Genomic DNA, 57,671 nt, shown 5'->3' with positions numbered 1-57,671 from the left:
GGCTGAACCTCGACTTCGGCCCCGCCTTCTCGCGGCGGTTCGCGACGTTCAACGTCGAAGGGAACGGCTTCGGGGGCGCAACGAGCCTCATCACAACCCCTTCGGACTTCGGCGTGATTCGTCGCATCGGGGTCACGTCCACCCCTGGCCCAGGCGGGACCCGCGTCTTCTTCGAGGGGAAGGAAGCTGGGCAGCGTGATCGCACCGAGACGATCCTCTACGGGGATCATCTGACCGTCGGGGCCCGGCGATACAACAATGAAGGGGGGCCGCCGAACGTCCGAGGCTTCTTCGACGGCGACATCCTCGAGATCCTGGTCTACGACCGAGTCCTCTCGGACGACGAGCGGCACGAGGTCGATCGCTACCTGGCCGCCCGCTACGAACGGAGGCCGGCGATCACGCCCCCCGAACGTCATGACGTGGGCAAGCGTCTGGTCTACGACACGAACCCGCCCGACGTGCGGATGCTGGTCCCCGGATTCTCGTCGAAGCCGCTCCCCGTCGACCTGCCGAACATCAACACCATCAAGTACCGCGCCGACGGCAAGCTCGTCGCCATGGCCTATAACGGGAACATCTATCTGCTCTCGGGAGGGAAGGAGACGGGACTCGAGGACAAGGTCGAAGTCTTCTGGGAGAACCAGGGGGAGTTGAAGGCCCCAATCGGCATGGTCCCGACTCCCCCCGGCGACCCACACGGCCTTGGTGTGTACGTGGCCTGCATGGGCAAGGTGTCCCTCATCCTCGACACCGACGGCGACGACCGAGGCGACCGCGAGGTCGTCGTCGCGGACGGCTGGAAGATCACGCACGCGAATGTCGACGCTCTCGGCGTCGCGGTCGGGCGCGACGGTCACGTCTATTTCGGCCTCGGCACCACGGACTTCACGAACGCCTACCTGATCGACAAGGAGGGGCAGGCGCGTTACGACCCGAAGGGGGTCCGAGGCGCGATCCTCAGGGTCTCTCCCGACTTCAAGACGCGCGCGGTCGTCGCCTCGGGCATCCGGTTCCCGGTCGCCCTCGCCTTCAACCGCGCGTGGGACCTGTTCGCGACGGACCAGGAAGGGGCGACCTGGCTCCCCAACGGGAACCCGTTCGACGAGCTGCTGCACATCCAGGAAGGGCGTCACTACGGCTTCCCCCCTCGCCATCCGAGACACCTCCCCGGCGTGATCGACGAGCCGAGCGTCTTCGACTACAGCCCGCAGCACCAGTCGACCTGCGGCCTGAACTTCAACGCCCCCGTCAACGGCGGCCCGACCTTCGGCCCCGAGTGGTGGGCCGACGACGCGATCGTCAGCGGCTATTCCCGGGGCAAGCTCTATCGCACCGAGCTGGCGAAGTCGCCGAGCGGGTACGTGGCGAAGAACCAGATCCTGGCATGTCTGAACATGCTCACCGTCGACGCGTGCGTCTCCCCTCGGGGCGACCTGGTCGTCGCGACCCACGGCGGCCTGCCCGACTGGGGGAGCGGTCCTTCGGGCAAAGGGCGGCTGTACAAAATCACGTACACGGACCGGGCCGAGCCGCAGCCGGTCGTCGCCTGGGCCGCCGGGCCGCAGGAAGTCCGGGTTGCCTTCGACCGCCCCCTCGACCCGGCCCGACTCCGTGACCTGACCCGGCGCACGACGATCGAGTACGGCAAGGCCGTCCGCCCCGGCGACCGCTTCGAGTCGCTCCGCCCCGGTTATGACGTCGTGAGCCGGCAGATGGCGGCCCCCCGATTCGAGCTGCCGGTCCTCTCGGCCCAGGTCTCCGACGACCGGCGAACCCTGGTCCTGGCCACCTCGCGACACCCCGAAGCCTCGTCCTACGCCCTCACGCTCCGAACCCAGGAGGGAGCGGAACCCGCCGCACCAGGAGCGCCGGCCATCGACCTCGGCTACGACCTCACCGGCGTCGAGGCGTCCTGGCGTCCCGGAACCGGCGAAGCGGGTTGGGACGGTTGGCTCCCCCACCTCAACCTCGCCGTCTCCGCCGAGTTCACCGCAAAGAGCGCGGAGCACGAACGGTTCCGCCAGGCCCTCGCCCTGCCCGGCCGCCTGACCCTCCGGACCAAGCTCGACCTCGAGAAGATGCTCCGCCCGGCCGTCCAACCGGGCTCGACCGTCGACGCCCAACTCCCCGACGAGGTCGTGGAGTTGGTCTTCTCCGGCTCTCGGCGATTCGAGGTCACGACCGCCACCCGGCGGCTCGCGAGCACGGCCGTCGACGCGACCTCGCAGCGCATCACGCTCGCGGCCAGTCCGAAGGCCGGCGAATGGACGCCGGTCGAAGTCGTGCTCGAGACGGGCCCGTCGACGACTTTCAACCTATCGTATTCGACGCAGGAAGACACGAGAGAGCGGGCGTTCCCGCTCCGACGCTTCCTGCTCCCCTGGTCCTCGGCCGCCCAGGCGACGGACGCAGCCGAAGAGCGGACGATCCCCGAGCTCAAGGGGGGAGACTGGGCCAAAGGCCGCGCCCTTTTCTACGGCAACGAAGCCCGCTGCTCCACCTGCCACCAGGTCCGAGGCCGAGGAGGCCGGATCGGCCCCGACCTCTCGAACCTGATCCACCGCGACTATGCGTCGGTCCTCCGCGACATCCGGACCCCGAGCGTCGCCATCAACCCCGACTACATCGCGCACGCGATCGCGCTCAAGGACGGCCGAGTCCTCCAGGGGACGATCCGATCCGACGGCGATCGGCTCGTCGTGGGCGAAGGGACCGGAGTCTCGACGCCGATAGACCGGGCGGACGTCGAGTCCCAGTCCCCTTCCCCGCTCTCGATCATGCCCACCGGCCTCGACACGACCCTCGGCGAAGCGAAACTCCGCGACCTCCTCACCTTCCTCCTGACCGAGCCGCTGCGTCCGGCCCCCGTCGAAGGGGACGCGGCGCCACCGCCTCGGCGACGTGCCGAGGTCGAGGCCGTCGTCAAAGGCGACCGACCCGTCGTCGCTTCGAAGGCCCTCCGCGTCGTCCTGGCCGGCGGTCCCAAGGACCACGGCCCGGGCGAGCACGACTACCCCCTCTGGCAACAGCGATGGTCGGCACTCCTCCCGCTGGCCGAGAATGTGACCGTCTCATCCGCCGAAGGCTGGCCGACCCCGCAGCAATTCGCCGAAGCCGACGTCATCGTCTTCTACTCCAACAACCCGGCGTGGTCCTCGGCCAAAGTCGAGGAGCTCGACCGCTACCTCGCCCGAGGCGGCGGCCTGGTTTATCTCCACTACGCCGTCGACGGCCACGACGCCGTCGAGGCCCTGAGCGAGCGCATCGGCCTCGCCTGGAAAGGAGGCGCCTCGAAGTTCCGCCACGGCAAGCTCGCGCTCGACCTCCGAGGCTCGACGCACCCGATCACCCAGGGCTTCGGGATCCTCAACCTCGTCGACGAGAGCTACTGGAACCTCTCCGGCGACCCGTCCAGTATCAACATCCTCGGCACGGGCGTCGAAGACGGCAAACCCCAGCCCCTGATCTGGACCCGACAGTCAGGCAAGGGACGCGTCTTCGTGAGCATCCCCGGCCACTACACCTGGACCTTCGACGACCCCCTCTTCCGGATCCTCATCCTCCGAGGCATCGCCTGGGCCTCGGGCGAGCCGGCCGAACGCCTCGACGAACTCGCCACCCCAGGTGCCCGACTCGTCGATTGACGGCCTCCACGGGCTGACGTCCGCCGAGTCCTCCTGGGTTGAAGACTCACCACAAAGGCACAAAGACACCTTGAGTCTTGGGAGCAGCTCCGAGGGAAACCAGTCCTGAAACCCGGTATTTTCTTAAAAACCGGGTTTCTGACCCACTCCACCTGGGCAGCCCCTCCCGGGACGTCGTCGTCCCTCGCACAGAAACCCGATTGTTGAGAAAACCGGGTTTCGGCTCGGCGTCGAGTGCCGAAGTTCCCGTCGTACTCAACGATGCAGATGGATATCCTGATTCCCTGCGGGATTCCTGCGAAACGCGACCCAGGACGGGGTTTTGATCGGACATGAGCATTCGACTCGGGCTCTGCTGCATCTTCCGAGACCAGCCGATCAAGTTCTCGAACACGACGGCGACCTCCGTCGGCCGGATGGGACGCGCCGAGGGCCTGGCGAAAATCGCCGGCCTCGCGTTGGCCAACGCCGACGCGTTGCTGGCGGCGCTCCGGTATTGCGAACGCGAGGGGATCGGGTGTTTCCGGATCAACAGCCAGATCCTACCACTGAAGTCACATCCGACCCTCGGTTACGCGGTGTCGGACCTCCCCGAAGGCGACGAGGTCGAGCGCCGGTTCCGCGAGGCGGGCGAGTTCGCCAGGAGCTCGGGGATCCGGACGTGCTTCCACCCCGACCAGTTCGTCGTCCTCAACTCCCCCCGCCCCGAGGTCGTCGAGGCCTCAATTCGCGAGTTGGAGTACCAGTCCGAGGTCGCCGAGTGGGTCAACGCCGAAGTGGTCAACATCCACGGCGGGGGCGCCTACGGCGACAAGCCCAAGGCCCTCGACGACTTCCGCAGGAACCTCAGTCGGCTCTCAGATCGAGCCCGAAGCCGCCTGACCGTCGAGAACGACGACAAGACCTACACTCCCGCGGACCTCCTCCCCCTGTGCAAGGCGGAAGGCCTCCCGTTCGTCTACGACGTCCACCACCACCGCTGCCTCGCGGACGGCCTCTCCGTCGAAGACGCGACGGCGCAGGCCGTCGCGACCTGGGCCCGCGAGCCCCTGTTCCACCTCTCCAGCCCGATCAACGGCTGGGACGGCCCCACAACTGAGCGGCACCACGACTTCATCGACGTCAACGATTTCCCAGATTGCTGGTTGGGACGTGACCTGACCGTCGAGGTCGAAGCCAAAGCCAAGGAAGTCGCCGTGCTGAAGCTGAAAGCCGAGCTCCGCGACCGGTGAGCCCCCCACACACGCGGGCCATAGCGAAGTCCCAGTGCTTCGCCTCCGAAAACACCTGAACTTGCGGATATTTTTTATTTCGTCGAATCTCAAAAATAATCATCTTTAACTTTCTTCAGAACCTCCTTCGAAAACTCGAGGCTGGCGAAGTCGGTCCTTTAACATTAAAAGTGGATGAGATAGCCATTTTCGAGCCACTTGATCAACGTGACAAGGAATCCTTTTCCTCAAGATGGATGGGGGCCTTCCGAATTATAGAAGCAATGAAGATCTCTCAGAGAATCGACGAGAGAACTCAAGAGATCACAACAAGAATCCGGGAGCTCGCCTATCTCCAAGCTTATACGCGGTGGCGATCACCTGATTTGGCCGCCTGCATTTCCGACGACTTCGGAATCATAGGGGGACGCAATCGCAACACGTACAACCCACAACGCAATCAATAATATTTACTACAATTATTCAATAGACAGATTTTCGGCGGGCGATCTAGACCAATCGGCCGAAGATTTTGGGCATCTTTCGGCGAAAACAAAGGAATCGAAACCGAGTCCGCAAAATAATGCGTTAATATAAATTGAATTTAATTTTTTATAACACAACTTGAATCAAAATTATTGTTATATTTTATAAAATACTTTAAATTTTTAAATATCAAATATTGAATATTATTTCGATACCGTCGCACAGGTACGGCCGCAGTTAGCCCGACCTCGGACACGACGCCAGAGCCCAAGCAAAAGAACAGTAAAGCCAATCGTCCAGTGAGGGTAGACGCCAGGTGATCGCCTAGATACCTTTTGTCTACTGGCGCGACGGTTTTCCACCAGAAATCACAACCAATTTGGCGACGACCGGCTGGCAGGCCCCGAATCTGCACGATGAGCGGTCGATGCATGAGCCCCAAAGGATATGCAAAGCGAAAGGACTACCAACGGAAACCCCGGAGGCAGCCGTGGCGATTTACGAACCTCCTGAGTGGAGTGCACGACCGTCGAGGACAGGCTACGCAGTATTGACGAATAGCGTCGGCAGAAAGGGACGTAAAGGGACAGGCAATGCAGTCATCCGGACTCTATAGGGATCGAACCCACTACCCCGGTCGCAGTACCGGTTTTGCCCTATGAGCCAACCGAGATTCCGAGGGGCGGCGGCGAGGTCGCGTGAGAGAATTCGGCGTTGAAGGCAGCAGAATACCGGTATTGGAGGCACACCGGTTTTCGGGAGTGGGGGGCGAGCCGACGGTCGAGTTCAGGATCGTCTCGCTGAGCAAGAATGCTGACGTCGGACGCCCGGGGCGTTACAATCGGGCGATGGGAAAAAACAAAGGACATGCGAAGCAGTCATGACGATCAGCCTCGGCACTGCGAGAGGGCAGATTGAGATAAGGGGACTCAACAAATTCTTTTAGCATCTAATATTTGTTAGTCCCCATTTCTGCGCCGTGTCCACCCGCTTCGGAAAGGCTGGTTTCAGTCTTCCAGCCGCTTCGCTTCGGTTTTTCGGCCGTCGCGAGTGAGGACGACGTGGCTGATTTTTCCGTTCGCGTCCTTCACGAACGTGGCGGTGGCGTCTGTGGTCGACTTGAGGAAGAAAACGGTTTCCGACTCGCCGAAACTGAATCCGCTCCAATACGAAAACGGGAAGAGCTCGAACTTGGCGTCGCCTGACGGCTGGACGATGAGCTTGTCGCCTTCGCGGGTAACGGTCACGATCGTTTCGTGGTTGATCGCGTAGCGGCCGACGTACGCGTCGTAAATCTTCGAGTCGATCTTGCCCAGGGTGTAAGCGATTGGCTTGGTGCTTTTCAGGCCCGATTTGCCGGTGATCAGGTAGGCGTTCAAGATGTTTGCGACCTTGGTGGCGTCCTCGTTGTTCACGAAAAAGACGTAGCCAATGCCGAGGTCCTTATACATCACGGAATGGCTCGTGAACTCGGTGTTGTCCCCGCCGTGGCCGTAGTGGGTTCCATCCGGGGTTTGCCCGATGCTGACGCCCAGGCCATACGACGATTTGGGATCGTCGGGTATCGCGCCTTGCGAACGGAGCATGTCCTTGGCTGTGGCCTCCGCGAGCCCCTTGCCCTGGATGTACGCGATCAGGAACTTGGCGTAGTTCTTGGCGTCGACGTGCAGGCTGGAGGCCATGTTGGGCTGGCTCGGCCTCCCTTTCGCCATCGGCGAGGTGCCGCGGTGACCGGTGGCCGTCAGCTTCGCGATCTCTTCGGTCCAGACGAGCGACGCGTGCTCGATCCCCAGTGGCGCGAAGACTTCCTCTTGGCAAAGCTGAACCAGTGTCTTGCCGGTCAATTTCTCGACGACCTTGCCGAGGTAGACGAACCCTTCCCCGGAATAGGAAAACTGGCTTCCCGGGGTGAACCTGATGTCGAGCTTTCCATTCCGCCAGTTCGGGAACCCGGACCGGTGGGTCAGCACCATCCGGGCAGTGATGAGCTTGTAGCGGTCGTCGTAGGCGATATCCTCATAGGGGAGATAGGTGTAGAGCGGCGTGTCGAGCTTGAGGACGCCGCGATCGACGAGCCGGAGGACGATGTAGGCGCAAACGGGCTTGGTCATCGAGGCGGCCTCGAAGACCGTGTCGTCAGTCACCGGCTCCTGGGTCAGCGTGTTCCTGACGCCGAGCCCGCGATGATAAACAACCTTCGAATCCTTGATCACGGCGACCGACATCCCCGGGATCTTGTAATAGTCGAGGTAGGCCTTCAAGACGCGGTCGAGCGCTTCGGCGTCGATCGTTCCCGCAGTCCGCAGCACCCCCTCGTTGCCGATCAGCCCGGGCCAGGGGATCGGCAGGACCTTGGGGATGGGCACGACCTGAAGGAGCTCGGCCTTCGCCGGTGTTCCGTCGTTGATCTCGACATCGACGTGCGGCTTCACATCGACGCGGATGTCGGACGAATCGACGGCGTGGATCTCGTACGGGCCGAGGGGAAGGCTCGTCGCCTTGTAAACCCCCGCCGGATCCACGATCGCCTCGCGCCAGAGCAACGCCGAGCGGGTCGACTGGATCCGCACTCGGGGCGGAAGGCTCGACTCCGACGCCCCTTTCCAGGCGACCGTGCCCGAAACCTCGCCCAGCTTCGTATCGGGGCGGACGAGGATGAACTCGCCGCAGCGGTCCGGCATGTCAACCTTCCGCGTGCCAGGCCCCCACGCCAGCCACGAGAATGATCCATCTTGATCTTTATCGCCAACCGATATGTCGAAACCGATCACCCGATCGTCGACAACCTCGCCGCCGAGGTCGATCTTCCACTCGTAGATCATCTTGGAATTGGTGCGTGCCACGACCACCTTCGCGGCATTGTCGGCGGCACCCGACGGCCCGACGACCTGGCTCTGGTTGCCGTACCTGGCGTACTGGACGACAGCGGAACCACTGCCCGCGTGCGCGGCGTTGATGAAGAGCTCGCAGCCATCTTGCGCATCCCAAACGGCCGTGCCGGGATGATCGAGCACGATCGAATTGTCGTTCACCTCGACGGCGACATAAAGCGCGTGCTCGGCGACGAGATACGCCATCCGAAACCGCGCGTTGAGGTCGTCCTTGCCGGCGAGCTTGTCGCCGTATTCGACGCGGGAGATGGGATAAGTCGTCGCATTCTTCGGCCAGTCGCTCAGATCGCCGTCAATTATGATCCCTGTCGCCGGATAGGCGACGCCGACCGAGCCGTTCTGGCCGTATGTCGGGCTCGACCCGAGGAACATTGTTGCGGCGACGAGGGAAACAAGGCGCCAATCGACAGACAACTTACGATTACATACGTTCATGAGTGCAGCTTCCTCATTGGGAGACGGTCACCGGAGACGGTGGCCATCGGAGCGGTTTGGGGTCGCCTGCGAGCGTCGACGGTGGTTCGCTGAAGCTAATTCAGGAGTCGTACATATACGACACAAGTCCGCAGCAAAACTTTGAACGATCGGCACACAAAGGACGGGCAAAGCAGACTTGACGTCCCGCCTCGTCAAAGGCACACGAAGGGGAAGCCCCAAAGGAGATGCAAAGCAAAGGGCCTACCGACGAAAGCCCCGGACACCGCCGGGGCGACTTACGAACCTCCTGAGTGGAGTGTACCTCGGGTCGTATGCTCCGCCGATCGGAGGCCCGACACCCGTGACGACGCGACGCCTCCTCCGAGGATCCAGCGATCCCAAGGACCCGGCCGCGCTCGACGCGACCGCACCGACCATGCGGCGGGTCGCGCTCGGCCTCGGTCCGACACTCAGATCGCTGGGCAGCCGTTGAGATTGGCCACCCGACCCAGGCCCAGACGAGCCGCGACATCCGAGAGACGCGACCGGCTCGACGCCAGGAATCGCCCGAGCAGCCGACCCTTCCTCAACCCCTCCAGCCGCGCTTGCCAGGTCTCCGCGCTCGAACCCAACCGTTCGAGGATCTCGGACACTTCGCGGACTACCCTCGCCTTACCTTACAGGAAGAGCCGGGAGGTGTCATCGACCGGGAGCAGGTAGCTCCCGAGCGGGAAACCCTCCAGCATCCCCTCCCCGGGGCGAATCAAGCGGGCGACGATCCTCGACGGGACATAGCCATCGCGCGACCTCGAGACCTGTCGAGGCTTCCGACTCGGCCACGCTGTCACCCCGGGACGCCTCGAGGCCCTCGCGCCGATCTTGCTCCTTCACGTGCTCGACTCGCTCCTTGATCGAGGTGTGCGGGCTCGTATCGGGCACGTCGACGAGGCCGGCCGCGACCGGGTTGAGCTCGCTGTAGGCACAGGTCGCCAGGAGCGACTCCTCATCGAGGATCCCCGCACGCTTGAAGCGAGCCTCGAAGAACGCTCCCCGGCAACCGTCCTGAGAATTCGCAAGCCGCGAAAGTGGTTCCTTCAGAAACCTCGTGAACCAACTGAGGCTCTGCAAGCGTCGTCGCGAAATTGCCACCCAGACAGCGTCAGCGAGCCGTCCCTGGACCCATTGATCGGAGACAGGCAGCGGTTTGCGGGAGCGATCACGCGGAGGGAAGAACTGCCCCCAGCGTCGGACGAACTCCTCATCGGTCCATCCCCCGGCCACGTCGGGGTCCAGGCGGACGAGGACGTGGCGGTGGTTATCCATGACGGAGAACGCCGCGACCGATACCTCGAAGATCTCCGCAAATTCATTGAGACGCTGGTCCACCCAATCCTTGCGGCCGTGCTCGGGATCCCCCAGGAGGAAGGCGAGTCGGACGCAGCGCGTGACGCACTGATACCAACGGGTGACGGTCGAATCCACCACATGTGCACGCGCCATCGCCATCGGAAGGGCCTCCTGGGGTGCACTTCAGAACACTAACCACGGAGAAGGCACCGTCAAGACGCCGACCCCCGAGATCGCGATGCCTGCCCTTTGTTTCATGGACCACCTCGTGGACTCCGCTTATAATCTGAGCCCACTTGAACGATCCGGAGGGGCTGGCCATACCTCTCTGAATCAAGGTACCGTTTCATGGAAACAGTGATGCCAGGATGCTGGGGAAGCAAGCTTTCACTGGTGGGTGATGCCTGTCTTATCTGTTCCCTTGATCAGTCATCAAGGAACACCACGTTCTTCTCGATGGCCTCACGTCCGACCTGCAGGTTATTGGCGGGAAAGTCCGGATCGGGGTAGCCGATCGCCAGGCCGCACAGGATCGACAGCTCCGCCGGGATCGACAGTTGCGCTCGGATGATCTCGGGATACCCCGCAATCGAGACCTCGACGCAAGTCCCGACCCCTCGCGCGGTCAAGGCCAGCATCAACGTCTGCAAGTACATCCCCACACCCAAGGCGTCCACCGTGCCGAGGTCACGATGCATGCAGACGATGCCGGCCAACGGCGCACGAAAGAATTCCCAGTTGCGCAAGACGGCTGCTTCATGGCCCGACTTGTCCTCGCGTGCGATTCCCATCGCCCCGTAGACCTGAGATCCTAGTTCGCTCCGATAGTGCCGAAATGCCTCGGGCAGGGGCGGGATATTGGGTGGCCGTCGCTGGGCCTCCTCGACGAGGGCTTTGACGAGCCGGTCGCGAGGCTCCCCGGACGCGAACACCATGTGCCACGGCTGGATGTCGGAGTTCGAGGGCGCGTGCTGGGCCAGGTCGAGAGCTTCCTCGACCAATTCACGCGGCACCGGTTGATTTGTGAACAGGCGAGTCGAATGGCGCTCTCGGATCGCAAGCTCAAGGTCAAACATGTTGTGGCTTCCTGCCGAAGCGATGCGTGCAAGTCATGCCCTTCACCATAAAGCGGTTATCCCCGAAGCAAGGCATGGTCGGCTTCGGATACCGAGCCTATTCGGAGAAGGCCGTCGGAATTCATGATTGATTCTATCAGGATAGCTGGTGCGGGGGCAGACACTGGCGGCCTTCGGATCGCTTACCACCTGACGGTGGGATGGCAGAAATGAGGAGTATCGCGCCGACAGGGAAGACGCCTGATCTCCAGCCATTTGCGGCCTCCTGATCCCAATAAGCAACGGTCCAGGAGGCGGGGGAGCGGCGTGAGCTTGGCAAACCGATCAAACCGCTGGCGAGTCCGACGCCGCAAGAGTGAACAATGCGAGTAGCATCGGACCCGAATGCGATCGTGAGTCCGTTGGCTTGAGGCTGCTTCAAGAGTAGACTGCCAAGGGAGAGAGTGTCGAGGTCAGGACGGCCTGCCGGATTGCATGAGAAGCCGGCCATGCGTTCGCGCTCTGAAGTCATTCCTATGCGACCAGCGGACTGACGCTTGGATTTCCGGAGCGTAAGGACCTGAATGCCCCAATGGAAAAGATCATCGCAGGTTCGTCGGCCATTGAACTAGTGTTCATACCGCCCGGCGAATTCATCATGGGTTCAAATAACGAGACGTTCTCCGAAGCCCCTCCCCATCGGGTGGAGATACGACAGGGGTTCTATTTGGGGCGATACCCCATCACGCAGGAGCAATGGGTGGCCGTCAAGGGGGGTAATCCGTCTCGTTTCGCGGAGTGCCCCGATCATCCCGTGGAGTCCGTCAGTTGGGACGACGGGGTCAAGTTCTGCGACGTGTTGACCCTCCGGAATGGATACCCGATCCGCTTGCCCTCCGAAGCGGAATGGGAGTACGCATGCCGCGCCGGCTCGTCGGGCGAATTCTTCTTCAGGCAGGCGGGACCGTTCAACGACGAAAGCGATATTTCCACGACACTCCAGGCGGAACTTCGTGACTATGCCTGGTTCGACCAGAACAGCCGAGAGACGACTCATTCGGTTGGCTGTAAGCGGCCGAACCCCTGGGGCCTTCACGATATCGTCGGGAATGTCTGGGAATGGTGCGCCGATGTCTGGCGCAGCGACTATGCCGGTGCCCCCGACGATGGTAGCCCCCGGATGACGGACGGTGAGAAGCAGCCTCGTCGCTGCCTCCGTGGCGGGGCCTGGGACATGAACGCATTCCGGTGTCGATCGACTTACCGGAGTTTCGACTGGAAGGAGCTCGCGACGGATCGCTTCGGCCTGAGGATCGCGATGGATTCACCTTAAACGCAAACGGATGATTAATCGAACAGGAGGCGTGTAATGTGAAGCCCGCTCGCATGTGGTAGATCTGCTCACTGCTCCTTGGCCACTGCGATGCGCTCGTCCTGGACCGCCGTTGGCGTCACGTCCGTCTCCGCCGTCCCCTCTACCGTCCACCGGATCGGCAGCTTAACCCAGCCTCTCTTGCCCTCGGGCCTACGGATGATCTCCATCTCCCACTTCGCATGCCCCTCGACCCATTCGTAGAGGGCGTAGTTGTGATACTTCGAGTCGGCGAACATCCTCGTGACCTTGCTCATCGGCTGACCTTCGAGCCGGGCGAACAAGATCTGGGCCGCCACCGCGTCGTCGACCGAGGCGGCCGTCACCAACACGGCCAACAGCAACCCCATGCTATCCACGACGATATGGCGATTCGGCCCGTCACTGTACTTGTTGTTGTCGCGGCCCCGCTGCTCGCCGCCGGACGACGCGTCGACCGACTGGCTATCGACGCTCGCCGAGGTGCGGGGATGGTAGGGCTTCTCCTCAGTGCGCGTCCTGCGACGGAACGAGTCGTGGATCCGGTCCAGGGTCCCGTCGCCCCTCCAGCGATCGAAGTAGCGCCAGACGGTGCTCTTGGGGGGCAAGTCTCCCGGGATATACCGCCACTGGCATCCGGTGCGGAGAATGTAGAGGATCGCGTCGAGGACGTCCCGCGAGTCGGTCTTGCGAGGCCGTCCACCGCCGGGCTCGGCGGGGGAGGAAGGGCTCGACCAAAGCCCACTGGGCACCGGTGACGTCGCGCGGATCGTCGCGAGTTTTCATACAGGTGCTACGATCGTCACGTCCTAATTATTCCCCTTATGGGACAGACTCTAAATGATTTCTATTGGACGGACGAGAGATACACAAACATCCATGATCGACTCTGAGCAGCCTTTCTTGCCTCTGCAAAGCCGAGATGGGAACCGATGCTCGGTGCCGTCTGCACGACCACCCATCGAGGTTCCGGTTTAGTTGACGAATGGAGTCAATTGTTCTGGGTCAAAGAATGGGGGCTCGATTTCGATGGCAAGCCAGGGCCGCCACATCGCGCTGCGATACTTTCGCTCCAGGGATTTGTAGTAGTCGGAGATGCGCATGCCCCATCTGGCCTCAAGGGAGCGTGTTCGGCCCCGAGCGAGGTCTCGTTGAGCGTTTTCCCGATAATGATACCCCTGGAAGCTGTAGAAGCTGGCTAGCTGGAAATAGTTGTACGACCTCAGCCCCATCATCGCGCCCCAGACGAGCAGGGCCACGGCGCCCACAAGCACCATGCATGTGCGGACGCGAAGGCGCGGCAGTCTCATGATCGCGGCCCCGGCGAGGAAATGCTGAAGGCGCAAAGTGCGCCTGGAGAATTAGCTTTGCGTCGCAAAGGACCCCTGTCAAGTGCAAGCATCGGGCAGCAACCGGCACTGTTCCGAATGTCGGCCCAGATCATCTTACTCGATCACCCATACGAGTATCCGGTGGCCGTTGCTAAATCGAGAATTCCCCGCCTCGGTTCCAGGGTGAACTGCCTATGAGCTCTTACGAAATCGAGGCTGCCTACCGAGGGTCGTAAGCACGGGCCGGCCACACTGTGCACACTGACGAGACCCTGGTTAACCGTAACCTCATTTCGTTGTGCGATCCGGCGAACGTCGCGGTGCGAGGTTAGATAAAACTCGGTGGTGATCGACGCTCTGCCCGCTGCGCAGTGCGGGCGATGAAGGCACCGATTGCAACTAGCCATAACCCTGGGAGCACCAGCCCTGAGTGCCAGCCCCAGCTCAGCCATGTCCCGAGCATCAGCCCGTTGCCGAAACCCGCGCAGATGCCACCGAAGTATTGACGGGTCAGCCATACCATCCGCGAGCCCTCCACGCCACCCAAGCGGTCGATGGCTCAGCGGCCAGCCCGCTCGAGCAACGAACGAGTGTACCAGGAACCGTCGTGCCGAGCCTGGGTCGCCGCGCGAGTTTAGGCGAGCGACCTCAGCTTCCGGAGCAACCGTCGCTCGTGCTTCTCCACCGCCGGCCAGTTCCACGCCGAGACGGCAAGGTTATCGAGGGTCATCCGGTGATTGAGGCGCTTCTCCATCGCCAAGTCTCCCGCTGCCTAACGAGTTGCTTCCCCGAGTGACCAGTCGTCAGACGGGTGCTCACGCTATCGTGCTCTGGCAATGGGTACGCGTCATCGGTCAATCTCCATTGGAACGAGGAGATTGACCGATGACGCGTATAAGTCGGCGGTATTAGGAGTAACCCTTGGTCAGCCGCGCAAGCCGCCCGCCGCGTGGATGACCTCGCCGGTGATCCACCCCGAATCGTCCCCAGCCAGGAACAGGACGGCCCGTGCGATGTCATCGGGCTGGCCGATCCGGCCGAGCGGTGTCTTTCTCGCGAACTCCTCGAACATCTCGCCGTCAGAGAAGCCGGACGTCCCCTCGGTCATCACCGGGCCGGGGTTGATCGAGTTGACCCGGATCTTCCGCCCACCCAACTCCTGTGCCAGGCTCTTCGTGATCGCGTCGACGGCCGCCTTGGTGGCCGAGTAGACCGAGGCGTTGGCCATCGGACTGGTGCCGGCCACCGAGGAGATGTTGATGACGCTGCCCCCATCCGGCCCGAACTGGGCGGCGGCGTGCTTGGTCGCCAGGATCAGGCCCAGGACGTTCAGGTCGAAGTGCTTGTGGAAGTGCTCGGGGGTGATCCCTTCGAGAGGGGAGAAGTCGTAGATCCCCGCGTTGTTGACCAGGATGTCGAGTCGCCCATACGCCTTTTGGGCCTTCTCGAAGAGGTTGGCCACCTCCTCGGGCTTGGCCAGGTTCGCACCGACGGCAATGGCCCGCCCTCCATCCTTCTCGATCGCCTGGACGATCCGCTCGGCCCCCTCGCGGCTCGACGAGTAGTTGACGACCACGCTGGCCCCGGCCTTGGCCAGGTGTCGCGCGATCGCCGCGCCGATGCCCTTGGACGCTCCCGTGACCACCGCCACCTTGCTCGCCAGATCGTTCGCCATATTGCCGACCTTCATTGTCAGAGTTGCGAATTTGCAACCGCGTCTGTTGCGATTCGCTGGTCATCATAGGGCGGCAGGCTCGCAGGGCAAGGACTTACCAAATGTTCAGGATCCTGGGGCAACCGCGGTCAGAGGACGATACTCTCGACTCCGTCAATCGCCTCTTGGTCAGGTATTCACGGTTGGTCGAAACGAGATTTGTCGAGGTTGATATCGAATCGTACAGGAACAGATCTCCGTGGGATCACATCGAGGACCCGCGCCTGCGAATCGGTTGAAGTGGTTTTGTCGCGCGCTTCCTCGATTCTCCTGCGACTTGCGGGTCTGGGGCAAGTGGTAGCCATGGGAAAATCATGGCGGAAGCCCCGAAGGGAAAATCATGGCGGAAGCCCCGAAGGACATGCAAAGCAAAAGGCCTACCAACGAAAGCCCTGGAGACAGCCAGGGCGATTTACGAACCTCCTGAGTGGAGTGTACCTCGGTTCGTATGCTCCGCGGATCAGTACCGTCAAGGACAGGTTACGCGGTCTTGACGACCAGCCTCGGTGTCGTCGAGCAGTCAAGACTGCGCTGACTGTCCACGAGAGCTTCCGATGAGCACGCGCCATCGTCATCGGAAGGGTCTCCCAATATGTTCTTCCGAACACTAGCCACAGAGAAGCCAACTGTCAAGACGCCGACCGCCGAGATCGCGATGCCTGTCCTTTGTCTCTCACTTCGGATCACCAATGCCAAACTGAGAAATCTCTTCGACCAAATCCTCAAGATCAGCTTTATCAAGCCAATCCGGATCACGATCCCATTTTCCTAGCCGACGCAAGGCTCTCAAGTCACCACGAATATATTTTGCTAACATTTCGGAATATTTTGCTTCATTTCCAGCTGCATTTACCAAGATCCGCCTTGTGTCATTTTGATCGATTCCCAGCAAAACAGGGCGCCCGACGGCATCGCATCAAAATGTGTTTAGATCATCAATATCAAAATTTTCAATATATTCTCTTGCTGCGTCAGCACTTCGGAAAACCAGGAGGTTGCAGTCGCGACCTCTGGCGAACAAGGGTGGTTTCATCAGTGTGTCTCGTATGACTATAGTGCAATTCGTCATCGTTCGTGCAGAAGTGGGAGACGAAGGACAAGAAGTGGGAGACGAAGGACAGGCAATGCAGTCATCCGGGCTCTTTTTGGTCTCGCCCCCTCGTCCCCGGTCGCAGCACCGTTTTCGCCCCGTGAGTCGACCGGGTTTCTGAGGAGCAACGGCAAGGTCCCGTGAAGAGGCTCAGCGTTGACGGCGGCAGAGACCTGGTGTTGAGGAAAACACCGGGTTTCGGTAGTGGGGAGACGGGCCGACGGGCGAGGGGCAGGATCGTGTCACTCAGCGAGGATGCTGACGCCGGGCGCCTGGGGCGTTACAATCGGGCGATGAACGTCATCGTGGTCGTCTGCAACAGCTTACATCTCGGCTTCCTCGGCACCTACGGCAATGGTTGGATCGAGACTCCGCATCTCGACCGCCTGGCGGCCGAGGGGGTGGTCTTCGACCATCATTTTCCGGAGAACCTGACGACGCTGCCAACCCGTCGGAGTTGGTGGACCGGTCGGTACGGGTTCCCCGACCCTGAGCAGGGGTGGACCCCCTTGAGGGCCGACGAGGCGATCCTGCCCGACCTGCTGTGGAACCAGGGGGTCCGGACGGCGTTGATTTCCGACGTCCCCCTGCTCCGTGACGCAGGTCAGGGGTTTGGGCGAGGGTTCGACGAGGTGATCTGGGTCCGGGGCCAGGGGTATGACCCGCTGGTGCCCCCTGGCGACCCTCGGGCGGGGAAGATCCGGATCCGAGACGAGCCCGGGTTGAGGCTGCCGCCGGAGGACGACCCCGACTATGCCCTCTGGAAAGGGCGTTGGGAGCAGTTCCTCAGGAATCGCAAAGTGCTCCAGTCGGACGTCGAGGAGAACTCGGGGATCGCTCGCACGATCACCACGGCCATCGACTGGCTCGAGCGGCGAGGGGATGGGAAAGACCCGTTCCTGCTCTGGCTCGACCTCTTCAGCCCGCATGGCCCGTGGGACCCGCCCCAGCCGTATCGCGACCAGTATGCCGCCTCGGAGCCCGACGAGTTCGAGGCCGGGGACGAAGGGGACCTCGTCGAGGACGAGGACGACGCCGAGTTGGATATGGAGGAGGTCCGCGTCCTCATCGACGTCCCTTCGGGGGCGGTGGGGGACGTGCTCGACGAGGCCGAGCTGCTCCGACTCAGGCGTACTTATGCCGGGACGGTCACGCTCGTCGACCGTTGGCTGGGGACGCTCTTCGACGCACTCAAAGCGCAAGGGCGGATGGACGACACGCTGATCGTCTTCACGAGCGACCAGGGAGAACCGCTCGGAGAGCACGGATATGTGCGCCGGTTCCGCCCGTGGTTGTACGAGGAGTTGGTCCACACCCCGCTGATCATCCGGATGCCCGGCGCCCGGTTCGGGGGGAACCGGCACCATGCCCTGGTGCAGACGGTCGACCTCTTGCCGACGATCCTCGCGGCGTTCGGCCTGCCCCCGAGCAACCAGGTGCACGGCCACGACCTGTTACCCCTGATCCGGGGCGAGCAGACGAAGGTCCGGGACTACGCCTGCATGGGGATGGACGTGGAGGAGTTCGCGCTCCGGACCCACATCTGGCACCTGGTCGTCCCGATGGAGACCGATCCCGACGACCCCCCGAGACCTCCCGAACTTTATCGGAAGCCGGAGGATCGTTGGGATCAGAATAACGTCATCGAGCGATATCCCGAGATCGCCGAGCACCTCGAGTTAACGCTCCGACGGTTCGTCGAAGCTGTGGGCCGGGATTCGCTGGACACCATCACTCCGCTTCGGGACGTCGCGCGTTTCTCCCCGGACTAGGTCGGGGTTGAAGAACGCCCGGCTCGCCCCCTGGATCCGGCGGAGGAATTTCGTCCCGGGCATTTCCGGCTTCGGCTTCGCCGCAGGCTTGGCGGACGCGACGGCGGGTCCGGTGGCCGAGACCCGGACGAGGCCCTTGTCGGACTTCGCCGCCGGGTACTTCGTGTCGCTCGGCCCGGGGGTCCAGGTCATCGAGGTCGTCTGCAAGCGGGGACGGCCCGCCAGGGACGAATTGTTGGCCACAGCCTCCAGGGGAATGCTCGGCGCCGAGGTCCGGGCCGCGACCACCTCTCCGGCCGCGGGGATCGAACGCGACGGCAGGTTCGGGCTCGACAGCGAGGCCATCGCGGAGGACGTCAGGAGGTAGGACGGCGGGAAGAGCGCGTCCATCGGGCCAGGCCCGGGTCCGGACATCGAGGCCACGACCGTGGACGCCTGGACGACGTCATTGCTCCGGCGGCCCCACCCGTTCTGATTCTGGCTGACGCTCGGCCGACGCATCCGAGGCGAGAAGTTACGCGGCGACAGGGACGAGAAGAACTTCGTCAGGAACGACTTGCGAGGTTCCGGCTGCGGCGGGGCATTCATGCCAAGCGGCAGGCTGCTCGGGATCTCGGGGTTGTTCACCTGCACCGGTGTGGGTGATGGCGAGGGCGCTTGGGGCCAGTCGGCGACGGGCACGATTTCGTCCCGGACGCCGAGGAGGTCCGGCGGCGAGAAATCCCAGAGTCGCTTCTCGCTGGCCGGGTTGGCGAACATGGGCGAGTAGCCGACGACTCTCACGGGGACATTCGCCTTGACCGTCTGCGTGGGCTCCGGTGCGGGGACGGGGACCGGCCGTCTCGGATCCGGCTCGGCCTCGGGGGCTTCCGGTTCGGTGGCCGCGGGAGGCCGGGCTTCCGGAGCCGCGGACGCAACCGGCCCCGAACGCAAAGGCTCGGGAACCATCGAGACCATCGGGGCCGGGGCCTGGGATTCCGGCGCCGAAGCGACCGGGGCCGAGGGCGGCTGCGCTTCCGGAGTCGCAGCGAACAGGCTCGTGGGTTGGGGTTCCGGCGCCGAGGGCTGGGCCTCCGGGCTCGCGGGCTGGGATTCCGGAGTCGCGGTCGCGGCGGCGGTCGCGACCGGGATGGTCGCCGGCTCGGACGGCGACGGGGACGGCGGAGCGGACGCGATGACGGTCGCCGCGGGGGCTCGCCCCGCGACGGGAACCGGGGCCGCACCGTGGGCCGGGCCCGGATTCGCGGCCATCATGGCGGGCGTCTGGCCGAGCGTATGAGAATGCTTTTGGGCGTGGGCGGCGCAGCAGGTCGGGCCGCCCGGCTCCTGGACTCTCGCCTGGTTGGCAACCTGTCCCGGACCGGCGTAGGGGCCGGAGACCACACACTGATGAGTGCCGGCACACCCGGAAAACCCGACGACGAGCCCGATGACCGCGATGGCTCGCGACCGTCTCATGGCGACTCCTTTCGCCTCGCGGCGTTCCCTATATCCTTCCGGGGGGGCCGGATTCCTTCGAAAACTTCTCTTGACCATATTCCATCGGCAGGATTAGCGCGGATATCCGGCGAATTCGGGCCCGCACAAACTTCAAGAAAAGACGAAACCGGATTTTCGTTACAACCGTTCGGGTTGCCGGAGTCCGCCCGATCCCGACAATAGAAGAAGTGAGGGCCCGCGTGGTGGGTAGGCGAGGGGTCGCCGAGGCGCCGGGCCGGGGTCAGTTCCGAGGAGGACGTGATGGTGGTCGAAGACCAAGTCGCCGAACGGTTCCTGGCCGCCCCGATGCTCGTCGACGTCGAGCCTAGTTCCCGGCGTGCGCTGCTCGAGGCCCTCGAGCCGCGCCGGGCCCCCTCGGGCGCGGTGCTCTTGGAGCAGGGGCAGCCGAACGACCTCCTCTCATTCCTGATCGAGGGGAGCGTCGTGATCGAGCGTCGACTCTTCGTGGGCCAGAAGGAAACCATTGCCCACCTGAGCGCACCGGCGGTCTTCGGCACGACCTCATTCTTCCGCCCCGACCCGCCGAGCGTGACGGTCCGGGCGACGACCGACGTGTGCGTCCTCAACCTGAACCACACCGCGCACGAGCGGCTCCGTCGCGAGAACCCCCACGCCGCCGAGGCCCTCGCCCTCGCGGCCGTCCGTACCCTCGCCGAGCGGTTCGAAATCCTCGATCGGCGGGTCTCCGACTCGCTCGCCAAACACGCCGACGACCCGCCCAAGATCACCGAATGGTCCGACTTTCGGGCCAGGCTTTTCGAGGATTCGAATAAATAAGGGTCCACACACGGTTTTATATGCCTACGCACGACCGCCGGGCCGTCCGACCCTCCGGACGACCGGGCGGAGCCGTTCCGTGAAAGAACGGCGAATATGAGTCAGGGAGTTGACGACGTCGCGGTTGGCCTTCACAATAGGTGGGAGGAGAGGCTGGAAATGACCTCTTCGTGCGCACCCAGCTACGCCCGCCGAGTCGCCGGTTCCACGAGCGGCACGGATTGACCCTCGCACCGGAAGACCATCTCGTGATTGGCTCGAGCCGGGTCTTCTGGCCGGCAAACGCCACGGACGGGGCACTCGGGACAACCCCGTCGGAGCATCTTCGCTGATGGAAAAGACCTTCCCGAACCCCGGCAGCACCCACTGGCAACCCGATTTCGAGCGCCTGCTCCAAACGGTCAAGGGGTCCGGGTCTCACGGCAGTCTTGTCGACATCCGCGAGTCGCTTCGCCAGGCGATTGGCCGCGACCGTCCCCTGGTGATGCTCTGTCCCCACGCCGACGACGGGGCGATCACCGCCTCGTGCCTGATGCACGAATACGCCATCAGGCGCGGGCTGCCCGTAATCGAGGTCCTCGTCTTCGCCGGCGAGCGGAACGTCGCCGCCCCCTGGCTCAACGACAAGAAGAAGGTCTCCGTCCGCGAGTCCGAATTCCGGCTCGAGTGCAACGTCCTCGGGGCTGAGGCGGTCTGCTGGGACCTCGACGCCTATCGCTCGCCCGGATACCAGCCCTCCCCCGCCGACATCGACAAGATCGTCGAGTGGTTCATCCAGCGCAAGCCCGGCGCCCTGATCCTCCCCCCGGCGACCGACGCGCACGTCGCCCACCGGATGACCCGGGCCCTCGGGGCGGTCGGCCTCCTGGGTGCCCAACTGAAGGATACCCTGGTCCTGACCGGCTGGACCCCTTGGGGCCCTCTTGCGCAACCCAACGCCTACTTCAGTTACGACGGCGAGGCCGAACGCACCAAGGAATGGGCGATCGCCTGTCATGCGTCGCAGGTCCTGCTGACCGACTACACGAAGTATTGCTCTCACCTCGGCCGGGCCTACGCCGCCCTGGCCCGGGAATGGGCCGAAGGGCACAGCCTCGCCGGGCGGGCCCACCGCACGGACGACCGGTTCGTCGGCGTCGAGCTCTTCCAGATCGAGTACTTCAACGGCGGTGGTAACTCGATCGGCGGATCCGAGCCGGAGCCGTTGCCGACCGACCCGATCCAGATCGCCCTGGGGCTCCTGAAGGGACGACTCACCCCCGCCTCGGCCCACGCCGTTGCCGCCGTCTGAGAATTCGGACGGGCGGCCTTTCGGCGGTTGAGGTCTCGCGAATCGGGCGAACGCGGTCTAAGGACCGGTCCGCCTCGCTTTTTCCGCTCGATCAGAGCCTCTCCGCAGTCGATTCGGACGTGCGGTCCTCGTCCGGACGGGAGGGGTGCATCCCGTTCCGGAGTCTTCGCGTCGATGCCCGCCCCCGCCCCCGCCCCTTCCCGCCTCCTCGAGTTCGCCGGCGCACGCGTCCAGATCTTCGCCGACCCCGCCGTCGCGTCGGCGGCTGCCGCCGACCAGGTCGTGGGGATCATTCGGAAGGCCCTCGACAAGCGAGGCCGTGCCGTCCTCGGCCTGGCGACCGGCTCGACCCCGATCGCGATCTACGCCAAGCTGGCCGAGGAGCACCGCGAGCGCGGACTCTCCTTCGCCGATGTGACGACCTACAACCTCGACGAATACTACCCGATCAGCCCGCTCGACCCCCAGAGCTACCGCTCCTTCATGCAGCGGCACCTCTTCGACCACATCGACCTCGCCCCCAACCGCGCCCACGTGCTCGATGGGACGGTCCCCGAGGACGCGACCGCCAAGCACTCCGCCGAATATGAGCGCTGGATCCGGGCCGACGGTGGCCTTGATTTCCAACTCCTGGGGATCGGTCGGAACGGTCACATCGGCTTCAACGAGCCGAGCGACCTCTCGGTCGAGGAGGCCAGCAAGCTCCCCACCCGACTGATCGAGCTCCACCCGGTCACCCGCGCCGACGCCGTCAAGGACTTCGGCAGCGAAGACAAGGTCATCACTCGCGCGTTGACGATGGGCGTGGCGACAATCCTCAAGGCCCGCTCGATCATCATCGCCGCCTTCGGCCCCAACAAGGCCGAGGCCGTCCGCCGCTCCCTCCTCGAACCGATGACCGCCGAGGTCCCCGCCTCACTCCTCCAGTCCGTCCCCCGCAAGGTCACCTGGTACCTCGACGAGGCCGCCGCGAAGGGGTTGGCGTAAGCTATCCCCCCGCCGGCGGCAGGAATGGCCTCGACCACGCGACGTCCTCAACGGACAACGCCGGGTCGGGGCTTCCTTCGTAGATGTAGTAGGTGTAGCCCGCAGCATCATAGATCCGATCGAGGACCTCTTGCAGGTCGAGCCGGGCGTCTGGGTCCGGGCTCCGGAGCGGAATGCGAATCGTTGGTAGGCGCTCCCGGAGCCGGATCGGCCAGAAGTCGGCGCTCGGCCGCTTCTCAAGTCGACTCACCAGAACGGCGTAGTCGCAATCCGGCCGGTCCTCGGCAGGCATCGGAGTCCCGCCGCGGAGAAGGTCGATCTCCACGAGATGGACGGCACCGGCCAGGAGCCGTCCTCGCTTCGCCAGGTACTGTCCCCGATCAGGACCGGGCCGTTTGTTCGACGGGCTGAGGAGCTCGACGACCGTCACGAGCTCCCGGCTCCGGCGATCGCGGATCTCTGCGTACGAAACGCGCTCGACGTCGAGATCCGGGGGCTGCACCTGGACCGGGGCGTCGATCACCCCAGCTCCGACCTGAAGCCCGGGGCCTTGCGACATCACCCCGACAGATAGATCAGCCCGCCCCACGAACCGGCGCGGCTCCGCCAGGATCTCGTGAACATAGACGTGCTCGTCAATCTTCACGATATAATTCGGTTGTACCTGGGCTCCGAGGACTTCGGCGACCAGGGGCAAAAACCGTTCGTGAAAATCGTGCCAAACATCATCCTGCTCAAGGTACGGATTCATCCCGGGAAATGGCGAAGGCATCACCACATCTCCATTCTCGAGGACGACCCGCGAGCTCACCACAGAAGAAAACATAACGACTACGACACATCTTGAAAACTTACCGTCTTCCCTATGTGTCCTTCGTGCCTTTGTGGTGAGCTCTCCCTCTCTTCGAGCGATCAGGCCCCTGCCCCAGGCCGGCCGATGACCTCGCGAGGTTGCTCGCGGTCGCGTCGTGAGGCGATGGCATTCACGGCGTTGAGATAGGCTTCGGCCGAGGCCTCGATGATGTCGGTCGACGCGGCGCGGCCGCGGAAGGAGCGGTCGTCACTCTCGACTTCGAGTTCGAGCGAGACCTCGCCCTGCGCGTCCTTGCCGCCGGTGACCCCTCGGACGGCGAACTCGCGGAGGTTGGCCGCGATCCCGGTGACGCGCTCGACCGCCTTGAAGATCGCGTCGACCGGCCCGTCGCCGGTGGCGGCGTCGGTCACTTCCTGGCCGTCGGGGCGCCTGATGCAGACGGTCGCGGTCGGGATCACGTTCGTGCCGGCGGTCGTGTGCAGGCCGACCAACGACCAATGGGCCGGCACGTCCTGGATGTGCTTCTCGATCAGGACGACCAGGTCCTCGTCGTAGATCTCTTTCTTCTTGTCGGCCAGGGTCTTGAAGTCCCCGAACAGGATCTCGAGCTGGGCGTCGTTCAGGTGGTAGCCCAGCTCGGTGACCCGATCGCGCAACGCGTGGCGGCCCGAGTGCTTGCCCAGGACGAGGTCGGTCTTGGGGACGCCGACCTCTTCGGGCCGCATGATCTCGTAAGTGGACCGTTCCTTGAGCATCCCGTCCTGGTGGATCCCCGCCTCGTGGGCGAACGCGTTGCGCCCGACGATGGCCTTGTTCCGCTGGACGGCCATCCCCGTGATCGTCGAGACCATCCGGCTGACCGGGTAGAGCCGCTCGGTCTTGATCCCGGTGCTCAGGCCGTAGTAGTCGAACCGGGTCTTCAAGGCCATGACGATCTCTTCGAGTGCGGCGTTCCCGGCGCGTTCGCCGATGCCGTTGATCGTGCACTCGACCTGCCGGGCCCCGACCTCGCATGCGGCCAGGCTGTTGGCGACGGCCAGGCCCAGGTCATTGTGGCAGTGGACGCTGATGACCGCCTGGTCGATGTTGGGCACGCGTTCGCGGAGGGTGCGGATCACGCCCGCGTACTGCGTCGGCGTCGCGTATCCGACGGTGTCGGGGATATTGACCGTCGTCGCCCCCGCGGCGATGGCCGCCTCGACGACGTCGCAGAGGAAGTCGACCTCGGTCCGGGCGGCGTCCTCGGGGCTGAACTCGATGTCCGGGCAGACGGACCGGGCGTGCCGGACGCTGGCCACGGCCCGCTCGATGACCTGCTCGCGGGTCATCTTCAGCTTGTGCTCGCGATGGATCGCCGACGTCGCCAGGAAGACGTGGATCCTCGGGCTCTGGGCGTACTGGAGGGCCTCCCAGGCCCGGTCGATGTCGCGGTCGTTGCACCGGGCGAGCCCACAAACGGTCACCCCTGTCACCTCAGCGGCGATGGCGCGAACGGCCTCGAAGTCCCCCGGCGACGCGATCGGGAAGCCGGCCTCGAGGATGTCGACGCCAAGCGCGGCCAGGGCGCGGGCGACCTCCACCTTCTCGACAATGTTCATGCTCGCGCCCGGCGATTGCTCGCCGTCACGCAAGGTCGTATCGAAGATCCGGATTCGATTCGCGTCGGCCATGGCTGGATCGTTTCTCGAGTTTGAGGACGGACTTCCGTCAAGTACTAGGCGATTGACGCATGCATCGACCGGCGAGGTACGAAATGGAGAAGCCCCGAGACTCACCGGTCAAGGCGGGTCTCGGGGCTTCGTAGGTCACGCGTAAGGCGTTAGAACGACGAACCCTAAGACTCCGCCCGGCTAAGCAAAAGCTCGCCGAGATTCCGTTGAAGTCGAAGGATCGCCGTCGAAGGCCGCATCGAGGGAACTCCCAAAATGCTCCGCACCTCACGCCCAAGCTCGCCCAACTATACACCCCCGCCCAGTGGCGAGTCAATGGTCGAGGTCACAACTCAGAGCGAGGAGCAAGCCTATTCGTTATACTGAATGGCGGAAGGATGCTCCGCCGGACGACAAACAGACGAGGTGCGTGCGGATCCCTCCGAACCTCCGAATGGTGGGCCAGATTATGAGCACGATGGCCGAACCCAAGGCACACGTCACGCCGGAAGACCTGCTAGCGATGCCCGACGGGAAGCATTACGAACTCGTCGAAGGACACATCCTGGAGAGGAACGTGAGTGCGTTGTCGAGCATCGTAACGGCCAGGTTGACAAGCCGACTCGATCAATTCTGCGAAGCGCACCAGTTGGGTTGGATTATCGGCTCGGAATGCGGTTATCGATGCTTCCCTGAAGAGCCAGGCAAGATGAGGAGGGCCGATGTCTCGTTCGTTCGGCTCGATCGACTGCCCGAAGCTCAATTATCCGAAGGTTACCTCCATCTCGCTCCGGACTTGGCCGCCGAAGTCGTTTCTCCAAACGACTTGCTTTATGAGGTCGATCGGAAGATCGACGACTATCTGGCGGCAGGTGTGCGTTTAATCTGGGTCGTCAACCCCGAGCAACGTACGGTGCGCGTCCAACGAAATGGGAACGCCCTACTGAGCTTGCTTCGTGAAAACGACGAGCTCGACGGCGAGGACGTACTCCCCGGCTTCCGCTGCCGGGTCGGCGACTTATTCCCGGGCGGGATCAAAGGCTCGCCGAAGGCGGTCTAGAGCGTTTCATGAGTCTATGGCGATCAGATGCATGCGGGGCAGGAGTGCTCCGCCTACCGGGGGGATTTTGGCGTACGAGGTTCCTCCACCGGGAGGCGGGGCACTCTTGCCCCGCGAGATCGAGCAGGGAATGTCGCTTCTCTCCATCTTCAAGCCACTGGGCTAGTTGACCGCAATCCGCGCCGAGCCGCGAAAGCGAGTCGCCATTAAAGACAATGGTCCGAGAACCTCGGGGCGATGGGCTCGTCCCGGGCTCTCGGACCGTTTTATTCCACATCAGCTTCGACCGCCGACCATCCGGTCTCAGGCGAACTTCGTGAGGCCCGGCCGGGCGACCGGGCGTTGGGGTGCGTCGCCCCAGACGTACTGGGCGGGGGCGAGGCTTTCCTTGGAGTTCAGGGCCTTCTCCCAGGTGATGACCTCGCCGGTGTACGCGGCCATCCGGCCCATGATCGCGAGGAGCGTGCTCTTGGCGGCGTAGACCGCGCTATTGATCGGCTTGCCGGCGCGGATCGAGGCGAAGAGCTCGTCGTGCTCCGTCTGGTACATGTTGTTGTTCTGGCCCCGATACCGCCACTTGTTCGCGCCGGTGATCCGGTTGCCGAAGACGTCGCACATGCCCTTGGCGCCCAGGACATAGTCCTTGGTCTGCTGGGCGGTGTCGCGCCAGTGTCGGCAGTTGTGGTAGCCCCGGACGTTGTTGGGGTACTCGTAGACGATCGAGAAGTGGTCGTAGATGTTGCCGTACTGCGGCTCGGTGCGGACCTGCCGGCCGCCGGAGCCCCAGCACTGGATCGGGGGCTCGTCGCCGAGCGCCCAGCCCATCGTGTCGATCCCGTGGACGGCCTGCTCGACGATGTGGTCGCCGCTGAGCCAGGTGTAGTAGTACCAGTTGCGCATCTGGTACTCCATCTCGCTCTTGACCTGCTCGCGGGTGACGCGGGGCTCCCAGACGCCGCCCGAGTTATAAGTCGTCTCGACCGCGACGATGTCCCCGATCGACCCGTCGAAGACCCGCTTCATCGTCTCGCGCCGGGGGTTGTGGTACCGCCAGCAGAGGCCCGAGACCACCGACAGGTTCTTCTTCTTGGCGTCCTCGCACGTCTGGAGGACCGAGCGGACCCCGGGGGCGTCGGTCGCGACCGGCTTTTCCGTGAACATGTGCACGCCCTTTTCGACGGCGTACGCCATGTGCAACGGGCGGAAGTGCGGGGTGCTGGTCAGGAGGACGACGTCGACCTGGTCGATCACGTTCTTGTACGCGTCGAAGCCGACGTACTGTCGATCCTTCGAGACGTCGACCTGCCCCGTGACGGGCGACGACTTGAGGGTCGCGAGGCTGTCCTCGAGGCGGTCGGCGAAGGCGTCGGCCATGGCCACGAGCTTGACGTTCTTGTCTGCCGTGAGCGCCTGTTCGGCCGCCCCGGTCCCCCGGCCGCCGCAGCCGACCAGCCCGACGCGGAGGGTGTCGCTGCCCGCGGCATGCACATTCGACAGGAGGGCCATCTGCGCCGCCGCGGTCGCGGCCATCGTGGCGGCCGATTGCTTGACGAACGACCGACGGGAAGGTTGCATGTCGCGCATCGGGGACCGTCTCCGTTGTGGGGACTGGGGCGGGCGGGTCTCTTGGGACGGCTCGAGGGCCATCCCGAATTGCGCCCATTGTGCCAGCCGGGCCGCCCCGAGGCAATGTCCCGGCGCCTTTCGACGGCGCGGCGAGGGGCCGCGACGGATCTTCCCCCCTCGGGAAAAACCTGAAACCGGGCCGCGACCCGTGGTCACTACCGAGCGGAGTCGCACAACCGCAACTACGTCGGGAGACGTCGGCCGAGGGGACCTCGCAAGCGATGGACAAGGACCTGCACGCCCTCTTCAACGCGGGGCCGATCGGGAATCTGACCGACGGCCAGCTCCTCGAGCGGTTCGTCACCCGGCGCGATCCCCTCGCGTTCGAGGCGCTCGTGGAACGCCACGGCGCGATGGTCCTCCGCGTCTGCCACGCCGCACTCGATGATCCCCACGATGCCCAGGACGCCTTCCAGGCCACGTTCCTCGTCCTGGTCAAGAGGGCCCACTCGATCCGGCGTCGCGACTCCATCGCGAGCTGGCTCTTCGGCGTCGCCGACCGCGTCTCCCGACGTGCCAGGGTGTCATCCATCCGCCGACGGGCCAGGGAGCGCCGGGGCGCCGTCGAGGAGGCCAAGCCGATGAACACGCGCGACGATTTCGACCTCGCGCCCGTGATCCACGACGAACTTCGCCGACTCCCCGAGAAATACCGGGCCCCCGTCGTGCTCTGCTACCTCGAGGGGCGGTCGTGCGAAGACGCCGCCTCCCAACTCCATTGGCCCCTGGGCACCGTGAAGACCCGCCTCTTTCGCGCCCGCGACCTCCTGCGAGCGAGGCTGACCCGCCGAGGCCTGACCCTCCCCGCCGGCCTGTTGGCCGCCGGGGCCAGCTCCCACGCCGCCAGGGCCACCCCCCCTGCCCTGATCGGTTCCACCGTTCAAGCGGCCCTCGCGTTTTCCAGCGGCCAAACCGCGACGACGGGGGCCGTCCTCTCGGCAAACTCCGTCTCAATGGCGGAAGGAGTACTCCGGACCATGTCCTTGACCAAGTTGCTGACCGTCGTCTCGGCGACCCTCATCATCGGCGTCGCGTCGAGCGGCGCGGGCGTCTCGTTGCTCCGGCAGCCGGTTGAAAACCCGCCTCCTTCGCCACAGGACGGACGATTCCAAATCGCAAGGTTGCCGGGTCCAGACGAACCCGGCCCGCAAACGAAGGTCGCGACCGCCGCACTGCCCCCCGAAGGCGAGGTGTTCCATCGCGCGTTGCTCGCCGCCGGGGACATCAAAGACCCTGCGGACAAGGCCGAGGCGCTGTTGCGGATCGCCACCGCCCAATTCCGGCGGGACGACCGGGCAGCCGCCCGCGAGACGCTCGAGCTCGCCGCGCGCACGGCTTCGGTGATCGCACCGAATGCCAAAGGGTTGGTCATCCCCCATGTGATGACCCGCATTGCCCAGGCCCAGGCCCAGGCCGGGGACGCCGCCGGTGCCCATCGATCCTTCCAACGGTCGATCCCCATGATCCAGGCCATCCCCGCGCTCGAACAGCCCAATCATTGGATCAACCTCGTGCCGGCACAGTTGGCGGCCGAGGGCCGACAAGCCTCCCGAGAGACGATCGAAGCCTACCGTCGATACCTCAAGTCCGACAAAAACCTCAACCAAATCGACGTTCCCTCGAGCCTCGCCGGCCTGGAAGTCTGTGTCGGGGGAGTACCGCAGGCCCTGGCAACCGTCCTCGAATCCGAAGTGTTCCTCGGACCCGAAAACGCTCCAGCCAGGACGGCGGCCCTGCTCAGCATCGTCGGCATGTTGAGAGAAGAAGACCGAGCCGTCGCCGGCCCGGCGTTGGCCGAGGCCAGGGCTGCCGTCGATCGTGATAAGAAGCGATTGTCCCGAGCCAACGAACTCACCGTCATCGCGTTGGCGCAGGCCCGGCTGTCGCAATTCAAGGACGCCATCGCCACGACGGGAGCGATCACCGCAGTCCCAGGGCCGCCTCCCCTCGCCGACAACGTCAAGTTCAACAAATGCAAGAGCTACCTCGACATCGCCGAACTCCAGCTCAAGGCCGGCGACAAGAAACAGGCCGAGGCTGCCGCAATCCTGGCCCTCCTCGAGGCCGAAACCATCCAGTTGCCGGGCTTCAAGGTCATCCCGATCCAAAGAACCTCACATATTTTCATTAACTGCGATAACATCCAAAATTCGTTGGCCGCCGTCGACGTCCTGAGAATTTCGAGCGCAGGCCGACCCGACGCACCGACCGTCGACCCCCTCCTCGAGATCGCCACCGCCCAACAGAATGCCGGCGACAAAGCCGGTGCCCGCGAGAGCCTCCTTCAAGCCCTCGCCGCCGCCGAGCACGACTTCGAACGGTGCAAACACCAACCACCCGACTTCCAGCCCACCACCCCATCCGACTCTCCCATCGTCCGGGCGGCAGTTTCCGTCGCGTCGATCCAGGCTCGCCTCGACGACATGTTAGGTGCCCTGCGCACCGTTGATTCCCTCGACGACGAACTCGAAAGGCAATACGCCTTCATGGCGCTGGCAGGCAGGCTCGCACTCGACGGAAACGTCAAATCGGCTCGAGAGTTGATCGGGAAGATCTCGACACCGCAGATCAAGCAGGAGGCATGGATCCGGGTCGCATCGAACCTGCCCGCGAGGAAAGCCAATTCGCCGAATCCTCGGACTTCAGACCCGAAACTTCCGCCGAAGTAAATATCTGTCCCGAAACCCGGTTTTTTCTTCAAAAACCGGGTTTCTGACCCGCTCGACGCCGACAGCCCCTCGCGGGAAGTCGTCGTCAATTCCACAGAAACCCGGTTTTCAGAAAGAACCGGGTTTCGGGACACGACTTTGGGGACAGACCCTAAGTCAACTTACATGACGGCCTTTACGTGTTTACGTTACTTCATTTGATTCGATCTTCCGGGTGTCGTGAGGGGCCGCGGCCCTGTCGGCGTGCACTCGGGACCGCCTCCCGGGAGCAGCCGGTGCGAGGTCGGCGCGAACGAACCATCGCGGGAGGGTCCGCTCGGTGGGGATGGCCGCGTTGGGCCTCTCTTGTTCGAGTAGGGTGCGGGTCAATCCCGCCCCCGTGTCGGGTGCTCGCGGCGGAGCCGCAACGCGGCCTGGATCACATCGGGTGCGGCGTCAATGCCAAGGACCTGTCGGTAATCGGTCTCCAGGCCGGCGGCCCCTCGGCGTCGGAATCTGAGGATGAGGCGGCGGACGGTCGAATGGGGCAGGCCCAGGGAGTCGGCGATCCGGGCGGAGGGTGGCCTTGTTCCCAGAGTCGGATGAGGGCGCGTCGAACAGGAATGGATATGGGGCGTGACATGAGCGATCTCCCGGTGGGGGTCAACTCAAGGTGAACGTTTTTCCAGTATGCCGATACGTAGGGCTGATCAAACCGATGTCGGGATTTCCTGATCAATCCTCCTGTCGGGTAACAGAGAAATACAACCCTTGGCCCCAGAGTCGATCACCGCGTCACCTCGATGGCACGAGTTCCTTTGGATATTCGAGGTAGGGCCGCAGGGCGTGTTTCTCACCGATCCGATTCCGTAAGTTGCCTGTTTTCTCATCATCACGCATCATCTGGCGGGCACCAGGCGAAAAGGTTGAAACAGCGGCCCGGCCTGCGGTCACTACCAGGCAGGCGGAGTCGAACGTTCCACCATGGAGTCGGACCTATGGCCGAGGAACCCTCGGGGGCGATGCACAAGGACTTGCAGACCCTCTTCAGCGCGGGCAGGCCCGGGGATTTGACCGACGGCCAGCTCCTCGAGCGGTTCGTCGACCAGCGCGACGCCCTCGCCTTCGAAAGGCTCGTCGAGCGACACGGGGCGATGGTGCTCCGCGTCTGCCGTGCCATCCTCAACGACTCGCATGACGCCCAGGATGCCTTCCAGGCCACGTTCCTCGTCCTGGTCAAAAAGGCCCAGTCGATCCGGCGTCGTGATTCCATCGCAAGCTGGCTCTTCGGCGTCGCCGGACGGATCTCCCGCCGCGCCAAAGTCACCGCGACTCGTCGACGGTCCCGCGAGCTACGGAACGCCGTCGAGGAAGCCGGACCGGTGACCCGTCACTGCGATCCCGACCTCGCCCCTCTGCTTCATGAGGAGCTCCGCCGGCTCCCCGAGACGTATCGCATCCCCGTCGTGCTCTGCTACCTGGAAGGGCGGACCTACGAAGAAGCCGCCACCCAACTCCACTGGCCCCTGGGAACCGTCAAGATCCGCCTCTCCCGGGCCCGCGACCTCCTGCGCTCACGCCTCACGCGCCGAGGCCTGTCCCTCCCCGCCGGCGTCCTGACCGCAGGGCTTTCCTCGCAGGCCGACGCCGCTTTGCCGTCGACCCTCGTCGGTGCCACGGTGCAGATGGCCTTGGCCTTCTCGACCGGCAAGACCATGACCGCAGGGGCGGCTCTTTCCATTCCCGTCATCACGCTGGCCAAGGGGGTGATCAGGACCATGTCCCTGACCAAGAAGATGACTGTCGCCCTGGCCCTCCTCGTCACCGCCGCAGCCTCTACGGGCGCGGCAACGTTCATCGCCCAACGAACGAGCAAATCTTCGGCGACCTCTCCGCCCGTCCCGAAACTCCCCAGGGCAACCCTCGCGCAACGATCGAAGTCCACCCCCAAGGACGACTCATCCCCCATGGTCTTATCTCCCGGGCGTGAAGCCATTCGCCAGGCCCTGATCGCCGCCAAAGCGACCACGAATCCTTCCGAGAAGGCCGAGTCGCTCTGGAAAATCGGGCTGGCACAATCTCGACAGGGAGACCGAGACGGTGCGAAGGAAACGCTCCAACTCGCCGCAGAAACGGCCTCAGTCCTACCTCTGCCGCCCGACATTACATGGATCATTCCTCACGTACTCATTCGTATCGCAGAGGCTCAGGCCGCGATCGGCGACGGCAAGGCCGCCCATAGGACCTTCCAGAGAGCGATCCCCGTGATCCAATCCATGGAAAAGGATGATCAGGAAACTTTCTGGATTAACTTCATCCCAACGCAAGTGGCGACCGAGGGGCGGGACGCATCCCGCGAGTCGATCGAAGCATATCGTCAATATCTCAAAACTAATCAAGATCGCGACACCTCCTCGAATCTTTCCGAACTCTTCGGACTGGAGGCGCAGGAACAAAGCGTCGACCAAGCACTCCAGGATGTTCTTCATTCCGAGGAAGCTCGCGGCCCGAACGGAGCCGAGTTCAAACGAAATGCGTTGATCTCCATTGTTAAGTCGTTAAAGGCGGAAGACCGCGAGGTCGCCGGTCCTGTTTTGACCGAGGCAAGAGCGGCCGTCGACACCGGTGGAGATCCCAAATCCGGCTACAGACCAGGCCGGGTCGCCGAGCTCGAGGCAATCGCGAAGGCCCAAGCCCGTTTGGCCCGATTCCAGGACGCGATCGCCACTACGAAAGCCATCACCGCGGGCCGGCTTTCGGTCCGACGGGCGGACATGGCCAAATTCCATCAGGCCGGCTGTTTTCTCGATATCGCGGAAATGCAACTCGAGTCCGGCGATAACCCAGGTGCTCGGGACTCCGCTCGTTTGGCACTCCAGACGGTCGGCACGATCCAGATTCCAGGCGGCAAGCCCGTCCCCCTCAGTAGAGTCGTCCGGATCTTGGCCAGAGCTGGCGACCTCCAAGGATTGATGGAAACCGTCGAATTCTGGAAAAACGCAGTCAATGGACATACCGACGACATCTTCACTTATTCCCTCCTCCATGTGGCCTCAGCCCAACAGAAGGCCGGAGACCAGGCGAGCGGTCAGAAAACTCTCGAGCAGGCGTTGGAACTCGCTGAGAGTCTCCTCCGGAAAGCCGAGAATCCCGCGAATCCTGCGGCGAATGAAGCATTCGCGACGGATGCCTTCCTGAACCGAACACGTTTAGTCGCAGAGATCCAGGCGAGGATGGGCAACATGCCGGCCGCCTTGCGAACGATCGATCAACTCAAGACCGAGGACTCCCGGCAAAACGCCTGGATCACGCTTGCCGCATCGAGGGCATCCAGAGGAGACCTCGAGTCGGCCCTGACCTTGATAAGCAAAATCACTTCGCCAGAGCTGAAACGAGAGGCCTGGATCCGAATCGCATCGGATCTCCCCGCGGTAAGTCACCCCTGACAAGACAAATCAAAGAGGTTCCGGCCGATCTCACAAAATCGGCCCTGCGACGGATCTTCGAATGCCAGCATGTTCATTTTTTGAGTGCCACGGGTTCCGTCTTCGGACCCCGTGCGGACGAGGCCCGACCTGATGCCTCGATCCTCGGTAGCAATGGATTCCAGCACTGACCGTAAGAATGGCTTTCGACGAGCCCTATGCTCAGTCCCGAAGTCGCCGGCCGGGTCTGATCCTCACGGGGTCCGAAGACGGAACCCGTGGCACCCGCGGCCTCCGTTTCTTCACCGATTTCGCGACATGAACCGAGGCGCATCACATAATCAACCGGGCCTGAACGAAAGACAATAAACTCCGGATGGCGTCGAATTCCACAGTGTCGCACCCTGTCGTCAAAGAAGTCGATGATAAGGCTGACCTCCGCGGAGGATTTGTGATGGAGACCCAAACCCTTGGGTACGAATCGCTGAAGACTTCGCGGGGTTGGATCTTCACCCTCCACCGGGCCGAGAGCCAGGGGAACCGGGGGCACGGCTGGTTCCTCTCGATCAGTGCGATCTTCATGATCGGCGTAGGGATCATCGCCCATCGACGGGCGATGGCTCCTGGCCCTGGAATCGGGCTGGAACTGTCGCGCTCCATTCCGATCGCTCTGCTGTTCCTCATACTCGGGGTTGCCCTCGCCATCAGCGCGACGCGGTGGTGGGGCGGTCCCGTGCGGTTGATTCTCGAGGCTGAAGCGATCCGAATCGCACGGCGAATCGGGCCGATCGCATGGTCGAAAGCGATCCCTCGCGCGGAGGTCGCCCAACTCACGGTCATCCGCAGATCGTGGTTCATCGATCCAGGCCAGGACGGGAGCGAGTCTCGCGACTATCACGCCCTCGTCGCCGAGGACGTGTCCGGGCGAAAGAGGACCTTGGCCGCGCACTATCCGCGCGAGAGTCTCCTGGCACTCGCCCTGGAAATCTCGTCCCACTGGAAAGGCCTCACCATCGACCCGGACTTCGACAGTCCCGGACCGGGGAAGCTCGCCGTAGGAGAGGATACGGAAATCCCGACCGACATCCGCGAGCGCTCCTCACCCCCACGAGGGACTCGGCTAACCCTCGAGCCGGTGGGGCGACGTGGCGTTCGAATCACGATCCCTCCCGCCGGATACTCTCACCCCAGATTCATCCTGTCCTTGCTCGCGGGACTGTTCCTCCTCGCATGGGCCGCCGTGTTGGCCCTCCCACCGATCCTCGACCACGTCGTGGGCAAACCACCGGGTGAAGAGCTCATGACGTGGACTGGCGTGGGTCTTCGCGCCGGGGTGGGTCTCCTCGCGCTCCTTGCGGCCGCGCAGAGCACAGCCCTCCAGCACACCCTCCTCGCCACTCCCGAGACTCTCACGTTGACGTCTAAGGGCCTGATGGGGAGGTCCCGCAAGACGTGGCAACGACCCGCGGTCGCATCGCTCCGAGTCGACACGAGGGTCGAGGATTCCTCGTCGAACGACTCCTCAACGTCGACTCGGATCCTGATCCGGACAATCTACTCGGAGGCCGCCGGGACGTCGGACGTCGTCTTCTTCGTGGGGAATCTCGACACCGACACCCTCGTCCGTCTCTTGCGTAAACCCAAGGGTGCCCCGCCGTCGGCCTTCCTCGTCGTCGGGAGCCGCATGGGCCCGGGTCCGATCGCGGACTCGACCCCGATCGCCGACGGACCGTACGACTATGCCGCCCACTCCAAGCCATCCTCGGAGGGCCCCCAGGCGATCGGGCCGATCCTCAGCAGCAGGGTCGGCCCCGAGTTCGAGGAACTGGTGTCGGACCGGGATCTCCTCTCCAAGCCGGAGATGGAGTGGATCGCCACCACACTCCGGCGGGTCCTCAAAGTCTCGGATTCCGACGGCCCAGAACGCGATCCGGTCCCAACGGGCTCGGCCGAGTCACCCGCCGATCGTTGACCCGTCGAGTCAAAAGGCGATGAGCCAGCCCAGGAGCCGCTCTCATCCAATGGCCCTCTCCGGCAGGCAAGGCATCAGCAGAGGGTCGACGTCGTCCTCGAGGATCGTCCGGGCCATGAGCTCGCCGGTGACGGGGGCGAGGATGATCCCTTTGCGGCCGTGGCCGGTGGCGGCGAAGAGGCCGTCCCAGCCGGGGATCGGGCCGAGGTAGGGAAGGTGGTCGGGGGTGCCGGGGCGGAGGCCGGCCCAGGTGCGGAGGAGGGGTAGGTCGCCCAGGCCCGGGACGACGCGCTCGGCCCTGGCGAGGATGTGGTGCAGGCCCGAGAGGGTCACCCGCGAGTCGAAACCGACGTTCTCGAGGGTCGTGCCGACGACGAGCGGCCCGTGCGGGCGGGGGACGAGGACGAGCTCGCCGCAGAAGACCATGTGGCGCAAGGGCCGAGCCACGGCGTCGAAGGCCAACATCTGGCCGCGCCAGGGCTCGACGGGGAGATGGACTCCCGAGCCGGCCGCGAACGGCCCGGACCACGCCCCGGTCGCGATGACAACCGCTCCGGCCGGGATCTCGACGCCCGAGGACGTCCTGACGCCCCTGCAAACCCCGCCCGAACCGATCAGCGAGGCCACGGGCGTGTCGGACATCACCCGGGCCCCCAACGACCCGGCGGCCTGCAAGAGCGCGGGGGCGAGGCGAGGGTTGTCGACCTGGGCGTCACCAGGGGAGAAAACCCCGCCCAGGATCGGGCCGAGGAGACTCGGCTCCAGCTCGCGGACCTCGGCCGCGGTCAGGCGCTCGCCGTCGCCGGCGGGTAGCGGCTCGGTGGCCAGTTCCGGCGGGAGGTGGGCCGCGTCGGGGTCGACCCAGAGATTGAGCAGGCCGTCCTTGCGGAAGCTCAGCCCCAAGCCCGTCCGGTCCTCGACCTCGCCGATCCATTCGGGCCAGAGCTCCAGGCCGGCCGCCGCCAGGGCGGTCAACGACGGAGGATCGGAATTGTTCCACTCCGGCGCCAACACCCCCGCCGCCGCCCAACTCGCCCCGCGGCCGATCCGCCCCGCCTCGACGACCGTCACCGACACCCCCCGCCGGGCCAACGACCACGCGACGGCACCGCCGATCGCACCACCTCCCACGACTAACACGTCAGCGAATCGGCTCATCAGTCGATGGCTCCTGGAATGGGGGGAGAGGGGGAGGATTCACCACAAAGGCACAAATGATAAAAATTATATCATTTTTAATATTAAAACTTTGAATTCTTTTAAATTTGTGCCCTTTGTCCCTTTGTGGTGAATCCTCCCCTTTTCCTCCCGCCCGACACTCCGTTGTGGTATTTCTGTCCGGATGATAACTCAAGAAGGAGTTCGTCGATGCGCGAAGTGACTCCCGAGACGGCGGTCGAGTATCTCCGGGATGCGGGTCGGCTGCCTCTGGGCAGGGCGGCCGAGGCGCAGGCGTTGGGGTGGGGGGTCTCGAACGTCGTGATCCGGGTGGATGTCGAGGGGGAGGCGCCGATCGTCCTCAAGCAGGCGCGAGAGCGTTTGCGGACGAAGGCGCATTGGGTAAGCCGGCTCGAGCGGATCTGGACGGAGCGGGAGGCACTCGGGTTACTCGCCGATCTGCTGCCGGTAGGGGCGGTGCCTCGGGTCCTGTTTGAGGATCGGGAGAACTATCTCTTCGCCATGTCGTGTGCGCCGGACGACTCGGTCGTCTGGAAGGAACGGTTGCTCGCCGGGGAAGCCGATGAGGCCGTCGCGAGGCAGGCGGGGACGATCCTTGGAGCGATCCACGCCGAGACGGTGGGACATCCCGGCCTCGAGGGGATGCTCGCGGACACGACGGTCTTCGACGAACTCCGACTCGAACCCTTTTATCGGACGATCGCGCGGGTCCATCCCGACTTAGCTCCTCGGATCGACGAATTGTTGGCGACGCTCGCCCGGCCGCCGAGGCGGTGCTTCGTCCACGCGGACTTCAGCCCGAAGAACATCCTCGTGCATTCCCTCGGGTTGACGCTCGTCGACTTCGAGACCGCGCATGCGGGCGACCCTGCCTACGACCTGGGCTTCTTCTTCAGCCATCTCCTGCTCAAGGCGGTTCGCGCCTCGCCCGACTCGGCCCCGATCCTTCGGCTGACCGAGGCCTTCCGCGAGGCCTATCTCGAGCGGGCCGGTGCAGGGAATGGGGACGTCGACGGGGATCTCGCCCGGCGCACGAACGCCCACACGGCCGCGTGTGCCCTGGCCCGCGTCGACGGCACGAGCCTCGTCGACTACCTCGACGAACCGCGGCAGAACGCCGTCCGGCGATTCGCACGCGCGGCCCTCCTCGAACCGCCGGAGACCTGGGAAGGGCTCATCCGATTGTTGGCACGAGAGATGCTTTGATTCTTCGTTTTCGCTCCAGAGAATGGGCACTCTTTGCATTCCGCCCGGCCGCTCGGGTGCGAGGGGGAACCCTCGCCTCGGCACCGTTGAGACTCTCGAATCAGGAAGGGGCCGGCTCGTGTTGACGTTGATGAAGATAAGGGCACGCGAGGTGCTCGACTCCCGGGGCCGGCCGACGGTCGAGGTCGAGGTCTCCGCGTCGAACGGCGAGGTCGGGCGGGCGATCGTGCCGTCGGGGGCCAGCACGGGTCGGCACGAGGCGCTCGAGCTCCGGGATAAGGAGAGCCCCTGGTACGGCGGCCTGGGCGTCCGACGCGCCGTCGCGAACGTGTCGGAGGTGATCGCCCCGGCGATCCTGGGCAAGGACCTCGAAGACCAGGAGGCCATGGACGCGGCCCTCAACGCGCTCGACGGGACGCCGAACAAGAGCCGGCTGGGGGCGAATGCGATCCTCGGCGTCTCGCTCGCGGTCGCCCACGCCGCGGCCCGGGCCCGCGGCGAGGAGCTCTATCTCTACCTGAATCGACTCTGGAAGAATCGCCTCGGCCCCGGCGAGCCCGCCGACCCGGTCCTCCCGATGCCGATGGTCAACATGATCTCCGGCGGCCTGCACGCCGGCGCGAACCTCGACTTCCAGGACTTCCTGATCATCCCTGTGGGTGCCCCGACCTATCGAGCCGCGCTCGAGACGACGACGGCGATCTACCGGGCCGTCGGCGGAGTGCTCCGGAGCAAGGGGTCCGAGGCCGACCTCGTCGGCGACGAGGGGGGATACGGCCCGAAGCTCGCGACGAACGCCCAGGCCATCGACATCATCCTCGAGGCGGTGATCGCCTGCGGACTCGAGCCGGGGCGAGACGTCGCCCTCGCCCTCGACGTCGCCTCGACCCACCTCTACGACCCCGACACCCAGAGCTATTGCCTCACGGCCGTCGGCGACGACGTCCTCGACTCCGCCGGCATGACCGCGATGCTCGCCCACTGGTCGAAGCTCTACCCGATCGTCTCGATCGAAGACGGCCTCGCCGAAGACGACTGGGACGGCTGGGAGGCGCTCACTCGAGCGCTCGGCGGCTCGACCCAACTGATCGGCGACGACCTCTTCGCCACCCAGACCGACCGACTCCGCCAAGGGATCGAACGCCGCGCCGCGAACGCGATCCTGATCAAGGTCAACCAGGTCGGCACCCTCTCCGAGACCTTCGACGCCCTCCACCTCGCCCGACGCCACGGCTACCGCACCATCATCTCCGCCCGCTCAGGCGAGACCGAAGACACCACCATCGCCGACCTCGCCGTCGCCACGGGCGCCGGCCAGATCAAGATCGGCTCAGTCTCCCGCTCCGAACGACTCGCCAAGTACAACCGCCTCCTCCGCATCGAAGACGACCTCGGCCCCGCCGCCAAGTTCGCCGGCCGCGCGGCGCTCGGGCTCTGACATTTGGTCGAAAGCGAATTCGGCTTCGTCGACTGGACCGTTCCCGGCCCCGGTTCGTAGGACCGGGATGAGAAGGCCTCGATGGACTCCCGCGATCGATGTCCCAGGGCCCGAGCGATCCAAAGCTCCTGGGCCCTGCCTCGTCCGATCTCGGCGTGGCAACTCTCGAATTCCACCCCACGCGCCGCGGTGTCACCCGTTTCGTCGAGCCGGGCCGATGCGTAATCGGACAGATCACGCCATCGAATCCGCGTGTGCCGACCAATCCGGAACGTATCTCGGCCAAACCGATGATTACCGTATGAAATAATTTGCCAGGTTTGCCTACATTCGTCACAATTCAAAGTCCCCCCTCACGCAACCGACGAGGCGGGGCTGCGCGGGGGAGTGAGGACGTTGGACGACGTATCGCCGACACACACCAGCGCCAGCCTGCTCGGGCGGCTCCGGCGCGACGTCGCCGAGGCGTCCGACTGGGCCGAGTTCGTCCGTCGGTACGCCCCTTTGATCCTGCGCTGGTGCCGACGCTGGGGACTCCAGGAGGCCGACGCCCAGGACATCGCCCAGGACGTCCTGACACGTCTGGCGAGCCGGATGCGGTCGTTCGAATATGACCCATCCCGTAGCTTTCGCGCTTATGTCAAGATGCTGGCGCACTACACATGGTGCGACTTGCTCGAATCGCGTCAGCGACCGGGGGCGGGGGGATCCGGCGACACGGCCGTCCTCGACCGGCTCAATGCCGTCGAGGCTCGCGAGGACTTGCAGGCCCGCCTGGCCGAAGCCTTCGACCAGGAGTTGCTCGAGGAGGCGACCGCGAAGGTTCGCCGACGGGTCGAGCCTCGAACCTGGGAGGCGTTCCACCTGACAGCCGTGGAGGGACTCTCCGGCGCCGAGGCGTCCGCACGCACGGGCATGGAGGTCGCCGCGGTCTTCAAGGCCAAGAGCAAGGTCCGGAAGATGCTCCGCGAGGAAGTTCGGAACCTCCAAGAAGGCCCGTAGGCGATGCCTCCCATCCCCTGCCCTCTCGACGTAGTCCTGTTGCGGATGCTCGACGACGACCTCGGCAGGTCCGAGGCCGGAGGCGTCGAGGCTCATGTCGCCACCTGTCCGGAGTGCCAGCAGAAGCTCGAGCGGCTGACCCAGGAGTCCGACACGGATGCCTTCGGGATCGTGCCCGATCCGGGATCCGTCGACGCCGACTTCGTGGATCGGCTGGCCCGGCGGCCTCCCGCCGTCCTGCCGTCCAGTTCCAGGCCCGAGTCGACCTGGGCGACCGGCCAGCCTCGGGCTCGCCGTGGCACGCTCCCGCGCCCCCCGGTGATCCCCGGCTACGAGATCCTCGAGGTGCTGGGCCAAGGCGGGATGGGCGTCGTCTATCGGGCCCGGGCCGCCCACCTCAAGCGGATCGTGGCCTTGAAGATGCTCCTCCAAGGAGCCCAGTCCTCTCCCGACGAGCTCGCCCGCTTCCGGTCCGAGGCCGAGACCGTGGCCAGGCTCCAGCACCCGAACGTGGTGCGGATCCACGCCATCGGCGAACACGACGGGCATCCCTTCATCGAAATGGAATATGTCGAAGGAGGGAGCCTGGCCGCCCGACTCGACGGCACCCCCCGCCCGCCGCTCGAAGCGGCGAGGTTCCTCGAGGCGATGGCCCGAGGGGTCGCCGAGATCCACCGGCTCGGGGTCGTGCATCGCGACCTCAAGCCCGGCAACGTCCTGATGGCGAGCGATGAGCCCAAGATCGGCGACTTCGGCCTGGCCAAGAGCCTGGAGCTCGACTCCGGGCTGACGCAGCCCGGCGCCGTCATGGGCTCGCCGAGCTACATGGCCCCCGAGCAGGCCAAGGGGCATGGCCACTCGGCCGGCACGGCGGTCGACGTCTACGCCCTGGGGGCGATCCTCTACGAGTTGCTGACGGGCCGCCCGCCGTTCCGCGCGGCGACCGCCCTGGAGACGCTCCAGCAGGTCCAGACCGTGGAGCCGGTCGCCCCGTCTCGGCTGGCCCCGGGGGTCCCAAGAGACCTTGAGACGATCGCCCTGAAGTGCCTGGAGAAGCCCCCGGCCCGTCGCTATGCGTCGGCGACGGACCTGGCCGAAGACCTCCGGCGATTCCTCGAGGATCGGCCGATCCTGGCCCGCCCGGTCGGGCCGGCCGGGCGGCTCGTGCGAGGGTGTCGACGCCAGCCGTGGATCGCCGGGCTCGGGGCCGTGATCCTCCTTCTCGTATTCGTCGTGGCCGGCGTCACCGCGACTGCGGTCGCCAGAGTCTTTGCCGCCGCCGAGCAGGAGCACCGGACGATCTACTTCGCCCGGATGAACCTCGCACAGCTCGCCTGGGAGGATGCCGACACGAGGCGGATGCGCGACTTGCTCGCGCCCTATGCAGGCGACTCGGGCCCCGGCGACCTCCGCAGCTTCGAGTGGTATTACTGGTGGCGGCTCGCCCACCTGCCATCCTCCGAATTCACCGGACACCGCAACGACGTCTTCGCCATCGCCGTCTCGCCCGACGGCCGGACGATTGCCTCGGCCGGGCGCGACCAGCTCGTGATCCTGTGGGACCGTGCGACTCGCACGGTCGAGGCCACGTTCCCGGCCCCGGCTCGAGTCCGGACGCTCGCGTTCACGCCCGACGGCCGTTCCGTCGTTGCGGGGACCGCGAACGGTCACCTCTTGATCCAGGACCGCGCGGCGGGAAGCAAGCCGACCCTCCTTTCCCGCGGGCCCGGCCCCGTCATCGCCCTTGGCTTCACCGGCCCCCGTTCGATGGTCGTGGCCCGAGAACCGAACGTCAGCCAGACCTGGAACCTCGACACCAGGACGGCCGAGCCGCCGACGCGAGGGTCACCCCTGGCGGCCGGCCGCATCGACGACCTGGATCATACCAGTGCCCACGCGATCTCCGCCGACGGGCGCTTGCTGGCCAGCGCCGGGCTCGACGGTTCGATCCTCGTCCGGACGATCTCGGGCCCCTACCCGGAGGAGTTCGAAGTCAAGTTCCGGACCGGCCCCCGATCCGACTGGAAGCCCGCACGGGCGCTGGCCTTCTCACCCGACGGCCGGATCCTGGCCATCGGACTCGAGGACCATGCCGTCGTCCTCTGGGACCTCGAACGCCGTGTGGCCCTCCACACGCTCGTCGAGCATACACGCCCGGTCTGGGCGCTGGCCTTCTCGCCCGACGGCCGGACCCTGGCGTCCGGAGGATATGATAACATCGTGGCGCTTTGGGACGTGGCCGCCGGCCGCCTCGAGTCGACCCTCAAGGGGCATGGCGGCCCGGTCAATGCCGTCGCGTTCTCGCCCGACGGCCGGGCCTTGATCTCGAGCAGCAACGACGCGACGGTCAAGCTCTGGGACCTCGACGCCCGAGAGTCCGGCGCCCGCTTCTCCGGCCACTCCGGCGGCGTCAACGCGGTCGCCTACGCTCCCGACGGCTCGACCCTGGCCACGGCCGGACGCGACGGCCGGATCATCCTCCGATCGGTGGCGACGGGGAAACGTCTCGAAGGGCACGCGGGATTATCGGTCGACACCCCGCCCCAGCATCCGAGCCATATCCGCGCGATGGTTTACACGCCCGAAGGCAAGATCCTCGTCACGGCCGGTTGGAAATGCGGGGTCCGGCTCTGGGATGCCCGGACGCTGGCGCTCCTCCGCGAGATCCCCCTCGGGGAAGAAAACTCCGTCGAGTCGCTGGCCGTCTCGCCCGACGGCTCGACGCTCGCCGCCGGCCTCCGGGGCAACCGGATCCTCTTCTGGGACTTCGCGAGTTGGACCAGGCGCGTCGCCAGCGGCGGCGGCGATTCCATGACGACGGCCATCGCCTTCTCGCGCGACGGTCGACAACTCGTCTCGGCCACCAAGGGCGAGGCGATCCTGGTCTGGGATCTGGCCTCGGCAACCCTCCTGAGGTCGATCGTCTCCGACCGCTCGAGGACCCAGACCCTGGCCTTCTCCCCCGACGGGACGACCCTGGCCGCTGGCGAGGCCGACGGGACCTTGAGCTTCTACGAGTTCGACACCGGCAGGTGCCTCACCCGACAGCCCGCGCACGCCAATGAGATCACGTCCCTCAGCTTCACCAGCGACGGCCGGACCCTCGCCTCGGGGGGCCGGGACGGCGCGATCCGGCTCTGGGACGTCGCCGCCCGCCAGCTCAAATCTTCGCTGAAAGGCCACACCGACAACGTCCTCTCCGTCGCCTTCGCCCAAGACGGCCGAAGCCTCGCCTCCGGCAGCCTCGACGGCACCGCCCGCCTCTGGCGTGCGGGCAGGAGCACCGAGATCCCACAGCCCTGATCGTTCGCGCACTCCCCGGGTGGGCGCTCGGCTCCCTCGATCCATCATCCGAAAAGATTTTCGCGAGGCGCTGTCAGGTCCGAGCGATTCGGCCTGATTATCTCTCGTCGTGCGCCTCAAGCTACCCCGCCCGCCATAAGGCCGACCCGCGGGGATCATCGAGCCTGCCCCGATTCGCCGAGCCAACACCCATGACGACCGCCGTCTCGCGTCTCCCCCGTCGGCCGTTCCGTCGCCATCGTCGCCCGGAGATCGGCCCTCGCGATTGGGCTCGGATCCAGAAGGGCCGCCGATTCGTGCCGAACGGCGTGGAGGGGCTCGAAGATCGCCGCCTGCTCACGGTGAGCGAGATCCTGGGCGTCCTGCAACTCCAGGCGGACAGCTTCCAGCAGAGCGGCATGCAGTTCTCCACGCTCGGGACGGTCCAGGTGGGATTCGCGCCGACGGCCGGCGAGACGTTCGTCCCGCTGATCCAGATCGTCGGGAACGGCACGGACAACACCGTCTCGTTCGACGAGTCGTCGAGCGACCCGACCTTCAACGTGAGCGGGACCATCGGCGCGGTCGTCTCGGGGGCCGATATCCCGCTCTGGACCGGCTCGACGAGCCTCAACGTCTCGGCCCTCTCGACGAGCCAGATCGGGCTCAATGTCGGCAAGTCCGTCTCGGTGGCCGGCGTCAGCTTCGCGTTGACCTCGATCGGCCTGGACGACCCCGACGGAGCCGGTACGGACGACTCGATCATCCAGCTCCAGGGCTCGGTCTCGGTCCCGAATTTCGCGGGGCTCGAGATCGCGGTCGACGACGGCAATTACATGGAGATCGCCAAGTCCGGGGTCAGCCTCACCGGCGTCTCGGCGTCGATCGCGAAACCGTTCCAGGTCGCCGGACTCACGGTCTCGCCGACCGACCTCTCCGTCTCCTTCGCGACCACCGGCGACGTCTTCAGCTTCTCGGGCGCCGTGGCCATCTCCGCGGGGGCGTCGTCCCTGCCGGGCCACGTCTCCTTCGGCGGGAACTTCGGGACCGGCGGCCTCGTCATCTCGGACGGGGCCCTGACGAACTTCGACGTGGTCGTCGCGACGGACATCGACCTGGATGGGGCCTCGCTGAAGGCCGACGACCTGGACCTCGTCTACGACGAAACCCAGGACCAATTCGCGATCGACGGCGGCCCCGTCACGATGACGGCCAAGACCGGCGGGACCGGGATCTCGCTCTCGGGAGAGTTCGCCACGAAGAACGGGCTCGTCATCAAAGACGGCTCACTCCAGGATCTCAAGATCACCATCAATGACGACATCGACGTGGACGGGGCAACGCTGAAAACCCACGACCTGGACCTCGACTACGACAAGGCCCGGGACCTCTTCGCCATCGACGGCGGCTCCGTCACGATCTCGGCGGGTACGCTAGGGACGGGGCTCACGCTCTCGGGGGGGTTTGCCAAGAAGAACGGGCTGGTTATCAAGGATGGCTCGCTCCAGGATCTGAACATCACGATCTCGGGCGACATCAGCGCCGACGGGACATCGCTCAAGGCCGACGGCGTCGCCATCTCGTTCAACCAGGCCAAGGATCAATTCGAGATCGTGAGCGGGACGGTCGGCTTCGATTTTCAAGCGGACACGACGAGTTCGATCTCCGGGACGTTCGGCTCGACCGTCAACGGCAAGAAGGTCCCCGGGCTTGTCATCAAAGGGGGGCAGCTCGAGAGCATCGACATCACGATCAATAGTCAGATCACGGTCTCCTCCCTCGCCATCACCGTCACGAACCTGGACTTCCAATACAACCGGTCGGACCAAACATTCGCGCTCAGCGGGTCCGTCTCGGTCGCCGTCGGCGGGGGCTCGCCGATCACGGCCACTCTCGTTTCTCCCGGGCTGGTCATCGCGAATTCGAAGGTCCAGTCGGTCGACCTGACCCTGAATGGGAAGCTCTCCCTGTTCGATCTCGAATTGGACTTCCAAACCCTGACGGTCACTTACGCCGCAGCGACGGCGAACACGCCGGCGGAGTATACGGTCACGGGCGGGATCACGATCCCCGAGTTGTTCGACGCCTCGGTGACGTTGGGCAGCAACGGTCAGGATGGCCTCAGTATCATCGGCGGGCAGTGGGAGATCGGCAGCTTCACGATCTCGGTCGCCGACATCCCCCTCGGCGCCTTCACGATCGAGAACCTCGTGGTCAGCTACGCGACTGGCGGGTCGTTCAGCGTCGGCGTGACCGTCATGTTCCCGGAAGGGTGGGAGGTCGGCGGCTGCATCTCGTTCGTCGGCAGCAAACTCGACGAGCTCTCCCTGAGCTACTCGGCCGGAGATGGCGAAGGGATCGAGGTCGGCGACACCGGCCTGTTCGTCAACTGGATCGCGGCGACGGTGCAGAATATCGACGAGCCGGCGAACCTCATCGTCTCGGGGGCGCTCGGCGTCGTCTTCGGTGGGTCGGTGACGATGGGCGGGACGACCGCCACGATCTTCAGCGCGACCGGGAGCTTCACCGTAGACCGGGACGGACTGACGCTCGAAGCAAACATCGCGGTCGGGTCCACATGGACGGCCCCCACCGCGGCCGCCTGCCCGATCGTCGGTACGCCCCAGCCTCCCCCCATGCCCAACGGGATCTACGGCGATGGGACCGCCACGATCTCCCTCGACTGGTCGACCAAGGTCTACCAGGTGTCCGCCCAGTTCTCGATGTACGACGACGTGTTCTCGTTCTCGACGACCTTCACGTTCCGGGACCTCGGCCACGACAATCTCGCGTTCAGCATCAGCGCGAAAGCCGACGTCAACGTCCCGAAGGGGATCCCGTTCATCGGCGGCAAGACGCTCGGACAGCTCGACTTCCTGTTCGTCTACGACAGCGCCAACTTCGATAACACCGGCGAGCCCGGCGGTTTCGTGGCAGCCTGGGTCGAGCTGGACATCATCCACAAATTCGACATCGGCATCGAATATAATTTCTCCGACGATTCCCATTCCTTCAAGGTCATCGGCACATCGGCCGTCAACTCGCTGAATCATCAGGCGAACTCACCCGCACCCCAGGTCTACACGTACGCATACCAATTCACGATCCCCGGCGGGGCGACGATCGCCGTAGCCGGACTCGATTGGGGGGTCGTCGATCCGACGGCCTCGTTGCAAATCACCTATCCTAATGGCGAGGTTGTCGCGCCCGGGTACGGTATCCCTAATGGGAACGGCAACACCACCTTCGTCAGCACGGCCGCTGCCCTGGCCACGCCGACGTCGTCCGTCCTCCAACTCGTCGGCTCGACCACCGATGAGACCGTGGCCCTGCCCGGCGAAGGTGGCACCTCGACCTACACGCTCACACTCACGAGCAACAACAATTACACCACCCTGCCCGTGTTCACCGCGACGTATCACTATTATCAGCCCACGATCGCCATCACGGGCCTATCCATCCCCGATCCGAGCCAGCCGAACCAGGTCCTGATCACGCTCGACGCTTCGGTCGACTCGGCCTTCGCCAACGCGACCACGATCTCCCTCTTCGCAGTCCCGCAGATCCTCGGTGGCTCCGGCGCCCCGATCGGGGGCCAGTCGATCATCTCCTTCACCGGGACCGGGCAAGGGATCACCGCGACGTGGGACATGAGCGACCTCTACCCCCTGCCCTATCAGATCTACGCCCGGATCGACGACACCTTCAACGTCCCGGTCCTCACCCCGCTCTCGACCGCGACGGCCACGCCGGTCTTCCCCATCACCGGCACGGTCAGCAACCCGCAAAATAGCCAGGGGATCTCGGGCACCACGGTCTATCTCGACACCAACAACAATGGACAGTACGACCCCGACACCGACCCGGCTACGACGACCGGCCCGTCCGGGTTCTATGCCTTCACACCGTCCCAGGTGCCGAACGGCACGGGCCAGGTAGGAGTCGTCGTCCCGCAGGGCTTCGCCACGGAGAATGCCCTCTCGACTTACGACTACGTGGGCCAAGCGTTGGTGTGCGACTTCTCACTCACCGAATTGGCGTCCGTCAGCGGCACCGTCTACGAGGACCTCAACCTCAACCAACAGCCCGACGCGGGAGAGCCCACCGTCGGCGGGATCACGGTCGGCCTGGATGCCAACGGCAACGGCCTGTATGACACGGGCGAACCCATGGCCGTCACGAACAACTCCGGCCGGTACATCTTCTACAACGTCTTGCCCAACGCCACCCCTTACAGCGTCATCTTGATGCTGGCGCAAGGCGTCGACTTCTCGACCGGGGCCGTCACGCTCCTCACCAAGCCCATCCTGGACCCCTTCCAGCAGGAAGCCGGGTTCAACTTCTACATCCTTCCCTATACCACGGTCTCGGGGACGATCGTGGGCAATGTCGTGGCTAACGGAGAACTCCAACCGTCAAGTACCAACCTGGCCGGATGGATTGTCCGCCTCACGTACGACAACGGCGGCAACTCCATCACTACCGGCACGAATTCCGACGGGACCTACAACTTTACCAGCGTCTTGCCCGGCACGTACACGATCGCGGTCATCCCGCCAACAGGCTGGCAGCAGACGTCTCCCGTCACCCCAATCCCCTACTTCAGCCAAAACAGCTCCTACTACCCATCCACCTCGACTCCGATCGGCTTGGCGGTGGCCGACTTCAACAATGATGGCCTGCTCGACTTCGCGGCGAACAACAGCTTCTCGATGGGCTACTCGAATTCGATCGACCTCTACATCAACGGCAACAATGGCGCGTTCGTGCCGAGCCTCGACGCCGTCTTTACAGGTTTCCAGCAACCCAGTGCAGAGCTCGTCGCGGCCGACATCGACGGCGACGGGACGCCGGACCTCGTCGCGATCGACACCTACGGTCAGGCCGAGTGGCTGCAAAACGGCGGAGCCGTCAACTTTACCGTCGAATCTCCTTGGGGCGGCATCAGTTTCGGTCATCCGTTCTCCGCCGTCCGCATGGGCCCCCTCAATGGGTCGACGAGCGGAGCGGACAGCGTGGCGTTTACCTATATCGACGATGACCCGTTCAGCCCATCGATGGGGATCAAGGTCCTCGTGGGCGGCTCGTCAAATAACTCCACTGTCACAATCCCTATCAACTTCGCGCCGCAGCAGGTGATGAACGCCTACGGCCTGGCCTGCGTTGATGTGAATGGCGACGGGTTCCCCGACCTCGTGACCAGCGACGCGAACAACCTGTACGTCGCCACCGGCGACGGCCAAGGGAACTTCACCCTCCATACCACTCCGATCTCCTCGATCTCCTCGACCTCCTACACCCTCGGAGGAGCTCTGGGGGTGGGCGACTTCAACGGCGACGGCCGACCCGACGTGGCGGTCGCCACTAGCCAGTCGCCCTTCTCGGTCGTGATCCTGCTCAACCAAGGGGCCTTGAATTGGTCGGTCGGACCGGTCTTGACGATCGGCTCGAGCAGCGATTCGCCGCAGACCGAGATCCAAAGCCTCGTCGTCGCCGACTTCAATGGCGACATACTCCCCGATATCGCCCTCTCACCCCTCCAAGCGAATCGCGAGACCACGTCATACGTCGACTTTTTCTTCAACAACCCCGGGACGCAAAGCGGATTCACCCCGTTCTCGGGCATCCGCGCCAACACAACGGAGAATGTGCTCGTCGCGGCGGACATCAATAACGACGGCTTGCCTGACATCATCAGCGGCGGGTTCACGGTCGGCGCGGGGGGGACCGAGGGGATCGCCGTGGTGCCCAACCTGTCCGAGACGCTGGCCCAATCGATCTCCGTCGGCATCTCGCCCGGCGAGCAGACCGTGTCGGGCCGCGACTTCTCCTTCGTCCAACTCGGCCAGCTCAACGGAGCGGTCTACGACGACGCGAATCGCAACGGCCGCCGCGACGCTGGCGAGTCCGGCCATGCGGGAGAGACGGTCTACCTCGACCTGAACGGCGACGGGGTCTACGAGCCGGGCATCGACCGTGCCACCACGACGATCGCCGGCGGCTACTACGCCTTCAACGGCCTCCCTGGGGGGCACTACACGCTGCGTGTCGTTCACGGGAGCGACCGCAAGGTCACCACTCCCCAGGGCGAATCCTATTCCGTGACGGTGGCCGGAGGATCCCCGGTCACGGCGTTGGATTTCGGCCAGGCGACGGCTCTAATCTCGCCCCTGAACAGCTTCATCATCGCAGCCGGCACCCCCTTCTCCGTGACCGCCGCCACGACGGCCCTCGCGGGAGTCGCTCCGCTCGCCTATCGCCTGGGCGCAGGGGCACCGACCGGTGCCTCGATCGATCGCGCATCCGGCCTCATCACCTGGACGCCGACCTTCGACCAGGCCGGCCGGACGTATGTCCTCACGATCTTCGCCTCGGACCCGTTCGACCCGACGCGTCGCGATTCCACGACCCTCAGGATCGTGGTGCAAGCCCTCCCGGGCCCCATCGCATACGCCCGATCGTTGTACGAATACCTCTTCAACAAACCCGCCTCCGATGCGACGGCGAAGGCCCTCGCCGGCGAGCTCGCGTCAGGCGTCTCCCGCAATGCCCTCGTCGACCAACTCTGGGCCTCACCCGAACATCGGGCCGTGGAGGTCAACCAGGCCTACGGAACCTATCTCGGACGAACCCCGACCCCTCAGGAGCTCAACCAGAGCACCCAGCAACTCAACCAAGGGGTTAGCCAAATCCAGCTCGCGGCGCAACTCCTCGGTTCGCGCGACTTCCGGCTCTCTCACCCGACGAAGCGAGCCTTCCTCAACGGCCTCTACCTCGCCGTCCTGGGTCGGGTCCCGACGCGACTCGAAGCCCTCGCCAGGCTGCACATGGGCAACTCCGCCCGAGCCCGCACAGCGTTCGCCCTGAGATTCTTCAACTCCCCCAAGGTCGAAGCCCACCTCGTTGATCGCGTCTACCGTCAAGCCCTCGGCCGCGGGCCGACGGCACCAGAAACCCTGGCCTGGGTCGGTGGACTCCGGTCGCATCGAGCCACGATCGACTCGTTCACGAAGACGATCCTGGCCTCCGAAGATTTCTACGCGCACGCCCAGGGCGATTGAACCACTCACAACCTTTCGACCATGACCGCCGAGTTCTCGTGGGGAAAGCACGTCACCACAAGGGCACCAAGGCACATGGGCAAATCCCTGCGAGGGCGAATCGGTCTTGACGCTTCTCTGTTTGGTCGGTGCATCTCCAGGTGAAAGGAGCGAGTGTCGGATCCGAAGATGACATCGAAAGCCGACTCCGATAGGATGGCGGGACAGGCAGGGTGTTAACGGCGAGTGTCTCCGTCGGATCGGCCTTCGTCGGGTCAAGAGCAGCTCGGTTTCGGCAAACGATTCCTCATGACGGTCATCGTCGGTCCGCGTCTCGCGAGACTGCAAATGCTTCGGCGACCGGTTAAGACGCTCCCTACCGTCAGGACGGCACGCGAATTACCCAAAGAGTGGTGGGCATGAGCCAACGAATGCGGACCGCGTGGGTCGTGATGCACTACGAGATCATGGGACTTCCGGACTATTATCGGATCGACTCGATCCAGTTCCACGTTTCCTCGTCCCTGGAGAAAGCGGAGGAGTATATGCGCAGGCACTTCGTGTCCTCATACTCCTGGTGGCAAATCCATCCGCATGTCGTCGACACCACCAACTACGATGAAGGCCGAGAGGCTTACTACTATAGCCATCGAGTCACCCGGTTAAAGAGCCCTCCTATGAAACGTGCGATCGCAGCTTACCGGAAATATGCGGCACAACATCCCGAATGGTATCCTCCAGGACCGCCGAGCCCACGATAACACGAATACTCCCAGAGGGTTCCTGATATCACTGCGGGCTCCGTTTGGGTGTCAGCCACTGTGATCAACACCCCCGTATCGTTCAGCCTGGCCTATCGTAACTCAAGGTGGGTTGGACAGTGGGAGGATCTCCTGGCATGAAGGTCTTGCGAACCTCGACTTGCGCTCGATTCGGACATCCCGAATTTCGCATCAACTACGATCCCGCCGTCGTTACGATCGAATCCGACGTCAGGTGGTTTTTGGGCTGGCTTGAGGAATCCGTCGCCGAAGGGGCCCGATACGTCACGGGGCAAATCTGCCAGATCGGGTGGGCCCTCACCGAGGTGAGGAACGATGGCGACGAACTCTCGGTCTGGGAACCGGACATGCGACACTTTCCGATCGCATGGGCGGAATCTGTCAGTTGCACACTGGCACACCTTCGGATCCAAAAAGATGTCGTAGAGAGCATTCTTGTCCCCGATGACTTGTCTTTTCCGTCGATGCGAGAATCGGCCATCATATGTAATAGGCTTGCGCACAAGGAAGATCTGGTGATGGAACGAAACGTTCCGGCTGGATCGGACTCGGGTTGGTTCTTCGGGTGCCGGCAAGGTGGCCATGACCATAATGACGTGGCCGAGTTGCGACGAGTCTCCTTGTACGAAGCGGCCATCAGGCACGCCCCAGATCATCCCGTATCTGGCATTGCCACCAGGAGTTCTGGGATGTGTCGGCGAGAAGGGTCTGGCGATCTTTCGCGAGGGTGAGCCCCTGGCGCCCCGTCCCGGCAGTTACCTCGCAGCACGCCACGCCGCAAAATGATCAAATGATCCAACGCACGTCCAAACCTCGACGGTGCCGGAAAGGCCGTGAGGAAGTCTCTTCGGATAGAGCTCGGTGGAAGCCTGCAAAGGTATGTCGTCGCCGTTCAGTCCATCTCGCCCCTCCAGAGATCCGGCTTCGTTTCCGCGAGGATCTCCGAGATCGCCTCGCGATCCCCCTCGGAAAGCTTCGCGTATTCCTTACCGCCCTTGCCGTCCAGCACGACGCGCAGCCGCTCCACGACGTAGCGTTTCATCCTCGGGGGGAGGGCGTCGAATTGGGGCGAGTCGATCAAATAGCTGCACGGGTACTTGAATAGGCGTGTCTTCAAGTCGAACTCGCACAGCGATCGCCCCCGGGCGTCGCGAGGGCCGCGTCGGGAGAACGACTCGGCGTAGCCGGACGTGCCGACGATCGGCGATTGGATCGGAGCCTCGTCGACGAAGAGGAGCCCGCGCAGGAGCTTGTCGCCGGCCCCTTCGATGCGTCGCGTCGTACTCTCGAGGCGATGGCCCTCGGGCTCGCCGAGGGCCTTGTTGAGCTCGGCCTCGTAGTGCAGGGCCTGGCGAGCCGTGAAGGCCGCTTTCGTCAGGAGGTTCTGGACGTGGGTCTGATGCTCGAAGACCAGGAGGGCCACGATGTCGCTGTGGGTGGTCAGGTAACGACGCGTCGGGATGCGGCCGGCGAGGTCGGTCACGTTTTGGCCGTCGTCGTTCCGCCAGGGCTTCGGGGCCCCTTGGTCGCGGACGACGAGGTTGCCCAGGTGAGACTGCTTGCCGTGGGTCCCGGTCACGTACCACCCTCCCCAGCGATTCTCGAGCGGGGTGGTGTGATCGACGGCATGGCTCCCTTCGGAGAAGATCGGCAGCCCCGCGGAGTCCACGAACAGCGATCGGACGAGATGGCCGGGCACGTCTTCGGTCTGCGATTTCACATGACACTGCAAACATTCGTGAGTCTGCCGCGTGACCGCCGGAGGTCCCTCGCGCGTTTGGTCGAGCGAGTAGAAGACCGTGCCCAGTTGCGAGTCGGCGGCCGAGATCTCGAGGACGTTCCCCATGTCGCAGTAGCCGACATAGACCTCGTCATTGAAGTAGAGGGCTCGCGGAGTCCTTGGCGTGATGCGATCCCGTTGCAGGCTCGTCTTGGAGAAGACAAGGAGCTGCGAGTCCGTGGCGATCTCGAGCCGCTTGAGGAGGTCCGGCAGGTATCCGAATTTCGGGTCGTATCGTAGACCAGGACCCCCGCCCTTGATGGCGGCCTGCAACCGCGAAACCCGATTGTCGGGCGTCGCCTCGCTGTAGCGGATGGGCGGCTGTTCGAAAAGGTCCTGGGCCGGCGCCCCTTGTCCTTGGACGAGGCAAAGCCCCAGGACGACAACCCCGCACCCGAATCGGGCCCAGTTCGCGATCATTGCGACCGTTGCGTTCATCCGCTTCGTCCTCGAAATCAATCGGCAGGCATCTCGAGACCGCTGGGCTTGTCGTCGTCAAGGTGGGCGGCTACTCTGGATTCTGCACCTCAGTGTATAGATTCGAGAATCTGCACGTCAAGGTCCAGGTTTGTTCCAGGCAGGGCGCGGGAAACGTATGCTTTCCAGGACGGCGGAGTACGCACTGCGGGCCATCGTCAGTCTCGCCGCTTACCGGGGCGAGCCGGCGTCGGCGGACGTGATCGCCGAGAAGACGAAGGTGCCGCGATCGTACCTCAACCGCGTCTTGCAGGATCTCGCGGCGGCGAAGCTCGTGCGATCCCGTCCGGGACCGGGCGGCGGCTATCAGTTGGCCCGGTCGGCCGCCGAGGTGACGATCCTCGACGTCGTCAACGCGGTGGCCCCGATCGAGCGGCTCCGGCACTGTCCGCTCGGGCTGACGTCCCACACGGAACTGTGCCCGCTCCACTCGGCGCTCGACAAGGCTTACGCGACGACCGAGGACGCATTCCGAAAGGTCACCCTCGGAGACCTGATCGAATCGACCAGCCCGATTATTCCCTTGTGCGAAGTCGGCCAGTCGACTTGACCCAAGCGGAACTGGTCAGCGGTCCTCGACGTGCTACCATGAGCGGACGGGCCGCTTGCGGATCCACGAAGAGGTCGACCGAGCCGGGTTGAGGATGATCGCCGAAACGTCGAAACGTCCGGAGGTCAAGACGCCTCCTTTGATCCCGATCGCCATCGCGGTCGGAGCGGGCATCGTCGCGGATCGGTATGGGGGCGGATTCGACACGGCGATGTGGGGAGTCGTGGCGCTGACGGGAACGGCGGTGGCGGTCGTGGGCTGGCGTCGAAGCTGGGTGGGGATCGTGGGGCTGCTCCTCGCGTTCGTGGCGATGGGCGGAGGATGGCATCACCACCGCTGGTCGGACCTGGCGGCGGACAACCTGGCCTGGCGCGTCTCCGAGACGCCCAGGCCGGCGTGGGTCCGCGGAGTCCTGCGTGAGGTGCCCGGGACGCGTCCCGGCGAGACAGTGACGACGCGCGCGGTCCTCGACGTGTCGGGGATCCGCGACGGGGAACGGTGGCGATCGGCGTCGGGATGCGTGCAGGTCGTGATCCTGGGAGGACGCCCCGACCTCCAGGCGGGGCAGGCAATCGAGGCGGCCGGCAGCCTCGCGACGATCGCCCGCCCGCTCAACCCGGGCGAATTCGACTATCGGGGGTATCAGAGGGCGCAGGGGATCCGGCTCCGACTCACCGTCGATAGCCCCGGAGGGGTCTGGGACGACCCCGACGGCCCGCGCGCACTCCACTCGCGATGGATCGGCGCGGCGAGGGCCTGGAGCCATGCCAAGCTCGTCGAAGGCCTCGACCCGAGCGTCGCCCCGCTCGCCGCCGCTCTCCTACTTGGGAGGCGTGAGGAGGTCGACGTCGAGGTCAACGACGCGTTCGCGAGGACGGGAACGACCCACCTGCTCGCCATCTCCGGACTGCACCTCCAGGTCCTCGCCGGAGTGTTCTGGTTCGCCTTCCGGATCGTGGGGTTAGGCCGTCGCGGGGCGTTCGCGGCCGTCGCCATCTCCACCGTGCTCTATGCCCTGCTCGTCGGGCTGATGCCCTCGGTGGTTCGCTCGACGGCAATGACTTTCACTACTTGTGCTGCAGGCTGGCTCGATCGCAGGACCCGGCCCGCCAACACCCTGGCCCTCGCCGCACTCATGACACTCTGGCTCAACCCCGCACATCTTTTCGACGTCGGCTGCCAACTCTCGTTCCTCGCCATCGGGGCGATCGTCTGGGGCGTGAAGCCGGCCTCGAACCTCCTCCAGTTCGCCTACCTGACGCTGGCCTTCCGCTACAACGCGCCGGGCAGTGCGCTCGACCAGCTCGAACGCAAGCTCGAGCCGTGGTGGCTATCGAGGATGCGACGATGGCCGCTGCTCGTGACCTCCGGGCTGGTCACTTCGCTGGTCGTCTGGGCCGTCGCGCTCCCGCTCGTGGCCCTGCGGTTCCACATTGTCTCGCCGATCGGCATCCTGCTGAACCTCCCGCTGATCCCGCTCACCTCGCTCGCCCTGATGGCCGCGGGCCTGTCGCTCGGGCTGTCGGCCTTGTGGCCGCCGCTCGGGATGCCCTTCGCCTGGGTCGGCGCGACCTGCCTGAGCTGGACCGAGACGATCGTCCGCTGGGGTGCGAAGCAATCGTGGGGATACACCTTCGTCCCCGGGCCGCCGTGGACCTGGACACTCATCGCGTACCTCCTCCTCGCCATCGCCGCGGCGGCCGGAGTCCGGCGCCACCCGTCGAGGCGCTGGGCCTGGGGCCTCCTCCTCGCCTGGCTCGCCCTCGGTCCGATTGTCGACCGACTCGGCCGGCGCCCTGAACGTCTCGAGGCTGACGTCCTCGCCGTCGGACACGGCCTGGCCGTCATCATCCAGGATAGAGCGGGCCACACCTGGCTCTACGACTGCGGACGAATGCGCGACCCGAGCGTCGGCCGACGAATCATCGCCCCAGCCCTCTGGGCACGGGGCGTGCGCCACCTCGAGGCCGTCATCCTTTCCCATGCCGATTCCGACCACTACAATGGCCTCCCCGAACTGCTCGACCGGTTCTCCATCGCCGCCGTCCGCGTCGCCCCGGGCTTCGGCGGCCCCACAAATCCGGGGGCCGTGCGACTGCTCGAGAACGTCCGCGCACGAGGCATCCCCATCAGACCGATCGCCGAAGGGGACCGCTGGGAACCCGCCGGCGCGACCATCTCGGTCTGGCATCCCCCCGCCCAACTCGACCCCTCAGCCAGCGACAACGCCCGCAGCGTCGTCCTCGACGTCGAGTCGAGAGGTAGGCACCTCCTCCTCACTGGCGACCTGGAGCAAGGGGGCCTGGAAGCTTTGGTCCGACGCCCCAGTCGCCCCCTCGACGTCTTCCTCGCCCCCCATCACGGCGGACGCACCGCCAACCCCGAGTGGCTCTACGACTGGGCCAAACCGTCGACCGTCGTCGTCAGTCAGCGTCCCCCTTCACAGGGAACTCGCGACGTCTTGACCTCCCTCAAAACGCGCGGCATCCCACTCCTACGCACATGGGAGAAGGGCGCCGTGCAGCTCGCCTGGGCTACCCCCGGACGGATCGACGCCGTCGGGTTCCTCGACCGCGAGCTCGGCTTGATCCCTCCGACCGGCGAGAGCCTCTCGGTCCAACCCGTCTTCGCCTCGATTGTCCCGACCTGGTCGCGAGGATTCGTCGCCCTGCTCGGATTCATGGTCGGACTCGCCGCATGCCTCGCCCTGGCCGTCAGCGAGTGGGGCGCCTGGGCCCTCGTCTTGCCAGGCAGACGAGTGGCCACGGCCACTCCCGACCCCGAAGCCGGCATCCCGATCGAGGCGACCGCCCCCGATGGGACCCGACTCGCCGGCACCTGGACCCCGGCCGAGATCCCCAACGGCCGGACGGC

33 protein-coding genes (2 of these 33 running past the window's edge) are annotated in these 57,671 nt (G+C 64.6%); 19 read left to right on the top strand and 14 right to left on the bottom strand.

Annotation, left to right across the window (positions count from 1 at the left end):
- Together ACYOEI_RS22985 and uvsE are read left to right on the top strand one after the other, a co-directional pair.
- Nucleotides 1-3,647 carry the 3' portion of a ThuA domain-containing protein gene (locus ACYOEI_RS22985; RefSeq protein ID WP_462851926.1) on the top strand. 499 nt of this gene lie to the left of the window's left edge, so only the last 3,647 of its 4,146 coding nucleotides appear in the window; the start codon falls outside the window, past its left edge; it ends in the stop codon at nt 3,645-3,647.
- 332 nt (nt 3,648-3,979) lie between these two features.
- Nucleotides 3,980-4,879: a UV DNA damage repair endonuclease UvsE gene (gene uvsE, locus ACYOEI_RS22980; protein ID WP_462851925.1), complete on the top strand. Its 900-nt coding sequence runs from the start codon at nt 3,980-3,982 to the stop codon at nt 4,877-4,879.
- Between the two features lie 1,472 nt (nt 4,880-6,351).
- Here uvsE and ACYOEI_RS22975 read toward each other — a convergent pair.
- The 4 genes from ACYOEI_RS22975 to ACYOEI_RS22960 form a co-directional block, all read right to left on the bottom strand.
- Entirely contained in the window at nt 6,352-8,670 is a 2,319-nt protein-coding gene (locus ACYOEI_RS22975; protein WP_462851924.1) for a serine hydrolase, read from the bottom strand.
- A 452-nt stretch (nt 8,671-9,122) separates the two neighbouring features.
- A complete protein-coding gene (locus ACYOEI_RS22970) occupies nt 9,123-9,305 on the bottom strand; it encodes a hypothetical protein (RefSeq protein ID WP_462851923.1) in 183 nt (60 codons plus the stop codon).
- A gap of 46 nt (nt 9,306-9,351) precedes the next feature.
- Entirely contained in the window at nt 9,352-10,158 is an 807-nt protein-coding gene (locus ACYOEI_RS22965) for a transposase (RefSeq protein ID WP_462851922.1), read from the bottom strand.
- 266 nt (nt 10,159-10,424) lie between these two features.
- A complete protein-coding gene (locus ACYOEI_RS22960; protein WP_462851921.1) occupies nt 10,425-11,075 on the bottom strand; it encodes a nitroreductase in 651 nt (216 codons plus the stop codon).
- Nucleotides 11,076-11,646: 571 nt separating this feature from the next.
- Here ACYOEI_RS22960 and ACYOEI_RS22955 point away from each other — a divergent pair.
- Nucleotides 11,647-12,387: a formylglycine-generating enzyme family protein gene (locus ACYOEI_RS22955; RefSeq protein ID WP_462851920.1), complete on the top strand. Its 741-nt coding sequence runs from the start codon at nt 11,647-11,649 to the stop codon at nt 12,385-12,387.
- A gap of 68 nt (nt 12,388-12,455) precedes the next feature.
- On the opposite strand, the gene ACYOEI_RS22950 is transcribed toward ACYOEI_RS22955, so the two are convergent.
- The 4 genes from ACYOEI_RS22950 to ACYOEI_RS22935 form a co-directional block, all read right to left on the bottom strand.
- The gene (locus ACYOEI_RS22950) at nt 12,456-13,157 is read right to left on the bottom strand and encodes an IS5 family transposase (protein WP_462851919.1); all 702 of its coding nucleotides are present in this window, start codon (nt 13,155-13,157) and stop codon (nt 12,456-12,458) included.
- Between the two features lie 222 nt (nt 13,158-13,379).
- Nucleotides 13,380-13,715: a hypothetical protein gene (locus tag ACYOEI_RS22945; protein WP_462851918.1), complete on the bottom strand. Its 336-nt coding sequence runs from the start codon at nt 13,713-13,715 to the stop codon at nt 13,380-13,382.
- Nucleotides 13,716-14,661: 946 nt separating this feature from the next.
- Nucleotides 14,662-15,411 (bottom strand): SDR family NAD(P)-dependent oxidoreductase, encoded by a 750-nt coding sequence (locus ACYOEI_RS22940; RefSeq protein ID WP_462851917.1) that lies wholly within the window; start codon nt 15,409-15,411, stop codon nt 14,662-14,664.
- A 712-nt stretch (nt 15,412-16,123) separates the two neighbouring features.
- Nucleotides 16,124-16,342, bottom strand: coding sequence for a hypothetical protein (locus ACYOEI_RS22935; RefSeq protein WP_462851916.1), 219 nt, complete (start codon nt 16,340-16,342; stop codon nt 16,124-16,126).
- A gap of 437 nt (nt 16,343-16,779) precedes the next feature.
- On the opposite strand from ACYOEI_RS22935, the gene ACYOEI_RS22930 reads away from it, so the two are divergent.
- Nucleotides 16,780-18,312, top strand: a complete 1,533-nt coding sequence (locus tag ACYOEI_RS22930; RefSeq protein WP_462851915.1) for a sulfatase family protein — start codon at nt 16,780-16,782, stop codon at nt 18,310-18,312.
- Here ACYOEI_RS22930 and ACYOEI_RS22925 read toward each other — a convergent pair.
- Complete coding sequence (locus ACYOEI_RS22925; protein ID WP_462851914.1) at nt 18,220-19,770, bottom strand: hypothetical protein; 1,551 nt, start codon at nt 19,768-19,770, stop codon at nt 18,220-18,222. The two genes, ACYOEI_RS22930 and ACYOEI_RS22925, sit on opposite strands and share 93 nt — an antisense overlap.
- 282 nt (nt 19,771-20,052) lie before the next feature.
- Here ACYOEI_RS22925 and ACYOEI_RS22920 point away from each other — a divergent pair, with 282 nt between their 5' ends.
- The 3 genes from ACYOEI_RS22920 (at nt 20,053) to ACYOEI_RS22910 (ending at nt 22,867) form a co-directional block, all read left to right on the top strand.
- On the top strand, nt 20,053-20,589 hold the full coding sequence (locus tag ACYOEI_RS22920) for a cyclic nucleotide-binding domain-containing protein (RefSeq protein WP_462851913.1): 537 nt from the start codon (nt 20,053-20,055) through the stop codon (nt 20,587-20,589).
- A gap of 331 nt (nt 20,590-20,920) precedes the next feature.
- Nucleotides 20,921-21,880, top strand: a complete 960-nt coding sequence (locus ACYOEI_RS22915; RefSeq protein WP_462851912.1) for a PIG-L deacetylase family protein — start codon at nt 20,921-20,923, stop codon at nt 21,878-21,880.
- Between the two features lie 174 nt (nt 21,881-22,054).
- Nucleotides 22,055-22,867 carry a glucosamine-6-phosphate deaminase gene (locus tag ACYOEI_RS22910; protein ID WP_462851911.1) on the top strand — a complete coding sequence of 271 codons (813 nt, stop codon included), beginning with the start codon at nt 22,055-22,057 and terminating at the stop codon, nt 22,865-22,867.
- Between the two features lies 1 nt (nt 22,868).
- Here the strand turns inward: ACYOEI_RS22910 and ACYOEI_RS22905 are convergent, their stop codons facing one another.
- Both ACYOEI_RS22905 and ACYOEI_RS22900 read right to left on the bottom strand, forming a co-directional pair.
- Nucleotides 22,869-23,639 (bottom strand): DUF4058 family protein, encoded by a 771-nt coding sequence (locus tag ACYOEI_RS22905; protein WP_462851910.1) that lies wholly within the window; start codon nt 23,637-23,639, stop codon nt 22,869-22,871.
- A gap of 140 nt (nt 23,640-23,779) precedes the next feature.
- Nucleotides 23,780-25,351 carry a 2-isopropylmalate synthase gene (locus ACYOEI_RS22900; protein ID WP_462851909.1) on the bottom strand — a complete coding sequence of 524 codons (1,572 nt, stop codon included), beginning with the start codon at nt 25,349-25,351 and terminating at the stop codon, nt 23,780-23,782.
- Nucleotides 25,352-25,799: 448 nt separating this feature from the next.
- Between ACYOEI_RS22900 and ACYOEI_RS22895 the strand changes: the two genes are divergently transcribed.
- Nucleotides 25,800-26,390: a Uma2 family endonuclease gene (locus ACYOEI_RS22895; RefSeq protein ID WP_462851908.1), complete on the top strand. Its 591-nt coding sequence runs from the start codon at nt 25,800-25,802 to the stop codon at nt 26,388-26,390.
- Nucleotides 26,391-26,693: 303 nt separating this feature from the next.
- Here ACYOEI_RS22895 and ACYOEI_RS22890 read toward each other — a convergent pair whose 3' ends face one another.
- Entirely contained in the window at nt 26,694-27,974 is a 1,281-nt protein-coding gene (locus tag ACYOEI_RS22890; RefSeq protein ID WP_462851907.1) for a Gfo/Idh/MocA family protein, read from the bottom strand.
- A gap of 263 nt (nt 27,975-28,237) precedes the next feature.
- On the opposite strand from ACYOEI_RS22890, the gene ACYOEI_RS22885 reads away from it, so the two are divergent.
- From ACYOEI_RS22885 to ACYOEI_RS22875, 3 genes are all read left to right on the top strand, one after another.
- Entirely contained in the window at nt 28,238-30,685 is a 2,448-nt protein-coding gene (locus ACYOEI_RS22885; RefSeq protein ID WP_462851906.1) for an RNA polymerase sigma factor, read from the top strand.
- Nucleotides 30,686-31,662: 977 nt separating this feature from the next.
- Nucleotides 31,663-34,110: an RNA polymerase sigma factor gene (locus ACYOEI_RS22880; protein WP_462851905.1), complete on the top strand. Its 2,448-nt coding sequence runs from the start codon at nt 31,663-31,665 to the stop codon at nt 34,108-34,110.
- 433 nt (nt 34,111-34,543) lie between these two features.
- Nucleotides 34,544-36,061 (top strand): hypothetical protein, encoded by a 1,518-nt coding sequence (locus ACYOEI_RS22875; RefSeq protein WP_462851904.1) that lies wholly within the window; start codon nt 34,544-34,546, stop codon nt 36,059-36,061.
- Between the two features lie 42 nt (nt 36,062-36,103).
- On the opposite strand, the gene thiO is transcribed toward ACYOEI_RS22875, so the two are convergent.
- Entirely contained in the window at nt 36,104-37,219 is a 1,116-nt protein-coding gene (gene thiO, locus ACYOEI_RS22870; protein ID WP_462851903.1) for a glycine oxidase ThiO, read from the bottom strand.
- A gap of 210 nt (nt 37,220-37,429) precedes the next feature.
- Here thiO and ACYOEI_RS22865 point away from each other — a divergent pair, with 210 nt between their 5' ends.
- From ACYOEI_RS22865 to ACYOEI_RS22840, 6 genes are all read left to right on the top strand, one after another.
- Nucleotides 37,430-38,446, top strand: coding sequence for a phosphotransferase family protein (locus ACYOEI_RS22865; protein WP_462851902.1), 1,017 nt, complete (start codon nt 37,430-37,432; stop codon nt 38,444-38,446).
- Nucleotides 38,447-38,564: 118 nt separating this feature from the next.
- Entirely contained in the window at nt 38,565-39,884 is a 1,320-nt protein-coding gene (gene eno, locus ACYOEI_RS22860; protein WP_462851901.1) for a phosphopyruvate hydratase, read from the top strand.
- Nucleotides 39,885-40,280: 396 nt separating this feature from the next.
- Nucleotides 40,281-40,886 (top strand): RNA polymerase sigma factor, encoded by a 606-nt coding sequence (locus tag ACYOEI_RS22855; protein WP_462851899.1) that lies wholly within the window; start codon nt 40,281-40,283, stop codon nt 40,884-40,886.
- Nucleotides 40,887-40,889: 3 nt separating this feature from the next.
- Nucleotides 40,890-44,189: a WD40 repeat domain-containing serine/threonine protein kinase gene (locus ACYOEI_RS22850; protein WP_462851898.1), complete on the top strand. Its 3,300-nt coding sequence runs from the start codon at nt 40,890-40,892 to the stop codon at nt 44,187-44,189.
- A 191-nt stretch (nt 44,190-44,380) separates the two neighbouring features.
- On the top strand, nt 44,381-51,229 hold the full coding sequence (locus ACYOEI_RS22845) for an FG-GAP-like repeat-containing protein (RefSeq protein ID WP_462851897.1): 6,849 nt from the start codon (nt 44,381-44,383) through the stop codon (nt 51,227-51,229).
- A gap of 398 nt (nt 51,230-51,627) precedes the next feature.
- On the top strand, nt 51,628-51,969 hold the full coding sequence (locus tag ACYOEI_RS22840) for a hypothetical protein (RefSeq protein WP_462851896.1): 342 nt from the start codon (nt 51,628-51,630) through the stop codon (nt 51,967-51,969).
- 913 nt (nt 51,970-52,882) lie between these two features.
- Here ACYOEI_RS22840 and ACYOEI_RS22835 read toward each other — a convergent pair.
- Nucleotides 52,883-54,208, bottom strand: coding sequence for a hypothetical protein (locus tag ACYOEI_RS22835; protein WP_462851895.1), 1,326 nt, complete (start codon nt 54,206-54,208; stop codon nt 52,883-52,885).
- Between the two features lie 157 nt (nt 54,209-54,365).
- Here ACYOEI_RS22835 and ACYOEI_RS22830 point away from each other — a divergent pair, with 157 nt between their 5' ends.
- Nucleotides 54,366-54,797: an RrF2 family transcriptional regulator gene (locus tag ACYOEI_RS22830; RefSeq protein WP_462851894.1), complete on the top strand. Its 432-nt coding sequence runs from the start codon at nt 54,366-54,368 to the stop codon at nt 54,795-54,797.
- A 55-nt stretch (nt 54,798-54,852) separates the two neighbouring features.
- Nucleotides 54,853-57,671, top strand: the 5' portion of a protein-coding gene (locus ACYOEI_RS22825; RefSeq protein ID WP_462851893.1) for a DNA internalization-related competence protein ComEC/Rec2. It continues 664 nt past the right edge of the window; only the first 2,819 of its 3,483 coding nucleotides appear in the window; it begins with the start codon at nt 54,853-54,855; its stop codon lies beyond the right edge, outside the window.

It is taken from the genome of Singulisphaera rosea (assembly GCF_054877945.1).
This window is presented reverse-complemented; position numbering and strand designations above follow the sequence as displayed.

Coding starts and splice junctions, on each gene's coding strand:
- uvsE (WP_462851925.1), top strand. CDS start 3,980: ATGAGCATTCGACTCGGGCTCTGCTGCATCTTCCGAGACCAGCCGATC.
- ACYOEI_RS22975 (WP_462851924.1), bottom strand. CDS start 8,670: ATGAACGTATGTAATCGTAAGTTGTCTGTCGATTGGCGCCTTGTTTCC.
- ACYOEI_RS22965 (WP_462851922.1), bottom strand. CDS start 10,158: ATGGCGATGGCGCGTGCACATGTGGTGGATTCGACCGTCACCCGTTGG.
- ACYOEI_RS22960 (WP_462851921.1), bottom strand. CDS start 11,075: ATGTTTGACCTTGAGCTTGCGATCCGAGAGCGCCATTCGACTCGCCTG.
- ACYOEI_RS22955 (WP_462851920.1), top strand. CDS start 11,647: ATGGAAAAGATCATCGCAGGTTCGTCGGCCATTGAACTAGTGTTCATA.
- ACYOEI_RS22945 (WP_462851918.1), bottom strand. CDS start 13,715: ATGAGACTGCCGCGCCTTCGCGTCCGCACATGCATGGTGCTTGTGGGC.
- ACYOEI_RS22940 (WP_462851917.1), bottom strand. CDS start 15,411: ATGGCGAACGATCTGGCGAGCAAGGTGGCGGTGGTCACGGGAGCGTCC.
- ACYOEI_RS22925 (WP_462851914.1), bottom strand. CDS start 19,770: ATGAGACGGTCGCGAGCCATCGCGGTCATCGGGCTCGTCGTCGGGTTT.
- ACYOEI_RS22920 (WP_462851913.1), top strand. CDS start 20,053: ATGGTGGTCGAAGACCAAGTCGCCGAACGGTTCCTGGCCGCCCCGATG.
- ACYOEI_RS22915 (WP_462851912.1), top strand. CDS start 20,921: ATGGAAAAGACCTTCCCGAACCCCGGCAGCACCCACTGGCAACCCGAT.
- ACYOEI_RS22910 (WP_462851911.1), top strand. CDS start 22,055: ATGCCCGCCCCCGCCCCCGCCCCTTCCCGCCTCCTCGAGTTCGCCGGC.
- ACYOEI_RS22905 (WP_462851910.1), bottom strand. CDS start 23,639: ATGCCTTCGCCATTTCCCGGGATGAATCCGTACCTTGAGCAGGATGAT.
- ACYOEI_RS22900 (WP_462851909.1), bottom strand. CDS start 25,351: ATGGCCGACGCGAATCGAATCCGGATCTTCGATACGACCTTGCGTGAC.
- ACYOEI_RS22895 (WP_462851908.1), top strand. CDS start 25,800: ATGAGCACGATGGCCGAACCCAAGGCACACGTCACGCCGGAAGACCTG.
- ACYOEI_RS22890 (WP_462851907.1), bottom strand. CDS start 27,974: ATGCGCGACATGCAACCTTCCCGTCGGTCGTTCGTCAAGCAATCGGCC.
- ACYOEI_RS22885 (WP_462851906.1), top strand. CDS start 28,238: ATGGACAAGGACCTGCACGCCCTCTTCAACGCGGGGCCGATCGGGAAT.
- ACYOEI_RS22880 (WP_462851905.1), top strand. CDS start 31,663: ATGGCCGAGGAACCCTCGGGGGCGATGCACAAGGACTTGCAGACCCTC.
- ACYOEI_RS22875 (WP_462851904.1), top strand. CDS start 34,544: ATGGAGACCCAAACCCTTGGGTACGAATCGCTGAAGACTTCGCGGGGT.
- thiO (WP_462851903.1), bottom strand. CDS start 37,219: ATGAGCCGATTCGCTGACGTGTTAGTCGTGGGAGGTGGTGCGATCGGC.
- ACYOEI_RS22865 (WP_462851902.1), top strand. CDS start 37,430: ATGCGCGAAGTGACTCCCGAGACGGCGGTCGAGTATCTCCGGGATGCG.
- ACYOEI_RS22850 (WP_462851898.1), top strand. CDS start 40,890: ATGCCTCCCATCCCCTGCCCTCTCGACGTAGTCCTGTTGCGGATGCTC.
- ACYOEI_RS22845 (WP_462851897.1), top strand. CDS start 44,381: ATGACGACCGCCGTCTCGCGTCTCCCCCGTCGGCCGTTCCGTCGCCAT.
- ACYOEI_RS22840 (WP_462851896.1), top strand. CDS start 51,628: ATGAGCCAACGAATGCGGACCGCGTGGGTCGTGATGCACTACGAGATC.
- ACYOEI_RS22835 (WP_462851895.1), bottom strand. CDS start 54,208: ATGAACGCAACGGTCGCAATGATCGCGAACTGGGCCCGATTCGGGTGC.
- ACYOEI_RS22830 (WP_462851894.1), top strand. CDS start 54,366: ATGCTTTCCAGGACGGCGGAGTACGCACTGCGGGCCATCGTCAGTCTC.